We start from the raw sequence: 55047 nt of genomic DNA on the forward strand, positions 1-55047 counted from the left end.
TAGATTTAGTCTTTACTTTAAAAGATACAGACACAAAAACTAACACCCTAAATTTTAGCGTTACTCTCAGTAGTCAAGGGAATCAAACAAAAATGAGTGAAATCCTAAAAAGTTGTTTCAATCAAGGCGTCAAACTTGATGAAGAAATTTTAAAAAAAGCGTTTGGAAAATTCAAAAAGCAAGGCAGTATGGATTATTTCATCCATAAAAACGCGCTAGGGTTTTTAAAAGAGCAATTGGATTTGTATTTGTTTGAATACCTTTTTAAAGAAATGACTGCATTTGATGCTAAACGCCTTAATGAGATCAACACCATTAAGGAAGTGGCGTTGCAAGTGATTGTATTAGTGAGCGAATTTGAAAACGAACTTTGTAAGATTTGGAACAAACCTCGTTTTGTGTTAAACTCGCATTTCATCGTGAGCTTAGACAAACTCAAAGCCAAAAACTACGATTTGAATAAGATCACAAGCCACAAAAACTACCCCAAACAAGTTAAAGAATGGCAAGACTTGAATTTAAAAACCACAGACAACCTTTTAGAAAATGAATACCTACCTCTAGACACTATCTATTTTAAAGATTTAGAAGAAGAGGTTAAAAACTTATTCAGTGAAGATGAAATCAATGGCACGCTCATAAAAAGCGAAAACTACCAAGCCCTAAACTCCCTTAAAAACCGCTATAAAGAAACAATTGATTGCATTTACATTGATCCGCCTTATAACACGCAAAACAATGAATTTGTTTATGCGGATAATTTCAAGCGTTCCAGCTGGCTCGCTATGATGGAAAACCGCCTAGAGCTTGCGCACGCTCTACTGAATGATAAAGGCGTGATGTTTGTGAGCATTGATGATAACGAACAGGCTTATTGCAAAGCGCTCATGGACGAAGTGTTTAATGGGGGGGGTGATAACTTTGTAAATACGATTATTTGGGAAAAAAAGTATTCTCCACAAAATGATGCAAAATGGTTCTCTGATAATCACGATTTTATTTTACTATATGCCAAAGATAAAGGAATTTGGCGGCCTAATTTATTACCACGCACAAGCGAGATGAATGCACGCTATAAAAATTTAGATAACGATGAAAGGGGTGCGTGGAAACCTAGTGATTGTTTGGTAAAAACTTATATGGCGAGTTATGATTATCCTATCACTACACCAAGTGGAAAAGTTGTAACGCCACCAAAAGGGCGGTGTTGGATGACTTCAAAAGAAAATTTTCAAAAACTTGTAGATGATAATCGTATTTATTTTGGAAGAAATGGAGACAATGTTCCTAGTTTGAAACGCTTTTTGAGTGAAGTCAAGCAAGGCACAACACCTTTAACAATATGGAAATATACAGAAGTAGGACATAATCAAGACGCCACAAAACAATTGCTAGCTCTCTTTAATAATGTAAAACTTTTTGACACCCCCAAACCCGAAGCCCTAATTTCAAGGATTTTAGAAATCTCTACCCAAGAAAACGATCTCGTGTTAGACTTTTTTGCTGGGAGCGGGACGACTTGCGCAGTGGCGCACAAGCTTAAGAGAAAGTATATCGGTATTGAAATGGGGGAGCATTTTGACAGCGTGATTTTGCCTCGCCTTAAAAAGGTCATAGGCGGTTTTAAAAGCGGTGCGGCTAAAGAATTTAATGGAGGTGGGGTGGTGAAAGTTTATGCGTTGGAAAGCTATGAAGAGATTTTAAGAAAAATCAAGTATGAAGACAATGACAAACCCTTAGCTTATGATGAACAATACAGCGATTTAGTGGAGCGTAAAAACGAGTCTTACACGCTCAATATAGAAGCGCTAGAAAACATGGGCACGGATATTAAAGAGACTTTAGAAAATTTACACGGCGTTGGAGTGGAGTTTTTCAATGAAAAAGTGGTGAAATTTAAAGGGAATGATAAAGAAGTGAGCATTTTAAAAGCCTTAAAAGAAGCGCTCATTTGGTAAGGAGACATAATGGCAAAGAAAAAAGATTTAACAACCCATAATGAAATTTTTGTCGCTCAAAAACTCGCTGAAGATGAATTGAACGCTAACGAGATTAACGAGCCGTTAGAAATGCTAGACTTTAAAAGCTTTGATAGCAATAAGGAGCTTTTAGATTACCAACAGCAAGCCTTGATTAACGCTTTTAGAATGCTTGTCGCTTATTTTAGAGATTTCAAAGAGAATAAAAAAGAATTTTACGCATTTTATCAAGAGCATTATTCATTCGCTAATTGCGATTTCACTAACAAAAAACTCAATCATTTGTTAAAGAGCCATTTTAAGGTAAAAAATCAGCGCGTGAGTTTTGAAAATTTTATCAACCGCTTAGCCTTTTACATGGCCACAGGGAGCGGTAAAACGATTGTCATTATCAAACTTGTAGAGCTTTTAAGCGTGGCTATGGGAATGGGTTTAATCCCTAAGAAAAATATCATGTTTTTTAGCGCCAATGAAAATTTGATCAAGCAATTTGAAAAAGAAATTGAAAAATACAACCGGGGTAAGGACTTTTCCAAACAAATTGATTTCAAAAACCTTAAAAGCGTTACCCATAAAGATTTCCATCGCGCTCCAAAAGATTTTTTTGAAAAAATCACTCTTTTTTATTACCGCGCAGATTTGATGAATGATGAAGAAAGCAAGGAAAACCTTTTAAATTATAAGGATTATTGGGATAATGGGGAAAATTATGTGATTTTAGATGAAGCGCACAAGGGGAACAAGTCTGAGAGCAAAAGACAGGCTATCTTTAGTCTGCTGTCTTTAAAAGGGTTTTTATTCAATTTCAGCGCCACTTTCACCGAAGAGAGCGATCTCATCACTTCGGTGTATAATTTGAGCGTGGGCGAGTGGGTGAAGCTTGGCTATGGTAAAGAGTCTGTTTTATTGAAGAAAAACAACTTAAACGCTTTTAAGGATTTAAAAGATTTAAACGATAGGGAAAAAGAAATCGCTCTTTTAAAAGCGTTATTGCTTTTAGGCATGCAAAAACGCTATAAAACAGAAGGCTATTTTCATGACCCTTTAATGCTCGTGTTCACGCATTCTGTGAATGTGGAAAACAGCGATGCGGAAATCTTTTTTAAAACTTTAGCGCGCGTGATTGAAAATGACGATGAGAGCGATTTTGTAAAGGCTAAAGAAGATTTATTAGAGGAATTAAAGAATCCGGAATTTCTTTTTAGCGATGGCAAAGATAAAGACTATAAGGTTAAGGTTTTTAAAGAGGGTTTAAAGAGCATGGATTTTAAAGGCTTAAAAGAAGAAGTTTTTTATGCTAATAGCGGGCACATTGAAGTGATTATTAACCCTAAAAACAACCAAGAAATCGCCTTCAAACTCAACACAAGCGATAAGGTCTTTTGCTTGATTAAAATAGGCGATATTACAGAATGGATTGATGAAAAATTAAAGAGCGTGAAAGTGGTGAGCAAGAATTTAAGCTTTAAAGAAGAGAGCTATTTCAGCCAGATTGACAAGAGCAGTATCAATATCTTAGTGGGATCTCGCACTTTTGAAACCGGGTGGGATAGCACAAGGCCTAGCGTGATTTTATTTTTAAATATAGGGCTTGATGATGACGCTAAAAAGCTGGTGAAACAATCTTTTGGCAGAGGCGTAAGGATTGAAAGCGTCAAAAACCAACGCCAAAGGTTAGCGTATTTAGACATAGATGAGGCCATTAAAAAAGACTTGAAACCAAACGCTGCAATATTGGAAACGCTTTTTGTGATACCCACTAACCATGCAAGCCTTGAAGCGATTTTAAAGTTCCAAAAAGAGAGCGAAAATAAGGGTGAGAATAGAGGTTCTTGGCGTGAAATCAAATTAGAAAAAACGCCCATAAAACACGCATTATTCGTGCCTTGCTACCGAAAAGAACAAACCAACGCTCTTAAAATTTCTCAAAGCGCTTCGTTTAAAATGAGCGAAAAAAATTTTAAGGATTTAAAAGAGTATTTCAATTTAATGAGCGAAAAACATTTTATTTTAAAGCATGAAATTTATGACCCTAAAGATTACGCGCTGTTAAAAGAAATGATACAAACAGCGCATTTTAAAAAGGTACCAACTTGGCATTATAAAGATTTAGATTACATGATTTCTGAAATTAAAGGCAAGCTATACCCTAATCAAAAAGTGCCTAAAGACGAGTTTAACGCCCTAGATAGTGAGAAAATCGTGCATTTTAAAAGGATTAAAGTTAGGGCGGATAAAAAAGAAAAATTGATTCAAACCATCCAAGAAGTGAAAGAGCATGCGCCTTTGGATAAAGAAACTTTAAGAACAAAAATCGCGCAAGGCGAGATTGACATTGATAATATAGAAAAACACAAACAAGACAGAACATTCAAAGTTGATGAAGCAGAGCTGTTAAAACTCAAAGAGCATTACTACACCCCGCTCATTAAAGCCAAAGACTGCGATTGGCTTAAGCATGTGGTTAAAGTAAAGAGCGAGAGCGATTTTTTAGAAGAGTTGTTAAAGATTACCGAAACGCTGCAAGAAAACTATGATTTTTGGGCGTTCAGCAAGATTGATGAACATTTAGACAATTTGTTTATTCCCTATATAGACAACGGCGCTACAGAAAGGAAATTTTTCCCTGATTTTATCTTTTGGCTGCAAAAGAGCGGCACGCAGATCATTTGCTTCATTGATCCTAAAGGGAGCAAACACACTGATTACGAGCATAAGGCAGACGCGTATCAACTTTTTAAAGATAAAATTTTTAACCCTAAAGACGATCCCAATCTCAAAATCAAAGTGGTTTTAAAATTTTATGGGGATAAGGATGATGTGGCGGATGGTTATAGGGATTATTGGATTAAAAAAGGGAAACTAGAAGATTTTTTTCTGACCTTAAAAGCCTAAATTTATTGAAAGGGGTTAAAAGATCCGCTTATTAGCCTTGAATATAAGGCTAGTTTTTCACATCGCTTAAAAACACATGCCTTAAAAGTTTGGCGTCGCTTAAAAAAGCGTTTTTCAACACCGCGCTTTTATAAGTGTAATGATCTTCAATGCTTGAAACTTCGCCCACAAACACCCCCGCTCCAAAAATCCCGTCTAGCCCGCTCGTTAGCACTTGATCGCCTATGTTGATTTCAGCGCTTGGGACAATAAAATCCACGATTAATTCTTGCTTAAAATTAGTCCCTATAAAGCCTAAGACTTGATTTTGGCCTACCATCACGCTATAAGCGCACCGCTTGTGAGCGTTCAAAAACCCATTCAAGCGCCCTTTTTCTAGCACGGCAATGCCTATAGCTTGATTGTGAGAAACAAGGCCATAAATCTTATTTTCTTCTAAATTTACAATAGGGTGGAGAGAGACGCTGCGCGTGTCTTCTAAACTGATGAATGAAGTCATAAAAGTAGGGGTATAAGTCATTTTTGGATTTTCTAAAGGATAAACGCTATTCAAACGCTCTTTCAAATCAGCGTTTTCTAGCTTTAAAGCTTCTAAAATCAAGCGTTCTTTTTGAAATTCCTTAATGTTTTGGGCTTGAAAAAAATACGCTTGAATGTTGTCTAATAAGCTGTTTTTTGCGCTCATCAAGGCGTTTTTAATCCTATCGCTGATATAAGAAGAACTGCCTTTAATGTCTAAAAAATAAAAAATAAGAAAAATCCCTAAAAGCCAAAGGAATTTAAAATAAAAACGCATGCATTATTCACTAAAACCCACACGGCTGAGTAAATCCAAATCTTGTATGGCTTCCCCTGTGCCTTTGGCTACCGCCAATAAAGGCTCATCGCCCACATACACAGGGAGTTTTACCATATCGCTTAAATACTTGTCTAAGCCCTTAATCAAAGCCCCACCGCCGGTAAGCACCACGCCATTTTGCACAATGTCTTTCGCTAGATCCGGCTTCACCTCTTCAAGCACGCTCCTTAAAGCGCTAGAGATTTCCCTCACTTGATCTTTAATGGCTTCAAACACATCATCAGAGCTCAATTCAATCGTGTGCAACAGCCCGCTCACTTGATCCCTCCCTGACACTTCCATGGTGAGAGGCGGATCCAATTTGATCGCGCAACCGATTTCAATCTTAATCTCTTCGCCGGTGCGCTCCCCTATCAACAAATTGAATTTCTTGCGGATGTATTCCACGATGCTTTGATCCAATTTATCCCCAGCCACTCTAATGCTTTTAGAAATGACTAACCCCCCAAGACTGATCACGCCAATTTCAGTCGTGCCGCCACCAATATCCACAATCAAACTCCCTTGCGGCTCTTTGACCGGCAAGCCTGCTCCAATCGCGGCTGCCATAGGCTCTTCAATCAAAAAGACTTCTCTAGCCCCCGCGCTTAAAGCGCTCTCTTTAACCGCATTCCTTTCCACGCTTGTCAGCCCATAAGGCACGCACACCATGATGCGCGGGCGAATCCATGTTTTTCGTTTGTGCGCTTTTTCAATAAAGTAGCGAATCATTTTAGCGGTAATGTCATAATCGGCAATCACGCCATCTTTCATGGGGCGAATCGCTCTGATGCTGTTAGGGGTTTTGCCTAGCATTTCTTTAGCCTCACTCCCCACTGCCAAAATATCATAAGCTTTAGAATCAAACAATCCCATGCGCACCGCCACAATAGAAGGCTCATTGATAATAATGCCCTGCCCTTTGACTAACACAATCGTGTTAGCCGTGCCTAAATCTATGGCAATATCATGCGAAAACAAACCGATCAATTTGCTAAAAATCATGCCCTTTCTAATCCTTTATCGTTAAATTTATAAGCGTGTCCCTTAAGGAAGAATTTTAGAATGCGTTTTAGCAATGATCAAAGGTTCAGCCTGTTTTAAAACACAATCTTTAGTGATACGCACTTCCGATCCCTTAAGCTTGGGTAAATCAAACATAATATCCAAACAAAAATCTTCAATGATCGCCCTTAACCCCCTAGCCCCCGTTTTTCTTTCTAATGCGAGTTTAGCGATTTCTTTAATGGCTTCTTCTTCAAAGATCAAATCCACCTCATCCATTTTGAAAAGTTGCTGGTATTGCTTGATGAGGGCGTTTTTAGGTTTTTGTAAAATATCCACCATCGCTTCTAAACTGATGCTATCTAGCGTGCTTAAAACCGGCAAACGGCCAATAAGCTCAGGGATAAGCCCATAAGTAACCAAGTCATGGGTTTGGACTAAATGCAAGATCGCTTCTTGCTCTTTTTTGCTCATCTTTTCTTGAGTGAAACCCAACACATTCTGCGTGGTGCGTTTTTTAATGATTTCAGCTAACCCGTCAAACGCTCCGGCGCAAATGAATAAAATATCGCTCGTGTCAATTTGAATGAAATTGCCCTCAGGGTGCTTTCTGCCGCCTTTAGGGGGGATATTCACTAAAGAGCCTTCAACGATTTTTAACAACGCTTGCTGAACGCCCTCGCCAGAAACGTCTCTAGTGATGGAGCGGTTTTCTGACAAACGGCTGATTTTATCAATCTCATCAATAAACACAATGCCTTTTTGGGCTTTTTGGACATTCCAATCGCTCGCTTGCAACAATCTTGTAAGGATATTTTCCACATCTTCGCCCACATAACCCGCTTCAGTCAAGCTGGTCGCATCGCTAATGGCGATAGGAATATCCAAATGCTTGGCGAGAGTTTGCGCCATTAAAGTCTTGCCTGAGCCTGTAGGGCCGATTAGTAAAATATTAGACTTGCTCAACTCCACTTCTTCTAAATGTTCCAACTCCACATTGCTGTCTTGGTTGTCTTGTTTTTTGAGTTTTTCTTTAAAAGATAAGCGTTTGTAATGGTTATACACGGCTACGGAAAAAACCTTTTTGGCCTGCTCTTGCCCTATCACATAATTGTCTAAAACCGCCTTAAACTCTTTAGGGGCTGGAATATGAGAGAGCAAAAACTCTTCTTCATAAGCATTAGATTCCATTCGCCTCAATCGGTCTCTTTTGAGCGTTAATAAAGAATTGTCGTATTTGTGCAATTCCCCATGCATCACATCTATACAATATTCGCACACGCACACATCTTTATTCAGGTTGCTCGCAAAAATAATGCGGCGTTTTTTGGGATCTCTGGATTCTGGTTTTTTGCAAAAACTGCAATAAAGCGTTTCGTTCATGTTATTCCTCTTGTTTTTCTTCGTTAGAATATTCGCTTGACTTATACGCCACGCCCCTAGAACTCTCTAAAATAAAAGAGCAAATCTCTTTCACAAAAGGGTTATTGGCATGCTCTTCTAACTCTAATTTGGCGCTCTCTCTTAAGGAGGGGACAGGGCGAAACAACCTTTTATAAAGCGCATGGATGAAGTCAATATCCTTACTCTCTAATAATTGGCGCATCCTGTGGCGGTTTAACCCCCTAATAAAAGCACGATTGCCCTCTACGGTGCAATAAGGCGGCACGTCTTTGCCTAAAGCGCTCTTACCGGCTATCATGCACCCTTTAGCGATACGCACAAACTGATGGATTGCGGTAAGACCGCCAATATTGACATAATCGCCTATTTCAATATGCCCTGCTAAAGTTACGCCATTAGCCAAAATACAATGGCTTCCAATCACGCAATCATGAGCGACATGCACATAAGCCATGAGCAGGTTTTTATCCCCAATAAGGGTTTTTTTAATCCCCCCTTCAGTGCCGGGATTTATCATGCAAAATTCACGAATAAGGTTGTCTTCTCCAATAATCAGTTCGCTGTATTCGCCCTTGTATTTTAAATCTTGAGGCTGTGTGCCTAGCACGGCAAAAGGGAAAATTTCGGTGTTTTTCCCGATGAAAGTATGCCCTTGTAAGGTTACATTGTTATGGAGTTTTACGCCTTCATCTAGTTTGACGCCATCTCCAATCACGCAAAATTCCCCAATTTCTACGCCCTTATTAATCTCTGCTTTAGGAGAGATAATGGCTGTTTTTGCAATCTTACTCATTTTTATTCTCTCTCTGCGATCATGGCTTTTAATTCGGCTTCAGCGACCACTTTGCCATCCACTTGAGCCGTGCCACCCACTTGCCAGATCATGCCCTTATGCTTTAAGACTTCTAAATGGTATTCCAATCTGTCGCCTGGGGTTACAGGAATACGGAATTTAACCTTATCAATCGTCATGAAATACACGATTTTTGTTTTGGCTATTTCAGGGTCAAACCCCCACAAGCTAGTGAAAGCTAAAAACCCTCCGCTTTGCGCCATGCCCTCTACGATCAAAACGCCTGGGAAAATGGGCTTATTAGGGAAATGCCCGTTAAACACGTCTTCATTAAAAGTGATATTCTTATAAGCGGCAATTTTTTTATTGGCTTGTAACTCTATAATTCTATCCACTAAGAGCACGGGATAGCGGTGAGGTAGAATCTGTAAGATATGCTCTATAAAAAATTGAGATTGTAAGTTTTGATGGCTTGGTTCCATAAAATAAACTCCTTGTTTTGGATTCAATTAAAGCGCCATTTTTAGCGTTGGTTATCCTATAAAAATAACCCCTATTATACCATAAGAAAACCGCTCGCTTGCATTTGCAAAAACGCCGATGCATTGCGCCATAAGCTTAAAGAAACGCTTTACACAGACACCGCTTTGCACCGCTCATGCGTCATTCATGCGTGTGGCTTAGAATATTCTCTCTTAAATGATAGTGTGGGTATTTGTTAGAATCCAAAACCACTTGCCCCATGAGCTGTTTGTCCAAATTGAAAATTAAAGGGGCTAAATAATTCACCGTAGAAAGCTCAATGGGGGTTTGAACCACCATGATATTAGCGACCAGAACGCTCTTGGCTCCCTCTAATTCTAAAAGGATTTTTAAAGGGGTAGGCACTTCAAATTCGTATTTTCTTAAAGCAAAGGGATTGACCAGCGTGAAAGACACCACGGAATTGTCTTCTGCGCTATTCAAACGCAAAAAGATTTCATCAACCTTTTGCAAGTGCATTTTATGAATGGTTTCAAACCCTAATATAGGCGCTTTCACATCAAAAAGCATAGGCGATTGCATTCCCTTTAAAAAAGCACAAAATCTTCTCCTTAAAGAATAAAAGACCGCCTTAAAACCAGCGCTCAATGATTTCTAAACTAAACTCTGTATTATATCAAACAATTTTGGTAAAATCAATTTTTGCTAGTTTTGGGTATAATCCCAATAACTTAACCATGATGGAAGTTTAACTGAAGAATTATAAAATACAACAAGGAGTGAGGAATGAGTAAAATAAAACCACAAATCAAGAAAAATAATCCCAGTAAATCTAATTACAGTAATGAGTGGTGTCCGGTGTGCATGATTGGAGAAATGGTCTTTAAAATATACAACGGAATTAAGAAAGCGAAGAAAAAATAAATTTGAATATAATGAAAGTTATTTTTAAAAAATTTAATCCTTACAAGACAGGTGGCATGCGTTTAAAACATTTTAAAACTTTCCTTTTTATCACAATGGCGATTATTGTGATAGGCACCGGTTGCGCGAACAAAAAGAAAAAGAAAGACGAATACAACAAGCCGGCGATCTTTTGGTATCAAGGGATTTTGAGAGAAATCCTTTTTGCTAATTTAGAAACAGCGGACAATTATTATTCTTCTTTACAGAGCGAACACATCAATTCCCCCCTTGTCCCAGAGGCGATGCTAGCTTTAGGGCAAGCGCACATGAAAAAGAAAGAGTATGTTTTAGCGTCTTTTTACTTTGATGAATACATCAAGCGCTTTGGGACGAAAGACAATGTGGATTATTTGACCTTTTTGAAATTGCAATCGCATTATTACGCTTTCAAAAACCACTCCAAAGACCAGGAATTTATCTCTAATTCTATTGTGAGTTTAGGCGAATTTATAGAAAAATACCCTAACAGCCGTTACCGCCCCTATGTAGAATACATGCAAATCAAATTCATTTTAGGGCAAAACGAGCTCAATCGCGCGATCGCGAATGTCTATAAAAAACGCCACAAGCCCGAGGGCGTGAAACGCTATTTAGAAAGGATAGATGAGACTTTAGAAAAAGAGACTAAACCCAAACCATCGCACATGCCTTGGTATGTGTTAATTTTTGATTGGTAGGATATTTCAAAACCATACAAATTTATAACAGAGAGATGAAAAATGACTGAAGATTTTCCTAAAATTCTGCCTTTATTGGTAGAAGAAGACACTTTTTTATACCCCTTTATGATAGCCCCTATTTTTTTGCAAAATAACGCGAGCATTAAGGCGGTGGCTTACGCTAAAAACAACAAATCATTAGTCTTTATTGCATGCCAAAAAGACAAATTGAACGACAATGAAGCCCCTTATTATGATGTGGGAGTGATAGGCTCTGTCATGCGTGAAGCCAACATGCCTAATGGGCGCGTGAAATTGCTCTTTAATGGCATCGCTAAGGGGCGTATTTTAGAGCCTGCCAAAGAAAACGAGCAAGGCTTTTTGGAAGCTCAAATAAGCCCCATTGAGTATTTAGAATACGATAAAGAAAACATTCAAGCGATCGTGGAAGTGCTAAAAGAAAAGGTGATCACTCTAGCCAATGTCAGCTCACTCTTCCCCCCAGATTTGATCAAGGCTTTAGAAGACAATGACGATCCTAACCGCATCGCTGATTTAATCGCAGCGGCCTTGCATTTAAAAAAAGATCAAGCGTATTCTCTTTTTGCCAACAACAACACCGAACAGCGCTTGTTGGATTTGATTGATATTGTGATAGAAGAGACTAAAACCCAAAAACTCCAAAAAGAAATCAAATCCAAAGTCCATCAAAAAATGGAGCAAACCAATAAGGAATATTTCTTAAAAGAGCAGCTCAAACAAATCCAAAAAGAGCTTGGCACAGACAAACAGCGAGATGAAGATTTAAACCAATACTACCAAAAACTAGAAAGCATCAAGCCTTTTTTAAAAGAAGAAGCGTTTAAAGAAATCAAAAAACAAATTGACCGGCTGAGCCGAACCCATGCGGACAGCTCAGATAGCGCGACTTTACAAAATTACATTGAAACCATGTTAGATGTGCCTTTTGGGCAATACGGGAAAAAAGCGCTTGACATTAAGCATGTGAGAGAACAACTAGACAAGGATCATTATTCCTTAAAAAGGCCTAAAGAGCGTATTGTGGAATACTTTGCCACCATGCAACTTTTAGAAATGCGCCACAAGAAAAAGCCAGAAAAAAAAGACAAGGCTAAAGGCACGATTTTATGCTTTTATGGGCCTCCTGGCGTGGGTAAAACGAGTTTGGCTAATTCCATTGCTAAAGCGATAGAGCGCCCTTTAGTTCGGATCGCTTTGGGGGGATTAGAAGATGTGAATGAATTAAGAGGGCACAGACGCACTTATATAGGCTCCATGCCAGGGCGTATTGTCCAAGGGCTTATTGAAGCCAAAAAGATGAATCCGGTCATGGTTTTAGATGAAATTGATAAGGTGGATAGGAGCGTTAGGGGCGATCCGGCGAGCGCTTTATTAGAGATCTTAGACCCTGAGCAAAATATCGCTTTTAGGGATCATTATGCGAATTTCAGCATTGATTTGTCGCAAGTGATTTTTATCGCTACCGCTAATAATATTGACAGAATCCCGGCCCCTTTAAGAGACAGAATGGAATTTATCAGCGTGTCCAGCTACACGCCTAATGAAAAAGAAGAAATCGCTAAAAACTATCTCATCCCCCAAGAATTAGAAAAGCACGCCCTAAAGCCTAGCGAAGTGGATATTAGCCATGAGTGTTTGAAACTCATTATTGAAAAATACACCAGAGAAGCGGGCGTTAGGGATTTACGAAGACAGATCGCAACGATTATGCGTAAAGTGGCTTTAAAATACCTAGAAGATAACCCGCACAAAAAAGGGCGAACCAAAAAAGGCGAAAATGAAAAAAGCGAAAATGAAGAAAACAAAAAAAGAGACGAGAACAAAGATTTCTGCGTCTCTATCACGCCTAACAACCTTAAAGAGTATTTAGAGCGCATGGTGTTTGAAATTGACCCCATAGATGGAGAAAATAAAATCGGTATCGTCAATGGTTTGGCATGGACTCCAGTGGGCGGTGATGTGCTTAAAATTGAAGCGCTTAAGATCAGGGGTAAGGGGGAATTAAAACTCACCGGGAGCTTAGGCGATGTGATGAAAGAATCCGCTATTATTGCCTTTTCTGTTGTCAAAGCCTTGTTGGATAACGAAACCTTAAAAGCACCTAAAATCCCTAGCGAAACCGATGCAGAGAATAAGAAAAAGAAAAAAGCGCTGAAAGTTTATAACGCTTATGATTTGCACTTGCATGTCCCTGAGGGGGCTACGCCCAAAGACGGCCCAAGCGCTGGGATCGCTATGGCGAGCGTGATGGCGAGCATTTTGTGCGACCGAGCTACAAGAAGCGAAGTGGCGATGACGGGCGAATTGACTTTGAGCGGGGAAGTTTTACCCATAGGAGGGTTGAAAGAAAAATTGATCGCTGCTTTTAAAGCCGGTATCAAAACCGCTCTCATTCCTGTCAAAAATTACGAAAGGGATTTAGACGAGATCCCTAATGAAGTGCGAGAGAATTTAAACATCGTTGCGGTGAAAAACATCGCTGAAGTGTTAGAAAAAACCTTACTTTAGAATTTGGCATGAAAGCAGGCATTATTGGTTTAGGGCTTATGGGGGGCAGTTTAGGGCTAGCCTTGCAAGAATGGGGGCGTTTTAAAAGCGTTATGGGCTATGATCACAACGCCTTGCATGCCAAATTGGCTTTGACTTTGGGGCTTGTAGATGAATGCGTGGAATTTGAAAAGATTTTAGAATGCGATGTGATTTTTTTAGCCATTCCGGTTGAGGGCATCATTGAATGTTTGAAAAAAATGACTCCCGTTAAAAAAAGTGCAACGATTATTGATTTAGGGGGGGCAAAAGCGCAAATCCTTCACAATATCCCTAAAAGCATCCGTCAAAATTTCATCGCCGCGCACCCCATGTGCGGGACAGAGTTTTATGGCCCTAAAGCGAGCGTTAAGGGGCTGTATGAAAACGCTTTGGTGATATTGTGCGATTTAGAAGATTCAGGGATCAAGCAAGTAGAGCTCGCTAAAGAAATCTTTCTAGGCATTAAAGCGCGCTTGATCAAGATGAAATCCAACGAGCATGACACCCATGTGGCTTATATCAGCCATTTACCCCATGTTTTGAGCTACGCTCTAGCTAATAGCGTTTTAAAGCAAAACGACCCAGAGATGATTTTATCCTTAGCGGGGGGAGGTTTTAGGGACATGAGCCGTTTGTCTAAAAGCTCGCCTTTAATGTGGAAGGATATTTTCAAACAAAACCGAGACAATGTCTTAGAAGCGATTGAAAAATGCGAAAAAGAAATCGCGCAAGCTAAGGCTTGGATAGAAAATAACGATTATGAAAGCCTTGCAGAATGGATGGCGCAAGCGAACAAACTCCAGGAGTTCATGTAAAATAATTTAAAATTTTGCATATTGTTGTTTTTAGGGGTGCGAGAAGCGAAATGGGGTATTTGGATTGTTTTTATGGATTATAGGCTGTTTCAATTATAGGCTGTTTCATATGGATAGCATGGATTTACCCAGCAACCAGCAAACAACCATAAGAGATTATCTTAAACCCGGATCTATTGTTGTGTTTGCCATAATTGTAATAATAATTTCATCTCATTCCTCCAACGCCTATAAAACCTTCATCGCTTCTAATAAAAAACCAGTTTTAAGCCGTTTAGGGATTTGACTCCTTAAACCTTTTTATCCAAAATACCGGTATTTTTACGGGCATTTTAAGAGCGGTTTTAATACTTCTTAGCGTTGCTAAGATACTTAGGCAATTCATTCAACTCAGTGTTTTTATTGTTCTTAAAAACCACTTGCTTTTCAACCCGCTCATATTCTTTACAATCTCTTCTCATTTCTTGTAAAGGATAGTTTTGGTTGTCATTAGGGATATAAAAGCATTCGCTTTTAGCGTTTTCATAGCTATCCGTTAGGCTTATATCATAGTGGTACCAAAATCCGCTAGGGATAGCGATATTCTTAGAACTAAAGGTTCTATAACCTTGTTTGATGATGGTGAGTTCTTCTACTAAAACTTGATGGTATTTCCTGGCCAAATTACGGCCCTCTTTTTCCACTAATAAAACAGAATGCCTGTTGGTGTTTTTGGCTTCAGGGGTGATATTAGTCATTCTGTAAGTCTCTCTTAAAGGGTTAGAGGCAAAGTCAAAAGAAGCGTCATTCGCCACAAAATGCCCCCTATCAAAACCGCTTCTGGTGTAATCTTGTGTCGTGGCTTGTTGGTATTTGGCTAATCGTGTGTCCGTTTTAAATTCATAGCGTTTTTCAATATTATTTTTATCCACTAAATCCCCAAACAACACGCTCACGCCATAAATAGGGTTTTTTAACTCGCTAGAATAACACACCGAATAGAAGTTATTTTTTAAGACCTTGCAATCAATGTTAGTGAGCATGCCATTAACGTTATGAGTGGTATTGTGGTTTTTAGTAGGATTAGCGCTATTGACTTGATCCTTGATTTCATTAAGCTTTTTAGTGGTGTAGCTGTTAATGGCCTTAGTGAAATTATCCAGCATGTCCGCTTGGAGCCAACTCATAGCGATCAGGCTAAAACAGAGCCAGTTTTTAAAGGTTTTCATGTTTCACTCCCTTTTTGATTGGCTTGAATACTACAACAATATTTTTAATCGTTTATTTTTACCCGCTAGATAGCCTAGCGCATAGCGTTTTGATGCGTTAAATCGCGCGTTGAGCAATCAAACTCAAGAATAAAAAATTTCATTGTATTTTTTAGTGATCCCATCTATCCCCCATGCGTCTTCGTCAATATCACCCAAGTTCAAATAGTCTTCATTAGAGTCTAAAAGATCACAACATTTTCTTTTTTGCTCATTGAGATCTAATTTTTGGAACTCTTCGCTATCAATTTCATCAATCTTACAATCGGTGCGTTTTAAAAAACGCTCATTAAGATCGTTAAAGATTTTTAGGCATTCGCTCTTACTTTTAGCGTTAAGGATTTGTTTTTTAATTCCTGAATTCACTTCTTTCAATTCAGCATAAACAAAACTCCCTCCCCCTTTAAAATCGCATTTTTTAGAAATGCCCCCTTGCTCGCCCTCTATGACTTTTTTTAACCTTTCTTTAGTGATCGTTTCTATATAGTCCATTTGCTCGATGCCAATGTAGCGGCGTTTCATTTTGTGTGCCACCGCGCAAGTCGTCCCGCTCCCGGCAAAAAAATCTAACACAAGATCGTTTTCGTTGGTAGAAACCTCTAAGATTCTTTGAATTAAACTTTCTGGTTTTTGACCTTTAAAATTTTCATCATCAATTACTATAGTTTCATCAACTCTTGAAACTGAACTATCAATAGCAATCGAATTTAATTTATCCCACTTATTACTATTCCATGTATCTTCTAATGGATATTTTTCACCTCTATTTTCATGATTTATAAAAGTTAAAAAATCATCTACTTTTTCTTGTGGAAAAGAAAATTTTTTAAAAGCATTTTGCACTTCATTTTTTGTTAATAGCTGTAAAAAATCTTTATTTTCTATATAAGTCTTATTAAAAAGATAATTATCACTTTTAGAATAAAATAAAATTGTATCATGGTTTCTTATATATTTTTTTGCAGCCGTTTTGTAGCCCGATAAAAAACCCATTCTCCATATAATTTCACTTCTGAAATTTTCTCGTTTAAAAATTTCGTCCATTAACACCTTACAATAATGCACTTCATTATAATCTAAATTAATATAAATACTCCCATCATCGCTTAAAAATTCCCTAGCCGCTTCAAGCCTGTTTTTCATAAACACTAGCCATGAGCTGTGGTTGAAATTATCGTTGTAATTAAAGCTGTCATTACCCGTATTATAAGGGGGGTCAATGTAGATGCATTTCACTTGTTTAGCGAATTTCTTTTTTAAAGAATGAAGAGCGATCAAATTGTTGCCTTTGATGAGATAATTCGTGTTCTTGTCTTTTAAAGCGCTTTCTAAATCGCCTTCTCCATGCATTTCAAAACGGCACAGCGCTTTTTTGCACAAAAGCGTGTCAATTTCTTTTTTATGTAATATCTCATGGTAAAAAAGCTCGTTAGATTTGGCGCTGTTATCTTTAGCGTTGCCCAATAAAACATTGTCTTTAAAAGGGAAATTCAAAACGACGGATCCGTTGGATTTGATAAAGCCCTCTTGTGAAAATAAACCTATTTTATTTTTAAATCGTGTGAAAGAGCGATCTAATTTTCTTATTTCTAAATATTTTTCTAAACATTCTAATAACGCTTTTTGATTGAATACAAGCGAATTAGCGATCGTTTTGAAAAAAGCGTTTTTGTAGTCGTTAGCGTTTTGATTTTCAAGCATGAAGGTTAAAAGCTTTTCATCATTCTGTAGGATTAAAGTTTCTAAGCGTTCTTTAGTGAAATGATTGATTAAAGCGTCTAGTAGGGTTTTTATTGGGTTTTTTAACATTTTTGATCCTTAAAGAGTTGATTGAAAGCGGTTTGAAATTCGTCATTGACTACGCGATTATGGAGCGTGAAAAACGGCAAGCCTTTTAAATCTAATTTTTTGTTATGGCTTTTAAGCGCGGCGTTTTCTAGCATTTCTAAAAATTCTTCTTTCCAAGCGTTAGAATGCTTTAAATGTTCGCCTTTAGCTTCCATGTAACAAGTGAAGCCTAAAAATTCATCGCTATGCGTTTGGGCAAAAAGGATAAAATCCGGCTCAAAACCTTGTGCGTAACAATCGCTATTTTCTATATTGCAAAAAACTTTTAATTCAATGAAATGGTCGTTCCTTAAAACGCACCATTCTTTGAATTTCTTGTCTAAAATCTCTTTATTTTTATTGATAAAATCTAAAAAATCCCTTTCTAAATCGCTGTCCAGTTTTCTCATGTCTTTAAAAAGCAGCCATTCATAGGGGGGAATGTTTTTTTCCCATTCACTAGCGCTAAGGCTTTTATTATGCGTTTCAAATTCTTTTAATTCTAACGCGCTCACCTCGTATTTATCTTGCTCTTTTAAAAGCGTGTCTTTTAAGTTTTCAATGATATAAACAGCGAGTTTTAAAAGGATTTGGTTGTCGTCAAACTTTTGGTTTTTATGGAAGTTTGTTTTTAATGGAGAAATATAGCGCTCTATAAATCCCACTTTATTGTTAAAAGCATGTTTTTTAAAGGCTTTTTTAAGCGTTTTGAAATCCAGGTTTTTTAAATTAAGGGCTTTTAAAAAATAGTTTATAGGGATTTTATCTAAGGTGTGGGGTATATAATAAGTTGTATCGCTTTTATTTTCTTCTTTAAAATCCACTTTCTTTTCACGCACATCAAAAGCAAATAAGGGGACATGCAAGCTTTTGAGTGTGGCTTCAACAGGGTCTGTATAGTCTTTATTGAATAAGTTTTTATTTTTGTCTTTTGTATTGCTCGCATAGTAGCATTTGAAACGCTTGGTGGGCGTTAAAGGGATAGTCTGTTTTTCATCCACAAATCCTAATCCTAAATCTTGTAACTCGTTGTTTAATTTAGCGATAAACTCGCTGTCATAAATGGCATGGTAGTCTAACCTCTCTAGCGCGCTTAAGGGGTTAAAAAGATCAAATTTGCGTTGGTAAAACTCTATGCGGTTTGGCTTGAAATCGTTATAGCTAAAGGGGTAGTATCTCGCTCCTCTCCCTATGAGCTGGGCGTCTTTAATGGTGTCTTTTTGACTCGCTTTGTTTTTAAGCCTGACAATGTCAAATAAATTCAACACATCCCAGCCTTCATTGAGCTTATCCACGCTAAAAATCACTCTTTTAGGGTTGTCTCTGTCTTCTAGGGAGTTCAATAAAAGCATGCTCTTTTCTAATTCTTTTTCGTTGTTGGTGTTAATCTGGGTGCTTTTTTTGAATTTCGTCTGCAATAATGCGGCAAGGTTAGGGGTGTAATTTCGCTCATCAAAAAAGTTTTTAGCATTTTTAAAAAAAGCGTTGCGGCTGTAATGGAAAAAATTTTCTAAATCTAAAGGGCTTAAATTTTCTAAAAAGGTATTGAAGCGCTCTTGATTTTCTTTACTCTCTTCAATCCTTTCGCTTTTAAACAAAATACAGGGTTTAAAGTTTTCAATATTGTGGTGTTGGGCTAATAATTCTTTATACAAACTTGAAACGCATGCCCCTAAAAAGCGCGTTTCTAATTCTTTATTTTCATAAGAAAGGGAGTAGATGTTTTTGCAAAATTTATCCTCGCTAAATTCTTTTAAGGTGTAAGTTGCCACCTTTAAGTTTTTATATTTTTCTTCAACGCTTTTTTCTTTAGGGATAGTGGCACTAAATTCTAGCAATAAATTGTCTTTATTTTGTTCTAGGGCTAATTTCACCACGCTTTCCCAATTGCGTTTTTCACTAGCCTCACTATCATTTAATTTCTTTTTAGTCTCTGTGTTTAAATGGTGCGCTTCATCCGCTAAAAAAACTAATTTTTGATCTTTTAAATCCTCTAGGGTGATAGCGTTTTCTTTAGCTTTAGTGAATAATGAAAACAAGCCCTGAATGGTGCTAAAATAAATGTTGATAGCGTTGCTGTGGCTCTCGTTCAAATTATTGATGCTTTTAATTTCTATATTTTCATCATTGATATTGATATTCTCGCTAAAAAGGTATTTTGATGAAACGCTGTCTGTAAAATTAAGCTTGGTTTTTTCTAAAATGCTGGTGCTGTTCACAAAAAAGATAAAGTTTTGATAGCCTTGTTTGCAGCATTCTAAAATCAAACCCGCCATCACTAAGGTTTTACCGCTACCGGTGGCCATTTCAAACATGAAATGCTTTTGAGTGGGGTTAAATTGTCGTTTTTCTAAATAATTATATATCGCTTGTTTCTGGTAATCTCTAAGCTCTTTTTTTAAATTACTGGTGATGTGAGCGGGTAGCTCTATTTCTTTATTATTGGGCGCGTTATTTGGTGCGTGATCTTTTATTGCTGATTGGGGGGGGGGGGTAACTTTGAGTGAATGAATCTTGCATGAAATCCCTTAATGAAAAAGTGAGGAAATTATAGCGTAAAGTTTTGAGATTGACTTTAGAGGCGCTAGCGAACAATTAAATTAAAATCAAATAAAGTTTTAGTTTTAATATTTAATGGAATAAAGCCTTTAAAATCAAAAGCGCTTCTTTTTCTTTGCTATAATCAGTCTAAAAAAACCAACTTTTTTAAAATAAAGGAATGATTATGCAAGAGATTTTTTTATGTTCTATTTCCAATGTGCGCAGTGGGGATTGCAAGGAAGATTGCGCTTATTGCACGCAAAGCTCGCACCACCAAGGAGCGATTAAGCGCTATAAATTTAAAGATGAAAAAGTGGTTTTACAAGAGGCTAGAGCGTTAAGGGAATTAGGGGCTTTAGGGTTTTGTCTGGTTACTTCAGGGCGCGAATTAGACGATGAAAAATGCGAATACATCGCCAAATTAGCTAAAGCCATCAACAAAGAAGAATTAGGCTTGCATCTAATCGCATGCTGCGGGCGCGCGGATTTGGATCAATTAGAGTTTTTAAGAGATGCGGGCATTCATAGCTATAACCATAATTTAGAGACTTCGCAAAATTTCTTCCCTAAGATTTGTTCCACGCACACATGGGAAGAAAGGTTTATCACATGCGAAAACGCTTTAAGGGCGGGGTTAGGCTTGTGCAGTGGGGGGATTTTTGGGCTTAATGAGAGCTGGGAAGATCGGATTGAAATGCTTAGGGCGTTAGCTTCGCTCTCTCCGCACACCACGCCCATTAATTTTTTCATTAAAAACCCAGTATTGCCCATTGATACAGAAACTTTAAGTGCAGATGAAGCCCTAGAATGCGTGCTTTTGGCTAAAGAGTTTTTGCCTAACGCTAGGCTTATGGTGGCTGGGGGGCGTGAAGTGGTGTTTAAAGATAACGATAAAAAGGAAGCCAAGCTTTTTGAATACGGCATCAATGCGGTGGTGTTGGGGGATTATTTAACCACCAAAGGCAAAGCCCCTAAAAAAGATATAGAAAAACTGCTCTCTTATGGCTTGACAATGGCGACAAGTTGTCATTGATGAGGGAATTTTTTAAAAGCGTTAGAGGGTTTTTGCGCCTTCTTAGAATGATTTTCCCCACGCACTTTCAAAACGCCTTTTTGGGGTTAAGCGAATTGTTTTACTACGCTTCCAGCTTGAGTTTTTATACGATTTTGTCTTTATCGCCTATTTTGTTGTTTGTGTTCAGTCTTTTTGTGTCTCATTACTTGCAAGCGCACAGCGGTGAAATGGAAGCCTTGATTTTCCCCAACGCTCCTAAACTCATTGGCGCGATTAAGGATTTTTTAGAAAATTTTAAAAAAACAGACATGACCTTAGGCACGCTTGAAGAGGTGTCCATTGTGGTGGCGTTGGTGCTTTTTTGTGAAAACTACCGCTCCATCGCATCAAAAATTTTTGACGCAAAGCCCAGAGATTATGCGCATTTTAAGGGTAAAGAAATCTTTTTATTTTGGGGTTTTGGCACAACTTTAGTGTTTTTATTCGCTCTGCCTTTGGTGGTGTTTTTTGATATTAAGATCCAAGTGTTTTTTGAAGATAAAGATTCAAGCTTGTTGCATGTTTTAAGATGGATAGGCACTTACGCGTTTTTTTTGATCCTTTTTACCATTCCCACGAATAAGGTGTTTAAGCATTATTTTTGGGTGTTTTTATGGGTGTTTTTTACGAGCGTTTCTTGGCATGTGCTAAAATGGGCTTTCACTTATTATGTGTTATACAACCGCACTTACCATGAGCTGTATGGGAGCGTTTCTATTTTGTGGTTTTTGATGAGTTGGGTGTATGTGAGCTGGTTTGTGATTTTAATTGGCATGTATGGGTGTAAAATGTGCGACATGTTCGATCCTAAAGAAGTGTTTAAGAAAATTTTAGGTTTTTTTAAAAAAGAAACTTGATGAAAAAAGTTTTCTTTTAGATCGGTTCTAAAATTCTAAAACACAAAAACCATTTAACCCCCCCAAATCAACCCAAACTAAAAAAGTTAAAAACAAAAGAAATAAAAAAGCAACACCGGCGGAATAAAAGAATAAAGATCTAAAACGCTAAGAGCGTTTTTTTACAATCAAACTAAAGGGCTTGGTGGTAAAGCGATAACTTTTTAAAGAATAAAGAATAAAACTTTTTTCTTAAATCCATGTTTAATTGATACGGACTCTTTTCTTGCCAAAGATATAAATCTTAAACTTTTTAAAAAATTGGATTTTAAGTTTTATTTTATTACGTTAGATTTTATTTTGTTGTCAAACTCGTTTTCTTAAAACCCTAAAAACCTTTGAATAAACAATAAACCCCAAAAAAACCACTAAACAAACAAAAACAAGCAATCAATAATGAAATCAAATAAAAAAGCAAGATTAAAAAACATTTCCCTATCCCTGCACCGACCTACATTCCCACTCTTGAAAAGAGCAGTATTATCAGCGATGAAGAGCTTGACTTCCAGGTTCGGAATGGTTAACTGGGTAGTTCCTCTTCTCTAAAGGCACAAGGAAAAGGGAGCTAAAGATAAATCGCATTTACCCTTAACTCCCCTTTCTCTTCAATAGGGAGCTGTTTTGTAACAAAGAAGACAGTTAATAGCCTTTCACTTTAAATCATTGAGATGGTATCTCATTCCTCATTAAAGTTCAATCCTATAAAAGTCTTTATAAAACTCCAACTCTCTTACACTCAGTAAGGCAGTGGTAACTTATCCATGCTCTATTGTCGTTATCTTATCAAAAAGCAAAAAACAAGCCAAACGCTCTATTAGTAGTAGTCAGCTAAACGCATTACTGCGCTCACACATCTACCCTATCAAGCACATAGTCTTTGTGCGAGCTTCAGGGAAAGTTCATCTTGGAGTTGGCTTCCTGCTTAGATGCTTTCAGCAGTTATCACATCCGTGTGTAGCTACCCAGCGATGCTCTTGGCAGAACAACTGGTGCACCAGTGACACGTCCATCCCGGTCCTCTCGTACTAGGGACAGCTCTCCTCAACTTTCCTACGCCCACGGCAGATAGGGACCGAACTGTCTCACGACGTTCTGAACCCAGCTCGCGTACCGCTTTAAATGGCGAACAGCCATACCCTTGGGACCTGCTCCAGCCCCAGGATGCGATGAGCCGACATCGAGGTGCCAAACCTCCCCGTCGATGTGAGCTCTTGGGGGAGATCAGCCTGTTATCCCCGGGGTACCTTTTATCCTTTGAGCGATGGCCCTTCCACACAGAACCACCGGATCACTATGACCGACTTTCGTCTCTGCTTGACTTGTATGTCTTACAGTCAGGCTGGCTTGTGCCATTACACTCAACTTGCGATTTCCAACCGCAATGAGCCAACCTTTGCAAGCCTCCGTTACTTTTTAGGAGGCGACCGCCCCAGTCAAACTACCCACCAAGCATTGTCCTGCCTGTGGATAACACAGGCCAGTTAGCTAACAGAAACATCAAGGGTGGTATCTCAAGGATGGCTCCATAAGAGCCAAAGCCCTTACTTCAAAGCCTCCCACCTATCCTGCGCATGATATTCCCATTAGCAGTGCTAAGTTGTAGTAAAGGTCCACGGGGTCTTCCCGTCTTGCCGCGGGTAGGAGGAATTTTCACCTCCACTACAATTTCACTGAATCTCTGGTTGAGACAGCTCCCATCTCGTTACGCCATTCATGCAGGTCGGTATTTAACCGACAAGGAATTTCGCTACCTTAGGACCGTTATAGTTACGGCCGCCGTTTACTCGGGCTTCAATTCAACGCTTCATCTTGCGACTGACGCATCCTCTTAACCTTCGAGCACCGGGCAGGCGTCACACCTTATACTTCCTCTTACGAGTTGGCAAAGTGCTGTGTTTTTGGTAAACAGTCGGGAGGGACTCTTTGCTGAGACCACATCGCTGTGGCACACCTTATCGCGAACTTACGGTGCTAGTTTGCAGAGTTCCTTAACCAGAGTTCTTTCACGCGCCTTAGAATACTCATCTCATCTACCTGTGTCGGTTTGCGGTACGGACGACTATGGATATGCTTAGAGGCTTTTCTTGGCACGACGGTATTAGCGATTCTCCCTTTGTCCTAAAAGGACTCAAAGAGCCTGTTTGGGTTTCAAATACAGAGGTGGATTTGCCTTCCCTCCAATCTACGCCCTTAGACTAGCGCTTCCATCAGCTAGCTCGCTTAACCCTATGCGTCCCCCCATCACGCTCCATAGTCGGTATTGGAATATTAACCAATTTGCCATCACCTACCCCTTTCGGACTCGGCTTAGGACCCGACTAACCCTACGATGACGACCATCGCGTAGGAAACCTTAGATTTACGGCGGATACAATTCTCATATATCTTATCGTTACTCATTCCTGCATGCTCACTTCATACCGCTCCAGCACTCCTTACCGGTATACCTTCAACGCTGGTATGAACGCTCTTCTACCACTGTGTTTAACACAATCTACAAATTCGGTGTCTATCTTAGCCCCGTTATATTTTCAGCGCATGACCACTAGACCAGTGAGCTGTTACGCTTTCTTTAAAGGATGGCTGCTTCTAAGCCAACCTCCTGGTTGTTTGAGTAGCCACACATCTTTTTCCACTCAGAATAGAACTTAGGGACCTTATTTGGTAGTCTGGGTTGTTCCCCTTTTGACGATTGATTTTATCACCCACCGCCTGACTCCCAAGATACGATAAAAGGTATTCGAAGTTTGATAGGGTTTGGTACCGCGGCGAGCAGCCCTAGCCCAATCAGGGCTCTACCCCCTTTTATTATCACTTGAGGCTATACCTAAATATATTTCGAAGAGAACCAGCTATCACTAAGTTTGTTTGGCCTTTCACCCCTATCCACAGCTCATCCCAACCCGTTTCAATGGGTACGAGTTCAGTCCTCCACGCGCTATTACACGCGTTTCAACTTGGCCATGGATAGATCACTTAGCTTCGGGTCTGCAGCATCTGACTTGTTCGCCCTATTAAGACTCGCTTTCGCTACGGCTTCGCATTCGCTTAACCTTGCCAGATACCACAACTCGCAGGATCATTATGCAAAAGGCAGTCCATCACCCTGATAAATCATAGGGCTCTGAATGATTGTAAGCAGATGGTTTCAGGTTCTATTTCACTCCGCTCACTGCGGTTCTTTTCACCTTTCCCTCACGGTACTTGTTCGCTATCGCTCAAAGAGTAGTATTTAGGGTTGGAGAGTGGTCTCCCCGGCTTCAACCTGGATTCCTCGTGTCCTGGCCTACTCTGGATACTGCTACCTAAGAACGCCTTGTCGCATACAAGGCTATCACTTTCTATGGCTTACCTTTCCAGGTAACTCTGCTAAAGCGTTCTCTTGGATGTTGCAGTCCTCAACCCCGAATGCAAGCACTCGGTTTGCCCTTTTCCCCGTTCGCTCGCCACTACTTAGGGAATCTCGTTGATTTCTTTTCCTCTAGTTACTGAGATGTTTCACTTCACTAGGTTCGCTCTCTGTTAGAGTAACTAATATCTCTATTAGTTGGGTTGCCCCATTCGGACATCTACGCATCAAAGCTCCTTGACAGCTCCGCATAGCTTATCGCAGTCTAGTACGTCCTTCATCGCCTCTCTTTGGCAAGGCATCCGCCATCTGCTCTTAAAAGCTTGTTTTAAATTTTAAAATATCCTTTAAAACCCGCCCTTTTATAATGAATAACGACAATTGCACGAATATTCTTCAGCGCTACCACTGCCTTAATGAATATAAGACAGAGTTATTGTAGTTTTACTTTACTTTTACATAGGCTATTAACAATGTTAAATCAAATAACTTCGTTTTTCTTTAAAAACTTGCTATAATCGCTCTTAAATGTTAAACCCTTAAAGAAGACTAAAAATGCTTGATCCTTAATCTTTTTTAACGCTCAAGTTTTATCAGCTGGTGGGCTTTTATAATTAAAGCTTTAGCTTTTACAACTTGCTTGAGTTTGAATTAAAGAACTTTTTAAAGCTTGTCTTTAAAAACGAAATGTAATTATAGACATCTAATGCTTAAAGTTTGCTTAAAGTTTTGAGAGTTTGGAAGGAATTTTAGAGTTTGAAAGAAAATTTAGAGTTTGGAAGGAATGGATACAAAGTTATTGGAAATGATTTTGAAATGATTGGAGATGATTGGAAAATGATGAAAATGATGAAATTGATGGAAATGATTTTGAATGGGGGCTAAGAATAAAGCTTTAAAATCAAACACAAAGCTTTAAAATCAAACACAAAGCTTTAAAATCAAACACACCCTAAAATCAAACGCATCGTTATCAAACGCACCATTAACCATTGATTAAATACCGCTAGATACAATACCCCGAGTCATCTTTTTTTCAAAAAAGGGGTAGAAATGGCATTCAAGTAATCAAGCAACCAAGCAACCAAGCAACCAAGCAACCAAGCAACCAAGCAACCAAGCAACGCTATCATGTTTTTATAACTATTTTTATCACTTTTACAAAAGATCGCTTAAAAATCCCTTACTTTTTATTATTCCCCTTTTCATTAACCCTATTATTAACCCTTTCATTCCCTCTTTTATTCCCCCCTTCATTAACCCGCGCCGCATTTTTCAACCATTTGATTCCATAAGCCCCATTTTTAAACCAGTGGGGCTTACAGAGTTAAATTCAATACAAGGAGAAGACGATGGCTCAGTTAGAAGATTTGAAAGCGCATGAAAAATACAATTTGTTGTTGTGCATGGTTTCAGGCGCGTATAAAGGGACTATTCCAGGGAATGAGGATTTTAAAGAATGGTGCGATGAATGCACTTTGACAGGTTTTCGTCCAAGAATGGGCGAAGTGGCTCAATACGAACATTTTGAACTCATGCGTAAAGCGGATTATGTGATTGGTATTGTGAATGAGGATTCAACGACTAGAGGGGCTGAAGTCCAACGGAGCGTTTTTGCCCTAAAGATTGACCATGACACTATCGGGACTGACGAAGAGGGGGCGTTAAAGGTTGAGGGCGTTTGCGCTCAAAAAGGGAGCCAGGAATACGAAGAATTGGTCAATAAAAACACTTGGCATTTCACGCACAGCACAAGACTTGGAAAACCAAAATTGATTAAAAGAAAAAGTTAAAGGGTTATGGGTTCTTAACCCATAAACCTATGAAAGGATTTTAATGGAATTATTGACTTTAGACGGAGTGATTGAAAAAGGCGTGTTTGAAATCCCCAGCTATCAAAGGGGGTATGCATGGCAGAAAGAGCAATTAAAGGATTTTTGGAACGATTTAGAGTATGTCTCTAAGCTGGGAGATAAATTCCATTACATGCATAGCTTAACCTTAAGAGAGCTTGAAAATGAGTTTGAAAATAGCGCTTTTGAAATCATAGACGGCCAGCAACGATTGGCTACAAGCCTGATTTTACTGGGCCTTTTAGCCAAGATTACTAAACATAAAGACCCAAAGTATGATTCAATGAACCTCGAACCCATTCTATCCTATAAGTATTATGGCTTGAGTGAAGCTTTTAGGGCGATCACTGAAGAAGAAAAAGATTTAGAAAGGTTTCAAACTTCTTTTTACGCTAAAAATTTGATTGACGCTTACGCATTTTTTAAAGAAAAAATCAGCGATACTCCTGTTGGAACGCTTGAAAAAATGTTTGATGCCCTCACTAAAAAAATGCTTTTTAGCGTGGTGGAATTGAATGATAACCGAATCGATCCGTTCAGCTCTTTTGAAACGATTAACAATCGTGGTAAGGATCTATCCACTTTGGAATTGTTCAAAAACCGCTTGCATTTTGTAGCGCACAAGATTTGCGATGGACAAAAATTAGAAACGCTTCAACAAGAAATCAATAAAACCTACACGATCGTTTATGACGATTTGAGGCAATCTAAAGACGATGATTTAGATAGTTTTTTAAAGCATTTTGTAGCGTATTACTATGGCGAGAGTGGTAAAAAATTTAAAGAAAGGTTATTGGAGACAGAGTTTGACGCCTATAAAAAATACGATACATACCCATATGATGAATATGAAAAAATAAATGATTTGTTATTGCATCTTTCTTATTCTTCTAAGGTTTGGTATTTCTTGCACACGCTTGATGATGAAGAGCTTAGGATTGAGATCACGCCTAAAATGCGCACCTTGTTAGACAAAATGCGGCGTTTAAACGCTTTGAGCGAAAACGCTTTTCTGCCCTTATTGCTCTCTCTTTTAACCATACAGCTTGCTGTAAGAAGTGGCAGTGAACGGCATTACACCACCAAAGAATTAGAGGGCTTATTAGAATATTTAGAGCGTTTCGGGTTTTTAATCTATGGGGTTGCTGACGGCAAGAATACGGCTAAAAATGAATGGATTGGATTAGCTTTCAAAGCGATTCAAGCGTGTAGATTTTGGGGAGATAAAATAACCATTGAAGATCTTCCAACGCTAGAAAAGAGTTTTTTCAACAGACAAGGAAATAGTGCTTTAGAATTGCTTGAAGAGAGTATCCATTCTAAAAAGAATACTGAAAAATGGTATCAGTGGGGCAAGGCATTGAATTACTTGCTTTATGAATACGAGCTATACCATAACCCTGAAACGACTCTGAATTTTGATGACAGTATAGAAAGCATTGAGCATATCCTGCCCCAAAAACCCGATCAAGGCTATAGCGCTAAAGAAAAAAGTTGGGCTAAAAACCCCCATATTGCGCATGCTTTAGGGAACTTGCTCTTAATTTCTAAAAACGCTAACAGCTCTTTAAGCAACAAGCCTTTTGAGGAAAAAAGAAAAGAATACCTTAAAGGCTCTTATAGCGAAAAAGAAGTGGCTAAAAACGCTTCTTTTGGGGTCGTGCAAATCAAAGAAAGGAGTGAAAAATTATTAGACTTTTTAATCGCGCATTATCGTATCGCTGAATTGGTGGGTGAAAGCGAAATTAAAGCTTTTAAAAACGCTCTTTTGAAAGAGATCAAATGAAGCGATCACTCAAAAATAAGGGGGCGTTTAAAAAACGCCCACCCCACAACAAGGAGGAACAAGCCATGCCAAAAAGATAAAAACATTAAAAAAACATTGAACGACCGATTATAGCGGATTTTAAAATAAATTTTACCAAGGAGTGTTTTATGGGTTTTCAAAATGAAAATAAATTAAAAGTAGGGGCGTTAGTCAAAGCCACAATCAATAACAAAGTGGTGGAGGCTAAAGTCATTAATATTGGGTTTAATCGTGTAACCTTAAGGAGCCAAAAAGGCAACGAAGCCACCTACGCTTTCAATAGCGACAAGTTCTTAAAGTGGTTCAATAAAGTTCCATTGACCGAGCATATGAGACTTCACGCTGAAAACAAAAAAGATAACGCTGATGATTTGTTGAAAGGTCTTAAAATTGTAACTAGCGGACCGAGTGTTAAGGAAAGGACTTCTACTCCTAAAGAGTCTAAAGAAAAAGAGGACAGGTTTAAACTCTCTTTCGCTTTTAAAGATAAAGATAGGACTAGCTTTGAGCTTGTGGCGGAGGATTATACTCTAACCGACAGAAAAAGCCGACTTGGTGCGTTAATCACTCCCATGTTTTTTGGGGCAAAGGCAGTCAAGTAACCGCTATCATTCTTACCGCTCTTAATAACGCTAAAGGACTAAATAGACATAGCGATGCGGAGTGGTCTAAAATGATTGAAAGTCGTAATACTGATGATTGTAATTATGACACTTTTGATTATATGGATAGAGTTGCGACTACTTTATTCTGTGGCGTGATTAAGGCGTATGCGGAGGGGCGTGAGGAATTTAATGCGGAGTTTAATGATTTCTCTCCTAATGGTTTTTGGGCTACGACTTTACCTAAAAACAAAAATGAGGCGTTGTTTATCGCTCAACTCTTATGCGATGGTGGTATCAATAAATATAGTCTTTCTTGTGCGGGTCTTACTGAAAATTTGTTAAAAGACATTTACAATTATATCGGTTTGGCTAATGCGGAGGAGATTGATGAGTATATTGATAACCTAGATAAGGAAGAGGTTGAAAATTTAGAAAACTAACCGCCCTCCCCTCCCCTCTTACTCTCTTGTGAGGGGTCTCTCTTTTTTTAATCTCTTTTATTCTTTGATTTTTTTCTTCTCCCCCTAACCTGTCCATTTAATTTGGAAGGGCTTTAATCTTAAAACCCTATCTTTGCGCGTTATTTCGCATTCAAAAGGCGTTTTTCTTTAAATTCCTGGTATTCTTTGATCGCATAATTCACAAAGGGTTTGATCGCAATCCCACCCCTAGAGGCAAAATCCCCATACACTTCCAAATACTTTGGCTCTAGCAATTGGACTAAATCTAATAAGATCGTATTGATGCAGCTCTCATGGAAACTCCCATGGTTTCTGTAACTGAATAAATAGAGTTTTAGAGACTTGCTTTCTACCATTTTATCTTTAGGGATGTAGCGGATAAAAATCACGCCAAAATCTGGCTGGGAAGTGATGGGGCAAAGGCTTGTAAATTCCTTGCATTCTAGCGTGATTAGGGGGTCTAAATTGGGGTTTGGGTTAGGGAAAGCTTCTAATAATTGGCTGTTGTATTCAAAAATATAGGGCGTTTTAGCACCTAAGGATTTGAGGTTTGATTCAGGGGTCATTAATCTTCCTTGATTTGAGTTATAATAAGGTTATTTTAACCCATTTTTTAGGAAACTCATGAACCAACGCATAGAAATGATTACGGCTTTATTAGATGAAAAAAAGGCTTTTGATATTACACACATTGATTTGTCTAAAACCCCCTATTTGGTAGAAGATGTCATTATCGCTACCACGCTAGCGAATAAGCATGCCCTTTCTTTATTAGATGCGCTTAAAAACACCCTTAAGCCTTTAGGGGAAGTCTTTTACCAGATAGATGAGTCTAATGAAGAGTGGATCATTTTGGATTTAGGGGATTTGATGATCCATCTTTTCACCGAAGAATGCCGTAAAAAATTTGACTTAGAAGGGTTTTTGAACGCTTATAAAAGGGAGATTCCTTATCAAAACGCTTAAGAAACTCATCGCGCTTCTAGGGCCTAGCGGGAGCGGGAAAAGTGCTCTTTCTATTGAATTAGCCCAAGAATTGGACGCTGAAATCTTTTCTTTGGATTCTTTGAGTATTTATAAAGACATTAATATCGCTTCGGCTAAACCGAGCCTGAAAGAGCGAAAAAATATCAAACATTACGCCCTAGACTGCCTTAACATTGATGAAAAAAATAACGCTCCTCTTTTTAAAACCCTTTTAGAGGACGCCATGAGAGTATCCTCTAAAGAGATTTTACTCATTGTGGGAGGGAGCAGTTTTTACCTCAAATCCATTTTAGAAGGTTTGAGCGATACGCCAAAAATTAGCGGTGAGGAGGTTGTAAAAATAGATCGAGAAATTGCCACTCTTTCTAACCCTTATATATTTTTAAAATCCATTGACCCTAACATGGCTTTTAAAATCCATCCAAACGACACTTACCGCATCCATAAGGCTTTAGAAATCTTTTATGCCACCCGCACGCCCCCAAGCGAGTATTTTAAGGCTAACCCTAAAAAACCCTTTGAGCATGCTATCTCGTTATTCGCTCTGTCTGTTGAAAAAAACGCGCTTCATAACAATATCAAACAGCGCACTAAAAACATGCTCCATTCAGGGCTTATTGAAGAAATCAAAGCCCTTTATATTAAATACCCTAAAGATTCGCAGCCTTTTAAAGCTATAGGCGTTAAAGAGAGCGTTCTTTATTTAGAAAAACGACTCACTTTAAAGGAGCTAGAAGAAGCGATTACCTCTAACACCATCAAATTAGCCAAGCGCCAAAACACTTTCAATAAAACCCAATTCAATAACCTTTATGCGGGGAGCGTTGAAGAGATTAGGCATGCGATTTTAAAACACTCAAAAAGCGATATAAGGGAGCGATAAATGGACACGCAAAATTTACCCGATCAAATTATCCCTATTTTTATGAGTTTTGATAAGAATTACGCACTAGGGGCAGGAGTGAGCCTTTATTCTTTACTCTCCCATGCGAGCAGGCACACAAGTGCGATAGACTTTAGCCCCTTAAATCAAAGCAACCAACTTTTAGGCGCTAACATCGTGTATAAAATCCATTGTTTGATTAAAGGGGTCACTTTAGAGCAGCAAAACAAGCTTTTAAAAACCATTGAGCCTTTTAAAAAATTCGCTTCATTAGAGTTTATAGACATCAATTCGTTAGATCATTCCATAGAAAGCTATCTCAATGAGTCTTGCTCCAAGCGTTATGGCGGGCTTCTTGTTTTGTGCCGGCTCTTGCTCGCTTCATTATTCCCTAATTATTCTAAAATCATTTCCATAGATGTGGATACGGTGTTTTTAGGCGATGTTGCAAGCGCTTATTTTGCGCTGGATAACGACCCCACTAAATTGCTTGGCATGGTGAGAGACACTTTTTCCCACCTTCCTTTTGAAGCCTTTTGTGATTTTTGCGAGCGCGCTTGCAAGAATTTTAAAATGGATTTTTCACGCTTTAGCCCAAACGAATTAAAACGCATCCATCAAGGTTTTAACATGGGCTTTTTGGTGGCGAATTTAGATTTGTGGCGCGAAAATGGGTTTGAAAAAATCGCTTTAGAGTTTTTAAAAACTAGGGGGAAAGACCTTTTCTACCCTGAGCAGTGTTTGGTTAATATGGTGTTTTTAGAGCGCATTTTAGAATTGCCCATTCATTATAATTGCTATTCTGACTTTTTCAAAGAGCACTACCCTAAAAACATCATCATGCTCCATTTCATCCAATACAAGCCGTGGCGTTCTGTCAGTTCTTTGAACGGGCGTTTGATTTGTTATGAAGCTGAAGCGGGTTTTTGGCTTGCAAACCTTTTTTGCACCCCTTTTAAAAACGATTTTTTTAAAGAACGCCTTGAAATGGCTAAAGACCAACAAATGCAATCTTTTAAAACCCACATAAGATCGCAAACTATTAGAAATTATTTTTATTTTAGGATAAAAAATATTTTGAAAAAAGTTTTCAAACCCTCTTAAAGGACATTCATGGAAAAATTATTGAAGTTTTTAAAATTCTTTGCCAGTAGCGTAACTCTAGATGAAAAATTTTTAATATTCCTTCTTTGTAACGCTCTTTCTAACGCCTACAAAAATAGCGATCTGTTTTCTTTCTCTAAAGGCTTTTTAGGCGCTTTTTTAATCGGGTTTGTGGTGTATTATGTTGCCGCTTCTATCCCTAAAAAGTGCTTGCAACATTCATTAGAATGGCTGTTTATAGGAAGCGGTATTATCTTTAGCGTGGCTGAAATTTTTACACTCTTTATGTTTAAAATGCCTTTTTCCAAAGGCTTGATTGACACGCTTTTAGCCACAAACAGCTTTGAAACGATGGCGTTCATAAAAAGCTATAAAAATTATTTGTTTTACTACACTTTTATTTTGATCGCTTTGTTGATTATGATTAAAATCATTCGCTTTAGAGCGCTTGTGCCTGGTGTGATAGCGGGCGTTTTAGGGCTTTCTATCCTTACAATAGGGAGCGTTCATAACATTAAACCCCTTACAAATAACGATGCGATTTTAAAAAGATCATTGTTTTCTCTTTCCTTAACTAGGGGGTTTTATTCCGCTTATTTGAGCTTGTTTGATCGCCAACAAGCCATAAAATTTTATAGTTTTTTAAATAACCTTTATTTACCAAGTGATTATCTTTCTAGCACGGGCGATGTTCCAAATGTCGTCTTAGTCATCGGCGAAAGCGCGAGCAGAAATTTCATGCAACTCTATGGCTATAGCGTTCCTAATAACCCCTTATTGAGCGAACTCGCCAACGAGAGAGAGAGAGAGAGAGTAACAACCTATTCGTGTTTTCTGACACGATAAGCAAAGAAGCCCACACCTCTGATGTCTTTGAAAACTTGCTTAATTACAGCGACGCCGAAACGAATAAGCCTTGGTATCATTACCACAACATGATAGATATTTTCAAGCGATCCCATTATGAAACTTTTTGGTTAGAAAAACAATTCGTCGATCAATGGTCATTGATACAAGATCTAGTTTCTAGTCGCTCTAAAAACCGCTACCTCCTTCAACGCGATAGAAACCGCTACTTCCTTCCTAAAGAATGGACAAGCTATGATGAAGATATTTTAACTTTTTATTCCAAAAATATCCCATCCCAATTAAAAAGCAAGAATTTTATCGTGTTCCATTTGCGTGGCTCACACAAGACTTACAGCGAGCGTTTCCCTAAAAGCTTCGCCAAATTCAAACCAAGCGATTTGTCTTTTTCTAATTTGCATGTGAGCAATGATAGAGACAAACAAATCGTTGCCGATTATGTCAATTCGCTTTATTATAACGACTTTGTTTTGAATGGGATTTTTAACCTCTTTAAAGATAAGGATGCTATTGTGTTTTATTTGAGCGATCATGCGCAAGATGTTTTTGAAAGCGGCCCCACTTATGGGCATAGCTGTTCTAAAGCGGGATTAGAAATCCCTTTTATGATTTATGTGAGCGATATTTTTAAAGAAAAACACCCCGAGAAAGTCAAATTGATTAAAAACGCTTTAAACAAACCTTTCATGAGCGATGATTTAATCCATTCTCTTTTGCCTTTGGTGGGCATTCGCACTAAAGATGAAATAGAGAGTAAAAACCTTTTTAGCCCACAATTTGACGCCCAAAGAAAAAGGATTACTTGTCGTTGGGGGATTGGATCATGATAAGGCTGAAAAATAAGGCTCTGCTCTCATCAATAGGGGTAAGATTGATTTTAAAAAAGCTTTCAACCCTACCTTAAAATTTTCACTTCTTCTTCTAAATGAATGCCGTATTCTTGTAACACTCTGGTTTTGGCGAGTTCTATCAGATCTAGGGCTTCTTCGAATTCTGCACCCCCCAAATTCACCAAAAAATTCGCATGCTCTTTGGCAAAGCCCACTCTTTTCGAGCAATAACCCCTTAAGCCCACGCCCTCTAAAAGCCTGCCCGCATGATCGTTAGGCGGGTTTTTGAAACAGCTCCCAAAATTAGGCAATTTGGGGTGGCTTTTGCGCATGCTTTTACACGCTTTTAAAACTTCTTCTCTAAAGCCATGCGTTTTTTTAAACCTAGCCCTTAAAACAACGCCATTGAATTTGCTGTTGCGATAATCTAACCCCAAAGCTTCACTCCCTAGCCATTCGCCATTAATGCAAGCGCTTTCTAAAATGTTTTTGATTTCAAATTCTTTCATGCCAGCATTCATTTTAACTAACGCCCCTAAAGTGCCAGGCAATTGCCCTAAAAACTCCAAACCCTCTAAATCATTCGCCCTAAAATAATTAAAAATTTTAGACGCATTGGCCGCCCCCCCTATTTCAATGCATTCACCCTTATCGCAAATATAATCGTAGTTTTTGCCTAAAAGGGCGAGATTTTTTGCGCTAGGAGCGATCAAAAGGTTGTTCGCTAAACCGATAATCTGGTGTTCTTGAGAAATTTCATCATCGTTTTCTAAAACGCTCACTTTTAAAGGCGTGCCGATTTTCACGCTGCTGTAACGGGAAAAATCAATAATGGTTTCTAGCATTTGCTAGCCTATGATTTTAGGAATGAGCTTGATTAAGGTTTTGGTGTAGTCTAAAAGCATGTTAGTCATCCACGGCATGGTTAAAATCAGCACCCCAATCACGGCTAAAATCTTAGGCACAAAAGACAAGGTCATTTCATTGATTTGAGTGGTCGCTTGAAAAATACTGACTAACAGACCCACCACTAAGCCCGCTAGTAATACCGGTAAAGAAATCATCAAAGTGATTTTATAAGTCTCAATGGCGAGTTTCATGAGTTGTGATTCCATAACATTCCTTTTATCTTAAGATTTCTTCTAATTGCTGAAAGCTTGTTTCAAAAGGCTGTAAAGCGTTTTCATCTTGCGCTAAAAATTGCTCCATTAGAGCCTTTTTCTTAATCGCTTCATCAAGCTCTTTATCGTTCCCCATTTGATAAGAGCCGATGCGAATGAGCATTTCATTTTCTTTCAATAACGCATACAAACGGCGGAATTTTCTCGCATAAAGGTTTTGAGACTCGCTGATGATGTCTTTAGCCACCCTTGATGCGGAGTTTAAAATATTGATAGGCGGGTAGATCCCATAATCGGTCAATTCCCTGCTTAAGACAATATGCCCATCTAAAATACTCCTAGCTTGATCGGCTATGGGATCGCTCAAATCATCGCCCTCTACTAGCACGCTAAAAAAAGCCGTAATGCTCCCCTTATTTTCTTCCTTGCCCGCCCTCTCCATTAATTGAGGCAATAAAGAAAGCGCGGATGGGGGGTAGCCTTTGGAAGTGGGCGGTTCGCCTAAGGCCAAACCGATTTCTCTTTGAGCCATAGCGAAACGAGTCACTGAATCCATGATAAACAACACGTCTAGCCCTTGGTTTTTAAAATACTCCGCCACGCTCATCGCGCAAAAAGCCCCGTATTTGCGCATCAAAGGGCTATCATCGCTCGTAGCGACCACCAACACGCAAGAGCTTAAATCCCCTTTCAAGTTTTTCTCTATAAATTCAGGGATTTCTCTGCCCCTTTCCCCAATCAAAGCGATCACTTTAATCGGCGCTAAGCAACCCCTAGTGATCATGCCCATTAGCGTGGATTTACCCACCCCAGAGCCGGCAAAAATGCCCAGTTTTTGCCCCTTACCGCAAGTCAAAAGCCCATCAATGCTCTTCACCCCCACGCTAAAAACCTCATCAATCAAGCCTCTTTTTAAAGGGGCTATAGGCGTTGTAATCACAGGTGCTAATCGTTCATAATCTAGCGCCCCCTTATTGTCAATGACTTGCCCTAAAGGGTTAAGCACCCTCCCTAAAAGATTACGGCCCACAGGGAAATTCAACCCCTCTTTTAAAAACAGCACCTTATCGCCAGCCCTAGCCCCCTCTATAAAGTTAAAGGGCGTGAAACCAAACTGCTCTTTTTCTGCCACCACCACCATTCCCACGCATTCGCTGCCATCGCTTTTTTCAATCTTCACCACATCGCCCACAGAGGGGTTAAAACCATTCGCATAGACGATATTGGGCATGATTTTTTTCACGCTTCCGTAGCGAGGCGATAGATCAAAATGCTGATTCAAGCGGTTTTTTAAGGATTTTAGGGGCATTTAAAGCTCTTTAGTCCATAAGACTTCAGCGATTTGGCGCTCATTGTTGATTCTATTCACATGCACGATCACATCAATCGCGCTTTTAAAATACGCTCGCATCAAATCCTTATCTAAAGAATGCGTATAACGCATGCTTAAATTCAGTGAAAGGGCTTCTAAAGTGTTTTGAGCGCTATTAGCGTGAATGGTTGAAAGCATGCCCTTATGCCCGGTATTCCCTAAACGCAAAAAGAGCGCCGCATTCCTGGTGTCAATCTCGCCCACAATGAGTCTGTCCGGGTTTAAGCGCATGGCCATATTGAGAGCGTCTTCATAATTAAAGCGCGTGTTCTCTTGCTTGCCCACTAAAAGCCCCACGCAATTACTGAACGCTTTTAAATCCAATTCTTGGCTGTCTTCAACGCTCACCACCCTTTCATCTTTATTGACGCAATCTAAAAGAGCGTTGAGTAAGCTTGTTTTACCGCTTGAAGTCTCCCCGCTAATGAGAATGTTATGCCCTTTTAGGGCTAAATTTTTCAAACCCTTTGGATCGCTTGCTTTGAAAGTGAAATCGTCTAAACTTAAGGGCTTAAGCCTAGGTACACGGATATTGAGCGTAATTTGATTATTCGTGGTGATACTGAAGTGATTCGCGCTCACCCTATAGCACGTGAAAGGGATAGAGCAATTTAAAGTGGGGTGTTCTTCATCAAAAAACAACCCCCTAAAACTGGCCAATTGCTCGCAAAACCTCAATAAAAACGCCTTATCAAAAAGCACATGCTCTCTTTTTTCTCGTGTGTTATTGATCTTATAAAGCCAAAGCTCTTGTTCGGTATTGATGATAAGCTCGGTGATCCCGCTTTCTAAAAAAGGGGTGAAATGACCGATTAGGGCTTGTAAAACTCTATGGGTTTGTAAAGTTTCCAAAAGCCCTATCCTTTTATCATCGCTCTTTTAAAACCTCTTCGCAGCGCTTGCAAGGGGTGTTTTCTAACTCGCTTTTAAAACGCCAACACCTGGGGCATTTATAAAAGGGGGCTTTAAAGAGCGTGAATGCTGGCGTTTCGCTCAATTTTTCTTTTGCAATCCCCACAAAGCTTACCATCAGCAATTCTTCTACTAAATTTTCACGCAACGCTTTTTCTTTCACTTCAATAGCGCATTCCAACGAATTTTTAATAACGCCTTCTTTTTTCAATCGGTCTAACTCTTCATTAAAGGCAGAACGCAAGGCTAAAACGGCTTCAAAATTTTCTGGTTTTTTAAACTCTTTAAGGTGGAGTTTTTCTGAAACGCTAATGTCTTTTAAATCAAACACATCTTTGGCTTGTAAAAACGCACAAAGCACCTGGCTATGCTCTAAAACTTCTTCAATCGTGTGCGTTAAAATCGGGGCTAAAAAGTAGCACAATTGACTAGCCACAGCGAGTAAGACCATTTGAATGGCTTGGCGTTTTTTATTGTTTTTGCTATCGCAATACAAGCTATCCTTACAAGCGTCTAAATAAATCCCGCTCAATTCATTGGTAACAAACGCCATTAAAATATTCAAGCCTTTCACAAAATCATGCTCTTCAAACGCGCTATTGACTCCAGCACTTATGGTTTCTAAAGCCTCTAATATAAAATGATCTAAAGGGCTAAAATCATGGGAGCGTTCTAAATTCTTGAGATCCATATCGCTAAAATTGGCGAGTAAGAATTTTAGGGTGTTGCGGAATTTTTTATAATGCTGTTCTGTTTGAATGAAAAAGGTTTGAGAGACCCTCAAATCGTTTTGATAGTCATTAAACGCTACCCACAAACGCACAACATCGCTCCCATGCTTTTTGAGTAAGTTATCCAAAGACACCACATTGCCCTTAGATTTGCTCATTTTCTCGCCCTTTTCATCGACGATAAAGCCATGCGTAATGACCTTTTTAAAAGGGGCTTGGTTGTTTAAAACACAACCGATTAGAAGTGAGCTTTGAAACCACCCCCTATGCTGATCGCTCCCTTCTAAGATCACATCGCTAGGGCTTTGCCCCTTTGCTCCATGATAATCTTCTAAAACCGCCTTAAAGGTGCTACCGCTATCAAACCACACGTCTAAAATATGCATGACTTTTTCATAATGTGTGGCGTCCTCTTGATAGCTAGGGGGTAATAAATCTTTCACGCTATATTCCCACCACACATCACAGCCTTTTTTTTCAAAAAGATTCGCCACATGCTCTAAAACTTCGCTCTCAAAACAAGGCTTATTCGTGCGTTTGTCTACGAAAAAGGCCAGTGGCACGCCCCATTTTCTTTGCCGGCTCAAGCACCAATCAGGGCGGTTTTCTATCATGGTTTTTAGGCGGTTTTTCCCGCTACTTGGTACAAATTCCACCTTTTCAATCGCATTCAAAGCCACTTCTCTTAAGGTTTTTTGAGTGCCATCATTTTGCATGAAAGGCTCATCCATTAAAATAAACCATTGCGTGGTCGCTCTGTAAATCACAGGCTTGTGCGTCCTCCAGCAATACGGGTAGGAATGCTCAATCTCTTGCTCTAGCAATAAAGAATCGCCCAATTGCTCTATAATGCGTTTTTGAGCCTTAAAAACATGCTCGCCCAAATAGCTTTCATCTAATAATTTCTTATGGATAATGCCCTCATCATAGCAACCCTTTTCATCTACAGACATTAACACTTCTAAATTATATCTTAAGCCTAAATAATAGTCCTCTTCACCATGCCCGGGAGCGGTATGCACGGCTCCTGTGCCATCTTCTAAACCGACATGCTCTCCTAGAGTGATTAGGGAATCTCTTTGGTTTAAAGGATTGGTGGCCTTCAAATATTCTAAATCATTGGAATTGAATTCATGCGTGATCTCACTATCCACCACCCCTAAAGCGGCTAATTTTTCATGCAAGGCTTTAGCGACTAAATAGCCTTTTTGAGTGAGCGCATAAAGGGCGTCTTTTTTCAAAGCGATCGCTTCATTCGCATACAAAGTCCAAGGCGTGGTCGTCCAAATCACCAAGCTCGCTTTTTTGACTTTTAATTTTTCTAAACTCTCCTTTTTCAAACCAAACGCCACGAAAATGGAGGGCGATTTTTTCATTTTGTATTCCACTTCAGCTTCCGCTAAAGCGCTCTCGCATGCATAACTCCAATAAATAGGCTTATGGCGCTCTTTCAAAAGCCCTTTTTTAGCCACTTCCACTAAAGCCCTATAAATGCTCGCTTCAAATTTAAAATCCATGGTTTTATAAGGATCTTCAAAATCCCCCAAAACGCCTAATTGCAAAAACTCGTTCTTTTGGATCTCTAAAAACTTCTTCGCATGATCTCGGCACTTTTCTCTAAACAACGTGGGGTTTTCTAGGCTCGTTTTTTCCTTTTCCAATTGTTCTAAAATTTGCTGCTCAATGGGTAAGCCATGGCAATCCCAACCGGGCGTGTAATAAATTTTATTCCCTTTAAAATATTCCCTTTTAACGACAATGTCTTTTAAAATCTTATTTAAGGCATGCCCTAAATGCAAATGCCCGTTCGCATAAGGCGGCCCGTCATGCAAAGTGAAATCCCCATGGTTATCTTTCCTAGCTTGCATGCGTTTGAACGCTTGTTGCTCTTGCCATTTGGCGTAAGTTTTAGGCTCATTGACGCTCAAATTCCCTTTCATAGAAAAGGTGGTTGTGTTTAAGTTTAGGGTGTCTTTGTATTCTTTCACTGATTGTTCCTTAATCCTTTATCTTTATTCTTTTGTTTTAGGAGCGATATAAAGGTGCGTGTCTTTTCGTGGCACATTTTTTAAAGTAGGGATTTGTAAAATCGTGTATTCTTCTATCCCTTTTAAATAGTGCAAGCTAATCACATCGCCAATTTTCACTTCTTTACTGGCCTTAGCGCAACTCCCATTGAGCCACACCGCCCCCACATTGCACATATCTGTCGCTAAAACGCGCCGCTTCACTAAACCCACTGATTGTAAAAATTTGTCTATTCGCATGCGTTTATTTTACCCTATTCTTTAAGTTTTTAGCCATAACTTATTAGGGTTTTAGTTTTAGCATGTTAGCATTCAGCCACCACTCTTTTTAAGGAATTTGCTTGAAGTTTCATGCTGTGAGTTTGTTATTGGCTTTTTTATTAGCCTCTTGTTTGCCCCCTAAAGGCCATCATTCTGGTTTGGTGAATCTTTATATCGCGCATCAAGGCCAGAGCGTGCGCACTTATTGGCGCAAAGTGGATAGAGGAGTTGTCGCCAAACACAATGAAACGCTTAAGAAAAACCCTAAAGCAAAGCTCAAAGACCCTAGGGGGCCTTTGTTCATGCTTGGGAGCAATCGTTTCATGCTTTTATGGAAAAACCGCTATACTTTAGCCAAAGTCCAATCGTTCAAGCTAGAGCCCGGGTTTTATTACTTGGATTCTTTTAGCGTGGAAACTCAAAAAGGCATCTTGCAAAGCGCCCCCGGCTATTCATACACCAAAAATGGCTACGATTTTAAGAACAACCGCCCCTTTTTCCTAGCCTTTGAAGTCAAACCTGACAGCAAGATCGTTCTCCCTAGCGTGGAATTGAGCCTGATTAAAACCCCTAGAGGCTTTTTAGGGGTGTTTTTATTTGACAACAACGAAAAGGGGGCTAATACCCAATGGATTGAAGGGAGCTTGAATTTAAAGCTTAAAAACGCTTCTTTTAAAGACGCATGGGAGTTGGAACGATAAAACGCAAGGCTTTGTTTTATGGAGCGTTGGTATTAAAATATTAAAAAGTCTTAACGATACTATTAAATAAAAATTTACTTTTATAGGAATTGATGAGTATTAATGAGCGTTTGTAAAAATAAAAATCAAGTGTGTTGCGGTGGTTTGATTGGATTTAATGGGTTTGATTAGAATGGGTTAGAATGGAATGATTGTATCTTAAAGTCAAAGCCAGAGACAACCCTAGTCAAGTTGCCCCTAGCCACACCGATATTACTCGTGATGCCCGTGGCAACAACCTTCTTCTTGATGATGACTATCGCTAGTGCTGCAACAACCTTCTTCATGATGAGAGCTGTGGTGGTGATGGTGGTGTTCGCCGCCATGATAATGGTGGTGGTGTGTGTGGTGGTGATGGTGGTGGTGCCCGCCGTGTTGTTCTTCATGGTGTGCCATGATGACTCCTTTGATTAAAAATTTAAATTCTAGCTCACTGGCTAGGATTTTATTTTACAGTATAAAATCTAATCAATTGTTAATGGAAGAAATTTTGACGCTAATTTTTAAATTTTTGCTACTTGAAAAAAGAGGGCTAAAGCAAACAACGCTTGGTAGTGAATACTAGATCCATTGCCATTAAAATTTTTGATTTTGAAAGAAAACTAAATTAAAAGAGAAAGTTAAAAAGCCAGAAAGCAGCCCTAAGGCCGCCCCATAAACGCCCCAATCAATATTGTTGGTTTTGTTGTTGTGCTTTTTGTTGTTGTTGTTGTTGGTGTGCTTGTTGTTGTTGCTGTTGTTGCGCATGTTGCTCTGCTTGTTGTTCGGCGTGTTGTTGCGCGTTATGATGGTGGTGTTCGCCGCCATAATAATGGTGGTGGTGCGCGTGGTGATGGTGGTGGTGTTGGCTGTTAGCCTGTTGTTGCTGTTGTTGTTCATGGTGTGCCATGATGACTCCTTTAATTGAAATTTAATTCTAGCTCACTGGCTAGGATTTCATTCTATAATGCAAAATCTAACCAATTATTAACGAAAAAGATTTTAATACTAATTTTTAACACGAGTGCCAATTCAAGCGCTTCTGTTGTCAAAACTACCAACATCTTTGAATGAAAAAAGCTATAATAAAGAAGTTGCATTAAAAAGGAAAGACAAATCCCCTTTTTAAGGTATAATACTAGGAATTAAAAGCGTGCTATGGTAGTAGCTAAAAAGTCTTTAGGACAGCATTTTTTAACGGACGAGTCGTTTTTAGACAGAATCGTTAATGCTTTGCCTCCCTTAAATTCGTTAAGATTAATTGAAATCGGCGTGGGGTTAGGGGATTTGACTCTCAAGTTGTTGGATCGCTATCCTTTAAAGACTTATGAGATAGATAGCCATTTGTGCGAGAAAATGCGAGCGAGGTTAAAGGCAGAAAAAAAGCCTTTTCAATTGGAATTGGTAGAAAAAGACGCTCTTTTTTTAAAAGAAGAAGAGCCTTATTTTTTGATTTCTAATTTGCCTTATTATATCGCTACCAGGCTTGTTTTAAACGCGCTCAAAGACCCTAAATGCAGGGGCTTATTGGTGATGACGCAAAAGGAAGTGGCGCTCAAGTTTTGTGCTAAAGATTCACAGAACGCCTTAAGCGTTTTAGCGCACGCCATAGGGAACGCTACCCTTTTGTTTGATGTGCCGCCTAGCGCGTTTAGCCCGCCTCCAAAGGTGTTTTCTAGCGTGTTTGAAGTGATCAAAGAGCCGCTGAAAGAAAAGGCGTTGGCTTCATTAGCCCAAGCACCATTTTTTGAAGAAGCCCTACAAAAAGGGTTTGAAACATTAGAAGATTTTTTGAAAGCTTGTTTCTCATCTCCTAGGAAGACGCTTTCAAACAATCTTAAAAAAAGCGTTTCTTATAGAGAAAAGCTTGATAAGGTGTTAGATTTTTTAGCGTTAGAAAACCAACCAACAAGCGTGAGGGCGTCTGAGGTAAAAGATTATCTCAAGCTCTTAAAATCCGTTTTAAAAGGCTAGTGCCTTTTTAAAAATTGAAAGATAAAAATTGAAATAAAGGAATAATCGTTATGACTGATAACAACCAAAACAATGAAAACAACGAAAGCAGCAGTGAAAATCCAAGAGCCAATCACGAGACGCGAGCCGGGGCGTTTGAGCGATTCACCAACCGCAAAAAGCGTTTCAGAGAAAACGTGCAAAAAAACACAGAGTCTTCAAACCATGAAGCGTCTTCGCACCATAAAAAAGAGCATCGCCCCAACAAAAAACCAAACAACCACCACAAACCTAAACATGCCCCTCAAAAAACACGAAATTACGCCAAAGAAGAATTGGATAACAACAAAGTAGAGGGCGTTACGGAAATTTTGCATGTGAATGAGAGAGGGACTTTAGGCTTTCATAAGGAACTCAAAAGGGGCGTTGAAGCGAATAACAAGATCCAAGTGGAGCATTTAAACCCGCATTATAAGATGAATCTAAACTCTAAAGCGAGCGTTAAGATCACGCCTTTAGGGGGCTTGGGCGAGATTGGGGGGAACATGATGGTCATTGAAACCCCAAAAAGTGCGATCGTGATTGATGCGGGCATGAGTTTCCCTAAAGAAGGGCTTTTTGGCGTGGATATTTTAATCCCGGATTTTTCCTACTTGCACCAAATCAAGGACAAAATCGCTGGCATTATCATCACCCATGCCCATGAAGATCACATAGGGGCCACGCCTTATTTGTTTAAAGAGTTACAATTCCCCCTTTATGGCACGCCTTTGAGTTTGGGGCTGATTGGGAGCAAGTTTGACGAACATGGTTTGAAAAAATACCGCTCGTATTTTAAAATCGTAGAAAAGCGCTGCCCCATTAGCGTGGGCGAATTTATCATTGAATGGATCCACATCACGCATTCTATCATTGACAGCAGCGCTTTAGCGATCCAAACTAAAGCCGGAACCATCATTCACACCGGCGATTTTAAAATCGATCACACCCCGGTGGATAATCTGCCCACGGATTTGTATCGTTTGGCGCACTATGGCGAAAAGGGCGTGATGCTTCTTTTAAGCGATTCCACCAACTCCCATAAATCCGGGACCACGCCGAGTGAAAGCACCATAGCGCCGGCTTTTGACACGCTTTTTAAAGAAGCGCAAGGGAGGGTGATTATGAGCACTTTCTCTAGCAATATCCACCGGGTCTATCAAGCCATACAATACGGCATTAAATACAACCGCAAGATCGCTGTGATCGGGCGCTCTATGGAAAAAAACCTAGACATCGCCAGAGAATTAGGCTATATCCATTTGCCTTATCAATCTTTTATTGAGGCCAATGAAGTCGCTAAATACCCGGACAATGAAGTCTTAATCGTAACGACCGGCTCACAAGGCGAAACCATGAGCGCGCTTTATCGCATGGCGACTGATGAGCACCGCCACATTTCTATCAAACCCAACGATTTAGTCATCATCTCCGCTAAAGCCATTCCTGGCAATGAAGCGAGCGTTTCAGCGGTATTGAATTTTTTGATCAAAAAAGAAGCTAAAGTGGCTTATCAAGAATTTGACAATATCCATGTGAGCGGGCATGCCGCCCAAGAAGAGCAAAAGCTCATGTTAAGACTCATTAAGCCTAAGTTTTTCTTACCCGTGCATGGGGAGTATAACCATGTTGCGCGCCACAAGCAAACCGCTATTGCTTGTGGGGTGCCTGAAAAAAATATCTATTTAATGGAAGATGGCGATCAGGTGGAAGTTGGCCCTGCGTTCATTAAAAAAGTCGGCACGATTAAAAGCGGTAAAAGCTATGTGGATAACCAAAGCAATTTGAGTATTGACACTAGCATCGTGCAGCAAAGAGAAGAAGTCGCTAGCGCCGGGGTGTTTGCGGCTACGATTTTTGTGAATAAAAACAAGCAAGCGCTTTTAGAAAGCTCTCAATTTTCCAGTTTAGGGCTTGTGGGCTTTAAAGATGAAAAGCATTTGATTAAAGAAATTCAAGGGGGCTTAGAGGTGTTATTGAAATCCAGCAACGCTGAAATTTTGAATAACCCTAAAAAATTAGAAGATCACACTCGTAATTTCATCAGAAAAGCGCTCTTTAAAAAGTTTAGAAAATACCCGGCTATTATTTGTCATGCCCATGCTTTTTGATTGTAACGCTACTGCTATACAAGTCTTAAAAGATGAAGCGAGCGCGCTTTTAGAAAGCGTTAAACAATTCCAAGAACCTAACGATTTAGAAGCGGTTGTCAAGCTCATTTTAAAAAGCCAAGAAAAAGGGGGCAAGCTTGTGATAGTGGGCGTGGGTAAGAGCGCTTTAGTGGCGCAAAAAATCGCTGCTTCCATGCTAAGCACCGGTAACAAGAGCGCGTTTTTACACCCCACAGAAGCCATGCATGGGGATTTGGGCATGGTGGAAAAAAACGATGTGATCTTAATGATTAGCTATGGGGGCGAGTCTTTAGAATTATTGAATCTAGTGAGCCATTTAAAACGCTTGAGCCATAAAATCATCACTTTCACTAAAAGCCCTAATAGTTCGCTCTCTAAACTCGGCGATTATTATTTGAGCTTGAAAATTAAAAAAGAAGCTTGCCCGATCAACACCGCTCCAACGACTTCTACCACCCTAACTCTAGCGTTAGGCGATGTTTTAATGGCATGCTTGATGCGAGCGAAAAATTTTAGCCAAGAAGATTTTGCTTCCTTTCATCCGGGTGGGCTTTTAGGCAAAAAGCTTTTTGTCAAGGTTAAAGACTTATTGCAAACCACGAACCTCCCCCTAATTCTTCCTAACACAAGTTTTAAAGACGCGCTCATAGAAATGAGTGAAAAACGCCTAGGCAGCGCGATTTTAGTCAATGAGGCTAACGAGCTTGTGGGGGTGTTGAGCGATGGCGATGTCCGTAGGGCGCTATTAAAAGGGCTTAGTTTGGAGAGCGAAGTGAAGCATTTTGCCACTTTAAAGCCTAAAAGCTTTAAGAATTTAGACGCTCTTCTTTTAGAAGCGTTAGAATTTTTAGAGCGCCATAAGATCCAGCTTTTAGTGTGCGTAGATGATCATAATAAGGTTTTAGGGGTCTTGCACTTGCACCAACTTTTAGAATTAGGGCTTAAAGCATGAAAGCGAGCATTTATGATTTCACTCTAAAGGAATTGAGTCAGCTTTTAAAACCGAGTTTTAGGGCTAAACAGCTTTATTTGTGGCTCTATGCGAAGTATAAAACAAGCTTTAAAGACATGCAAAATAATTTTTCAAAAGATTTTATCGCTTATTTGGAGCGAGAATTTACTTTGCGCACGATAGAAATTGCGCATGTGAGAAAGAGCGTTGATGGCTCTAAAAAATACCTTTTTAAATCTTTAAGAGACAACCACACTTTTGAAGCGGTGTTGTTGAAAATGAAAGACAAAAAGATTGATGAAGAGACGAACGCTATTTTAGAGGGAGAAAAATACACCGTATGCGTGTCTTGTCAAATAGGCTGTCAAGTGGGTTGCGCGTTTTGTTTCACTCAAAAAGGCGGTTTTGTAAGGAATTTAAAAGCGAGCGAGATTATCCAGCAAGCCCTACTCATTAAAGAAGACAATAACCTCCCCATTGAAAAAGCGCTCAACATTGTTTTTATGGGAATGGGCGAGCCTTTGAACAATTTAGATGAGGTGTGTAAAGCGATTGAGATTTTCAATACCGGCATGCAAATTTCGCCTAAAAGAATCACGATTTCCACGAGTGGCGTGGCTGATAAAATCCCCATTTTAGCGGGCAAAAATTTAGGCGTGCAATTAGCCATATCCTTACACGCCGTAGATGACAAAACGCGCTCATCTTTAATGCCCTTGAATAAAAAATACAACATTGAATGCGTTTTGAATGAAGTGAGGAAATGGCCTTTAGAACAGCGCAAAAGAGTGATGTTTGAATACCTTTTGATTAAAGATCTAAACGATAACTTGGATTGCGCTAAAAAACTTTTAAAACTTTTAAACGGCATTAAATCCAAAGTGAATTTGATTTTATTCAACCCGCATGAAGGCTCTAAGTTTGAACGCCCTAGCTTAGAGAGCGCTAGAATGTTTGCGGATTTTTTAAACTCCAAAGGTTTATTATGCACCATTAGAGAGTCTAAAGCCTTGGATATTGAAGCGGCTTGCGGGCAATTGAGAGAGAAAAAGCTCCAGCAGAAAATTTAAAAAACCACTCCCTTAAAAACCCGTATTCATAGACTTTAGGCCATTTGCCATGCGTGTTTGGTGCCATTCAAAGGGTGTTTTTAAGGGGGTTTGTTGTAGGATTTCATCACGCCCCATAGTTACGATATGGGGCAAACCAACATTGTAAGGAGCATGCCATGAAACACAAAAGTGGCAAACGCTCTTGGAGATCATTATACTTTGAGTTTGCTTTTTTGGGGCTTAAAGTGATCGTTTCTGTGAAACGCTGATTTTTCTAAGAGCGTTCCCCTGAGTTTAAAGGCTTAGGGGTTTCCTTTAAAAAGCGGGTTTGCCCTTGACTTTTGGGGCGTTGGTCATTTTGTTGTAAAACTTATTTTTTTAAGGGGATAGAGATAATTCTCCCCCCTATAAAACTAAATCCCCCTCATAGAGTGCTTTTAAAAAATACCGCTTGCTCTAGCTTTTTGATTATTTGTCTTAAAAATCACTCCCTTAAAAACCCGTATTCATAGACTTTAGGCTGTATTTCTTCGGCAAGATCTTTTAGGGCGTCTTGCAAGTTAGCGTAAAGCTGTTTGTAATATTTATCTTTGGCTTTGGTGGGTAAATTTAATTTGCCTTGCTTGTTACGGCCTTGAAAAAATTCTTTGATGTCATAAAGGCTTGCGTTAGCGTTATAGGGTGTGTGGGTGAAATCTTGGGTGTGGTAATAACGATAGATCTCTCTGCCAGCGTCAAACACCTTTGAAGCGCTCGGGCTGAATTTTAGGGGCTTGTTTTCTTTTTTGGCGTTTAAAAAGAGGCTATCGCTCTCTTTAGGTTCTTTGATTTCGCCTTTTAAAAAGTCTAATAAAGCGTGGCTCAAATACCTTTCTTTAGAATTGACCTCATCTTCGTTAAAGGGGATAAAGTGGTTAGTCCCTTGAGTGGCAGTGATGCGGTTTTGGGTGTGAAAAAGCATGAAAATCAAACAATTGTTTTTAAACTCGCTGTCGTCTTGGAACGCATCGTCATAGGGGGCGTAAAATTGATCCCTATCGTTTTGCCATGTGTGTTTGATGCAATGGCGGATGGAGAAAAATACGCTTCCAAATAAAATATTACTGCTAGTAATAGCGAAATACACACTATGGCGTTTAGAAGAATTTTTATTATTGATGATAGCGACAGAAGGTGAACCTTGAAAGTCTGGAGTAGGAGTATCTATGTATCCTAAAATTTCCATGTTTTCAATTTTCTCTTTTTGTTTCAACCACATATGAATATTTTTGACATTTTCATTAATAATATTTTTATACCCCAAAAATCCGCCCAATGAGTCAAACACTTCTAAATTGAATGCGTTGGTTGGTTTTAAGGGGGGGGGGGGTAGCGGTATCCCAGACTAAAAAGCCAATGGGGAATTGCCCTGTCACGTTATCAAAGCTATCCGCAGGCACCATAAACCCCTCTAAAAATTTAGCTTTAAAGATTTCTCTGAATTTTTTAAAATTGCTAGAGTTGAGGTATTTGAGCGTTGAAAAACTCGCCATGATGCAGCCATCCAATTCCTTATAAATGCGCATGAAAAATTGAGCGAAAAGTTCGTTAGCCCCAGACCCTAAAAAATTTTTATAGGTTTCATGAGTCTTATTGTTTCTTGCAACCTTGGCTTTGTGTTCGCCTGTGCCGCTCATTTTAGCTTTGTTGCCCGCTTCTGCATAAGGCGGATTGATGTAAATGATGAGTTTTTTTCGTTTCTCTTGGTCTTTTAAGATTTCTTGCAAGCTTTTTGGCAGCTTATCGCTGAAAAAATCATCGTTTAAAAAGTCAAATTGAAAGACATGATTTTCCAGTAGTTTTAAGTGGTTTTTTGCAGCCAGATCTTTAACGATTGCCACATCGTTGCTGTCTAAAGTGGATAGATACAAATTAGCCTTATTCAATAAACCCTGAAGCAAATTCCCAGTCCCCCCAGCACAATCCCAAATGATATAATCCTCTTGATAATCTTGTCCCAAAGCTTTAGCTAAATATTCTTGACTCTTTTCCACCCAGATTTTAGGGGTAAAAAACGCTCCTTTCCTTTCCCTCACATCGCTTGGCACTAACAAATCGCGCCGCTCTAAAATAAACGCTTGAAACTCTAATTTAGGAGGCCTTTCATAAATCCTCCAAAATTCTTTGTGGGCTTGTTGGCCGTCTGTGAAACCAATTTCCATAAAATCTATTTTACCTAACTCATTCACACCCCTTTTCAATTTATAATAACTGGAGTTTAAAATCGTTTGCAATTTCTCAATAATGGTTTTATCGCCATCGCTAAGCAAATCCGCTAAATAATAGTCTGCGTCTAAAATGCCTTTGGTTTTAGCCACTTCCCAATCTATATCAATGGTAGGTTTGACAGCTTCAAGCCACTTTTGATAGATCGTAAAGAAATTGTTTTTATCAATCTGAATTTTGTTGAGTAAATGGCTAGAGTTTAAATTGTTTTCAATAAATTCTTTGCATTCCTGGCTTTGGGTTTTAAAGTCAAAAACGAATTTATGGGATTTGCTCATGGCTTTAAACGCATCTAAAGCGTGTTTAAAACTCTCTGTGTTGTGGTTGCTTGGGGTGATAGAAAAATCTATATCGCTTTTATAAAAAAATCTTGTGATTGCATCATCAAAGGCGATAAATTCCATTCTAAAAGCGTTAAAAGCGCACAAATAAGGCGGTGTGTGGTGGGTATAAAGCCTGTGCTTGCCTATGGTTAAAAGAAGTTGCGTGAAAGCTTTGTCCAAATCGTCAAAATCGCCCCTTTTAGCTTCGCCCCATAAAATGGGTAAGGTAGCGTTAAAGTGCTTATAGCTTAGCATGAAATCTATTTTATCCCCACTATAAAGGAATTTTTTATCCTTAAAGAACTCGGCTTTGATCTGGCTTTTTAAGGGTTCTTCATTGAGATTGCTAAAATCTAAAAGCATTCAAAATACCACCGTTTTGTTTTCATGCACAAATACCCGATCTTCTAAAACCAGTTTTAACGCCCTAGCCAAAACCAGTTTTTCTATATCCTTACCCGCTAGGCGCATTTTTTCCACGCTGTAATTGTGGTTAATGGGCAGAGTGTCTTGTAAAATAATTGGCCCAGCATCAAGGCTTTCATTCACAAAATGCGCCGTGGCCCCGATGACTTTCACGCCCCTTTCAAACGCTTGCTGGTAAGGGTTAGCCCCAATGAATGCGGGCAAGAAACTATGATGGATATTTAAAATCTGATTTTCATAACGCTTCGTAAAATCATGGCTTAAAATGCGCATGTATTTGGCTAAAACGAGCAGATCCGCGCTCACTTTGTGTTTTAATTCTAGGTCTTTAATGATCGCTAAAACTTCTTTTTCATGCAAAATTTGATCAACGCAAGGCGCGTAAAAATAAGGGATGTCAAATTTTTCCACTAAAGGGCGTAAAATCTCGTAATTAGAAATAACGCCTAAAATTTGAGCGTTCAATTCCCCCCCATACACCCTTAAAAGCAAATCCCCTAAGCAATGGCTCTCTTTAGTAGCGAGTAAAATGATGTTTTTTTTATGCGTTAAAATGACTTCAATCAATAGCTCGTTAAAGTTTTCTAAGGCTTTAAAAAGAGCGGTTTTTAAGGATCGCTCTTCTTGCTCTTTAATTTCAGTATTCAAGGGCTTCATTTCTTTTTGGATTTTTAGCCGCATGAAAAAGCGCTGTTTTAAGGGATCAACAAATTCATCGTTTTTAACGATGTTATAGCCCTTGTTAGCGATAGTGGTGCTAATCGCGCTCACCAAACCTTTAGAGTCTCTAGCTTGAATTTTTAAAATAAATTCTAACATCTTTATCTCATTAATAATTGATAGCCAAAGGCTTGCGTGATGATGTTTGTGGCTGATTGCGTGGCTTTTTCAATGAAGCGCTCCATAGGGCTTTTTTCTAGCCAATAGGCTTTTTTAACCTTACTCAATTCCATTAAGCGGTTTTGGGCTTGCTTGATCGTGCTGATTTTATCAATGAGTTTTAATTTTAGAGCGTTTTGAGCGCTAAAGACCTTCCCTTCAGCAAAATCCTTATAATCCTTAGCGTTTAATTTCCTGGCTTTAGCGACATCATCCACAAACATTTGGTATTGCTCATTGACTAAATTTTGCAAAAAATCTTTTTCGTTGGGTTTCCATGCTCTGGTGAAAGTGCCTATTTCTTTGTATTCGCCCGCATGCACGCCTTGAGTGGCTACGCCGACTTTATTGAGCAAATTTTCCACATTCGCGCCTGAAAAAATCACCCCAATCGATCCGATCAAACTCGCTTTAGAGGCATAAACTTCGCTCGCTTGCATGCCCGCATAATAGCTCCCGCTCGCCATAACCCCCCTAGCATACGCTAAAACGGGCATTTTTTGCTTCAAATCAGCGATTTTTTCGCTCAATTCCACGCTCGCTGACACAGCCCCACCAGGAGAGTCAATCAACAATAAAACGCCCTTAATGCTAGGGGTTTTTAGGATTTTATCCACTTCTTTGTCAAAATCCTCGGTGCTAAAAATCGCCCCATTTAAATAGAGTTTAGCGAGATTGGGCGGTTCGCTTGGCGTGCTTTCTTTAGCGCTAAAAAAGACTAACACAATCAATAACAGCACAAACGACTTGAAATACTTCGTGATGAAATCTAAAGGCATAATGATTAAAGCCTTAAAGATTTTTTGAATGAAACTCCACATGCAGCTTTTCCTAAACTTAATATTTGACCATAAGAGTGTATTATACTTCAAATGTTTTAAGGATTAAATCATGGCGTGTAAATTTTGCCCTAAGATCAGAAAAACAGATTGGATTTTTATTTTAATCGCCGCTTTGGGTTTTTATTTGGTCAATAAACTGGGGTATGTGCCCCAATTCACCCCTACTTCAAAATCTTCACGCCCTCTTCCACACCCTATTGAAAAGCCTAGCGATATGACCGAAGAAGAAAGGAAAAAGCGTTTTATAGAGTTGCAAAAAGCATGCTTACTCCATAAAGACAAGAAAGCATGCGAAGAGGTTTTTTAGATTGTTTTTGTTGGTTTTGCGCTTTTAGGGTCATGCTACTTGTAAATTTATACGCTCTTTTTGTTTGCAAAAAGGCTTTTTTTAGCGGTGGTTTTTAGTTATTCCAACACCCCCCAACACCCCAAAATTCAAGCACTCTTAAGCTAAGTCTAAGTCTACTATAATCAAAGGATTTTAAAGGGAACTTAAAATCGTATTTATAATTTATAAATGTTTAGAATGAATGAAAACATTAAAGAAATCATAAAAGCTTTTAAGGTTGATTTAGATAGTAGTAAAAATCAAATTATGTTAAAACCCATTGCACGCTCTTTTAACAACCAAGCCCATCAAATTAATGAAGCGGCTGAAAAGATTCACGAACTCATTAAAAACGCCCCATATTCTAACGACAACATCGTTTTAAAACGCAATGAAATCAAAGAAGCCTTTTTTAGCCCGTTCAAACCGCAGTTAAAAAACGCTCAAGTGTTCCTTTCGCATTCGCATGCGGACAAAAATAAGGCTTTAGAGGTTAAAGACTATTTGGAAAGCCAAACAAAACGCAAAGTGTTTATCGATTCGCTTTTTTGGGATTATAAAGACGATGTCTTAAACGAATTAGCAAAATACGATTGTATAAGTAGGATTGAAGACGCTTTCACGCTCATTCTCAGAGAGTCTTTAGAAGACATGATTGAAAAATGCCCTTATTTCGTGTTTTTACAGAGTAAGAATAGCGTTTCCAATCAAGGGCTATCGCACATCACTTATTCCGCATGGATTTATGAAGAATTAAAGATCGCTAACACTTTTATAACTGGCACTACTCTAAAAGAATCGCACATTAAAGCCATGTGCGTTTCTTACGATGTCACAAACTTATTAAGGAGGTTTAAACCTATCTCTCTTGATAGTTTGTGCAAGAAAATCGCTCCTAATCTTATAACAAAGGATACAAAATGAAAACTTATCAAAAATTACTAAGTGCAAGCTGTTTGGCGTTGTATTTAGTGGGCTGTGGGAATGGTGGTAGCAGTGAATCGCCGATTGAGATGATTGCAAATAGCGAGGGTGCGTTTCAAATCGACTCCAAAGCAGATAGCGTTACTATTCAAGGCGTGAAGCTTAATCGGGGTAATTGTGCTGTCAGTTTTTCTCAAGTATATGCTCGATCAATTTCTGTGCAAGACTTTAAAAATGAAGCAAGTGCGTACGAGTATATAAAAGATAAGAAAAGGTTAGCAGACATGCAGAATAAAATTTCTCAATTAGAACAAAAGGGTTTGATGATGGAACATCAAACCCTTAAATTTGGGGAAAAAATAGAGGGCATTTCTCAAGGGTGCGATATTATAGAGGCAGAAATACAGACCGATAAAGGCTCCTGGACTTTTAACTTCAACAGATAATCAGGCAAATATGGACAATCATAACCCCACAGACAGAGCAAAAATCCTTATAGAAGAGCTTAAAATATTACAAGGCGTTATCAACAGAATGGCACAAAATTCTTTGGAGTGCAAGAAATGGACACTCGCGCTCGCTGTGGGTGTCTTATCCCTCAAAATAGAGGCGATCTCTCATCTTTATGGGTTATGCGTTTTAGGGGTGTTGTTAGCATGTTTTTATCTTTTAGACGCTTATTATCTCACGCAAGAAAGGTTGTTTAGGGAGCAATACCAATGGCTGATAAAAAACAGACTCAAAACCGATGAAAGGCTGTTTGAAGTCTTTCCTGCTCATCAAACTTGCCGGTGCGTGCAATTCTTATGCTCCATGTTTTCGTTTAGCCTTTTCCCTTATTGGGTGTTAGGTCTTTGCTTGGTGGTCTATGGTTTTGTTTTGAATTCTGTTTCAATGAAGTGTTGGCTATAAAAGAGCCTGACTTCAATCAAACGATAACTTTTGAAGCGTTTTAAGATTTAGGGTATCGCAAAATAACCACTCCCTTATATGCATTTCACAAAAAATAAAACTTAACACGCAAGAAATCAAAAACAAGCAAATCAAAAATAAGCAAGAATTGCAATCAT

Annotated in this window: 47 protein-coding genes, 2 rRNA genes and 3 pseudogenes (1 of these 52 running past the window's edge); 26 read left to right on the forward strand and 26 right to left on the reverse strand. The window is 39.0% G+C overall.

Going from position 1 to position 55047, the window contains the following annotated elements; genetic code table 11:
- On the forward strand, positions 1-1958 hold the 3' portion of the coding sequence (locus EXS92_RS04780) for a site-specific DNA-methyltransferase (protein ID WP_165515757.1). It extends 496 nt beyond the left edge of the window; 1958 of the gene's 2454 nt are visible here — the last part of the coding sequence; the start codon falls outside the window, past its left edge; its stop codon occupies positions 1956-1958.
- A gap of 9 nt (positions 1959-1967) precedes the next feature.
- Positions 1968-4874: a DEAD/DEAH box helicase family protein gene (locus EXS92_RS04785; protein ID WP_165515729.1), complete on the forward strand. Its 2907-nt coding sequence runs from the start codon at positions 1968-1970 to the stop codon at positions 4872-4874.
- A 49-nt stretch (positions 4875-4923) separates the two neighbouring features.
- Here the strand turns inward: EXS92_RS04785 and mreC are convergent, their stop codons facing one another.
- Genes mreC through fabZ form a run of 5 tightly spaced genes read right to left on the reverse strand, consistent with a single transcriptional unit; the run spans position 4924 to position 9396 of the window.
- Positions 4924-5670 (reverse strand): rod shape-determining protein MreC, encoded by a 747-nt coding sequence (mreC, locus tag EXS92_RS04790; protein ID WP_165515730.1) that lies wholly within the window; start codon positions 5668-5670, stop codon positions 4924-4926.
- 3 nt (positions 5671-5673) lie between these two features.
- Entirely contained in the window at positions 5674-6717 is a 1044-nt protein-coding gene (locus EXS92_RS04795) for a rod shape-determining protein (RefSeq protein ID WP_000577744.1), read from the reverse strand.
- Between the two features lie 42 nt (positions 6718-6759).
- Positions 6760-8100 (reverse strand): ATP-dependent protease ATP-binding subunit ClpX, encoded by a 1341-nt coding sequence (clpX, locus tag EXS92_RS04800; protein WP_165515731.1) that lies wholly within the window; start codon positions 8098-8100, stop codon positions 6760-6762.
- Position 8101: 1 nt separating this feature from the next.
- Positions 8102-8914, reverse strand: a complete 813-nt coding sequence (gene lpxA, locus EXS92_RS04805; RefSeq protein WP_021175829.1) for an acyl-ACP--UDP-N-acetylglucosamine O-acyltransferase — start codon at positions 8912-8914, stop codon at positions 8102-8104.
- 2 nt (positions 8915-8916) lie between these two features.
- On the reverse strand, positions 8917-9396 hold the full coding sequence (gene fabZ / locus EXS92_RS04810) for a 3-hydroxyacyl-ACP dehydratase FabZ (RefSeq protein ID WP_156578481.1): 480 nt from the start codon (positions 9394-9396) through the stop codon (positions 8917-8919).
- Between the two features lie 17 nt (positions 9397-9413).
- Here fabZ and EXS92_RS08140 point away from each other — a divergent pair.
- A pseudogene (locus tag EXS92_RS08140) lies at positions 9414-9617 on the forward strand (flavoprotein oxidoreductase).
- Here the strand turns inward: EXS92_RS08140 and fliW are convergent.
- Entirely contained in the window at positions 9578-9967 is a 390-nt protein-coding gene (gene fliW, locus EXS92_RS04815) for a flagellar assembly protein FliW (RefSeq protein WP_001915750.1), read from the reverse strand. The pseudogene EXS92_RS08140 and the gene fliW sit on opposite strands and share 40 nt — an antisense overlap.
- Before the next feature lie 410 nt (positions 9968-10377).
- Here fliW and EXS92_RS04820 point away from each other — a divergent pair, with 410 nt between their 5' ends.
- From EXS92_RS04820 to EXS92_RS04830, 3 genes are read left to right on the forward strand one after another with little or no spacing between them, the layout of a single operon-like run.
- Positions 10378-11040 carry an outer membrane protein assembly factor BamD gene (locus tag EXS92_RS04820; RefSeq protein WP_001237316.1) on the forward strand — a complete coding sequence of 221 codons (663 nt, stop codon included), beginning with the start codon at positions 10378-10380 and terminating at the stop codon, positions 11038-11040.
- 42 nt (positions 11041-11082) lie between these two features.
- Positions 11083-13572, forward strand: a complete 2490-nt coding sequence (gene lon, locus EXS92_RS04825; RefSeq protein WP_165515732.1) for an endopeptidase La — start codon at positions 11083-11085, stop codon at positions 13570-13572.
- An 8-nt stretch (positions 13573-13580) separates the two neighbouring features.
- On the forward strand, positions 13581-14408 hold the full coding sequence (locus EXS92_RS04830) for a prephenate dehydrogenase (RefSeq protein ID WP_165515733.1): 828 nt from the start codon (positions 13581-13583) through the stop codon (positions 14406-14408).
- Positions 14409-14752: 344 nt separating this feature from the next.
- Here the strand turns inward: EXS92_RS04830 and EXS92_RS04835 are convergent, their stop codons facing one another.
- The 4 genes from EXS92_RS04835 to EXS92_RS08190 all read right to left on the reverse strand — a co-directional run bounded on the left by EXS92_RS04835 (position 14753) and on the right by EXS92_RS08190 (position 20077).
- The gene (locus EXS92_RS04835; RefSeq protein ID WP_165515734.1) at positions 14753-15616 is read right to left on the reverse strand and encodes a DNA/RNA non-specific endonuclease; all 864 of its coding nucleotides are present in this window, start codon (positions 15614-15616) and stop codon (positions 14753-14755) included.
- A 123-nt stretch (positions 15617-15739) separates the two neighbouring features.
- A complete protein-coding gene (locus EXS92_RS04840) occupies positions 15740-17464 on the reverse strand; it encodes a site-specific DNA-methyltransferase (protein WP_165515735.1) in 1725 nt (574 codons plus the stop codon).
- A complete protein-coding gene (locus EXS92_RS04845; RefSeq protein WP_425251221.1) occupies positions 17458-19995 on the reverse strand; it encodes a DEAD/DEAH box helicase family protein in 2538 nt (845 codons plus the stop codon). Before EXS92_RS04845 ends, EXS92_RS04840 begins: the two co-directional genes overlap by 7 nt.
- On the reverse strand, positions 19934-20077 hold the full coding sequence (locus tag EXS92_RS08190; RefSeq protein WP_242678286.1) for a type III restriction endonuclease subunit R: 144 nt from the start codon (positions 20075-20077) through the stop codon (positions 19934-19936). The genes EXS92_RS04845 and EXS92_RS08190 overlap by 62 nt, the downstream gene beginning before the upstream one ends.
- A 130-nt stretch (positions 20078-20207) precedes the next feature.
- Here EXS92_RS08190 and EXS92_RS04850 point away from each other — a divergent pair, with 130 nt between their 5' ends.
- Positions 20208-21056 (forward strand): biotin synthase, encoded by an 849-nt coding sequence (locus tag EXS92_RS04850; protein ID WP_079355409.1) that lies wholly within the window; start codon positions 20208-20210, stop codon positions 21054-21056.
- On the forward strand, positions 21056-21934 hold the full coding sequence (locus tag EXS92_RS04855; RefSeq protein WP_165515736.1) for a YihY/virulence factor BrkB family protein: 879 nt from the start codon (positions 21056-21058) through the stop codon (positions 21932-21934). The genes EXS92_RS04850 and EXS92_RS04855 overlap by 1 nt, the downstream gene beginning before the upstream one ends.
- 477 nt (positions 21935-22411) lie before the next feature.
- Here the strand turns inward: EXS92_RS04855 and rrf are convergent.
- Together rrf and EXS92_RS04865 are read right to left on the reverse strand one after the other, a co-directional pair.
- Positions 22412-22529: ribosomal RNA gene (rrf, locus tag EXS92_RS04860) — 5S ribosomal RNA — on the reverse strand.
- A 237-nt stretch (positions 22530-22766) separates the two neighbouring features.
- A 23S ribosomal RNA gene (locus tag EXS92_RS04865) occupies positions 22767-25651 on the reverse strand.
- 427 nt (positions 25652-26078) lie between these two features.
- Between EXS92_RS04865 and EXS92_RS08080 the strand changes: the two genes are divergently transcribed.
- The 4 genes and pseudogenes from EXS92_RS08080 (at position 26079) to EXS92_RS04880 (ending at position 30027) form a co-directional block, all read left to right on the forward strand.
- Positions 26079-26207 (forward strand): hypothetical protein, encoded by a 129-nt coding sequence (locus EXS92_RS08080; RefSeq protein WP_258230439.1) that lies wholly within the window; start codon positions 26079-26081, stop codon positions 26205-26207.
- Positions 26208-26674: 467 nt separating this feature from the next.
- Positions 26675-27115 (forward strand): hypothetical protein, encoded by a 441-nt coding sequence (locus EXS92_RS04870; RefSeq protein ID WP_000057815.1) that lies wholly within the window; start codon positions 26675-26677, stop codon positions 27113-27115.
- A 43-nt stretch (positions 27116-27158) separates the two neighbouring features.
- Entirely contained in the window at positions 27159-28961 is a 1803-nt protein-coding gene (locus EXS92_RS04875) for a DUF262 domain-containing protein (RefSeq protein WP_165515737.1), read from the forward strand.
- Between the two features lie 149 nt (positions 28962-29110).
- A pseudogene (locus EXS92_RS04880) lies at positions 29111-30027 on the forward strand (hypothetical protein).
- A gap of 140 nt (positions 30028-30167) precedes the next feature.
- Here the strand turns inward: EXS92_RS04880 and queF are convergent.
- Positions 30168-30614 (reverse strand): preQ(1) synthase, encoded by a 447-nt coding sequence (gene queF / locus EXS92_RS04885; RefSeq protein WP_000187342.1) that lies wholly within the window; start codon positions 30612-30614, stop codon positions 30168-30170.
- A 58-nt stretch (positions 30615-30672) separates the two neighbouring features.
- Here queF and rsfS point away from each other — a divergent pair, with 58 nt between their 5' ends.
- Genes rsfS through EXS92_RS04910 form a run of 5 tightly spaced genes read left to right on the forward strand, consistent with a single transcriptional unit; the run spans position 30673 to position 34716 of the window.
- Entirely contained in the window at positions 30673-31014 is a 342-nt protein-coding gene (gene rsfS / locus EXS92_RS04890; RefSeq protein WP_001076133.1) for a ribosome silencing factor, read from the forward strand.
- A gap of 7 nt (positions 31015-31021) precedes the next feature.
- Positions 31022-31918: a tRNA (adenosine(37)-N6)-dimethylallyltransferase MiaA gene (gene miaA / locus EXS92_RS04895; protein ID WP_165515758.1), complete on the forward strand. Its 897-nt coding sequence runs from the start codon at positions 31022-31024 to the stop codon at positions 31916-31918.
- Positions 31919-33022 (forward strand): glycosyltransferase family 8 protein, encoded by a 1104-nt coding sequence (locus tag EXS92_RS04900; protein ID WP_165515738.1) that lies wholly within the window; start codon positions 31919-31921, stop codon positions 33020-33022.
- Between the two features lie 9 nt (positions 33023-33031).
- Positions 33032-33868, forward strand: a complete 837-nt coding sequence (locus EXS92_RS04905; RefSeq protein WP_165515739.1) for a phosphoethanolamine transferase — start codon at positions 33032-33034, stop codon at positions 33866-33868.
- Entirely contained in the window at positions 33850-34716 is an 867-nt protein-coding gene (locus EXS92_RS04910; RefSeq protein WP_165515740.1) for a sulfatase-like hydrolase/transferase, read from the forward strand. Before EXS92_RS04905 ends, EXS92_RS04910 begins: the two co-directional genes overlap by 19 nt.
- A gap of 68 nt (positions 34717-34784) precedes the next feature.
- Here the strand turns inward: EXS92_RS04910 and EXS92_RS04915 are convergent, their stop codons facing one another.
- Genes EXS92_RS04915 through EXS92_RS04940 form a run of 6 tightly spaced genes read right to left on the reverse strand, consistent with a single transcriptional unit; the run spans position 34785 to position 41122 of the window.
- Complete coding sequence (locus EXS92_RS04915) at positions 34785-35564, reverse strand: UDP-N-acetylmuramate dehydrogenase (protein ID WP_000894424.1); 780 nt, start codon at positions 35562-35564, stop codon at positions 34785-34787.
- A 3-nt stretch (positions 35565-35567) separates the two neighbouring features.
- The gene (gene fliQ / locus EXS92_RS04920; protein ID WP_000445741.1) at positions 35568-35834 is read right to left on the reverse strand and encodes a flagellar biosynthesis protein FliQ; all 267 of its coding nucleotides are present in this window, start codon (positions 35832-35834) and stop codon (positions 35568-35570) included.
- Positions 35835-35844: 10 nt separating this feature from the next.
- Positions 35845-37149 carry a flagellar protein export ATPase FliI gene (fliI, locus tag EXS92_RS04925; protein WP_165515741.1) on the reverse strand — a complete coding sequence of 435 codons (1305 nt, stop codon included), beginning with the start codon at positions 37147-37149 and terminating at the stop codon, positions 35845-35847.
- Positions 37150-38064 (reverse strand): CpaF/VirB11 family protein, encoded by a 915-nt coding sequence (locus tag EXS92_RS04930; RefSeq protein WP_165515742.1) that lies wholly within the window; start codon positions 38062-38064, stop codon positions 37150-37152.
- Between the two features lie 16 nt (positions 38065-38080).
- Positions 38081-40843 (reverse strand): isoleucine--tRNA ligase, encoded by a 2763-nt coding sequence (gene ileS / locus EXS92_RS04935; protein WP_165515743.1) that lies wholly within the window; start codon positions 40841-40843, stop codon positions 38081-38083.
- Positions 40844-40867: 24 nt separating this feature from the next.
- Positions 40868-41122, reverse strand: coding sequence for an RNA-binding S4 domain-containing protein (locus EXS92_RS04940; RefSeq protein WP_001217161.1), 255 nt, complete (start codon positions 41120-41122; stop codon positions 40868-40870).
- A 101-nt stretch (positions 41123-41223) separates the two neighbouring features.
- On the opposite strand from EXS92_RS04940, the gene EXS92_RS04945 reads away from it, so the two are divergent.
- Entirely contained in the window at positions 41224-41844 is a 621-nt protein-coding gene (locus tag EXS92_RS04945; protein ID WP_165515744.1) for a hypothetical protein, read from the forward strand.
- Positions 41845-42011: 167 nt separating this feature from the next.
- Here the strand turns inward: EXS92_RS04945 and EXS92_RS04950 are convergent, their stop codons facing one another.
- The 3 genes and pseudogenes from EXS92_RS04950 to hpnL all read right to left on the reverse strand — a co-directional run bounded on the left by EXS92_RS04950 (position 42012) and on the right by hpnL (position 42772).
- A complete protein-coding gene (locus tag EXS92_RS04950; protein ID WP_226928963.1) occupies positions 42012-42209 on the reverse strand; it encodes a hypothetical protein in 198 nt (65 codons plus the stop codon).
- Positions 42160-42279, reverse strand: a pseudogene (locus EXS92_RS08195) (hypothetical protein); the annotation flags it as partial. The gene EXS92_RS04950 and the pseudogene EXS92_RS08195, both read right to left, overlap by 50 nt.
- A 271-nt stretch (positions 42280-42550) precedes the next feature.
- Positions 42551-42772 (reverse strand): nickel-binding protein HpnL, encoded by a 222-nt coding sequence (hpnL, locus tag EXS92_RS04955; RefSeq protein WP_165515745.1) that lies wholly within the window; start codon positions 42770-42772, stop codon positions 42551-42553.
- A 248-nt stretch (positions 42773-43020) separates the two neighbouring features.
- Here hpnL and rsmA point away from each other — a divergent pair, with 248 nt between their 5' ends.
- Genes rsmA through rlmN form a run of 4 tightly spaced genes read left to right on the forward strand, consistent with a single transcriptional unit; the run spans position 43021 to position 48008 of the window.
- The gene (gene rsmA / locus EXS92_RS04960) at positions 43021-43836 is read left to right on the forward strand and encodes a 16S rRNA (adenine(1518)-N(6)/adenine(1519)-N(6))-dimethyltransferase RsmA (protein WP_165515746.1); all 816 of its coding nucleotides are present in this window, start codon (positions 43021-43023) and stop codon (positions 43834-43836) included.
- 50 nt (positions 43837-43886) lie between these two features.
- On the forward strand, positions 43887-45965 hold the full coding sequence (locus EXS92_RS04965) for a ribonuclease J (protein ID WP_165515747.1): 2079 nt from the start codon (positions 43887-43889) through the stop codon (positions 45963-45965).
- The gene (locus EXS92_RS04970) at positions 45949-46938 is read left to right on the forward strand and encodes a KpsF/GutQ family sugar-phosphate isomerase (protein ID WP_165515748.1); all 990 of its coding nucleotides are present in this window, start codon (positions 45949-45951) and stop codon (positions 46936-46938) included. The genes EXS92_RS04965 and EXS92_RS04970 overlap by 17 nt, the downstream gene beginning before the upstream one ends.
- Positions 46935-48008, forward strand: a complete 1074-nt coding sequence (gene rlmN / locus EXS92_RS04975) for a dual-specificity RNA methyltransferase RlmN (RefSeq protein WP_041050022.1) — start codon at positions 46935-46937, stop codon at positions 48006-48008. The genes EXS92_RS04970 and rlmN overlap by 4 nt, the downstream gene beginning before the upstream one ends.
- Before the next feature lie 466 nt (positions 48009-48474).
- Here rlmN and EXS92_RS08150 read toward each other — a convergent pair whose 3' ends face one another.
- Genes EXS92_RS08150 through sppA form a run of 4 tightly spaced genes read right to left on the reverse strand, consistent with a single transcriptional unit; the run spans position 48475 to position 52704 of the window.
- The gene (locus tag EXS92_RS08150; RefSeq protein ID WP_341848049.1) at positions 48475-49305 is read right to left on the reverse strand and encodes a nucleoside 5-triphosphatase RdgB (dHAPTP, dITP,XTP-specific); all 831 of its coding nucleotides are present in this window, start codon (positions 49303-49305) and stop codon (positions 48475-48477) included.
- A gap of 4 nt (positions 49306-49309) precedes the next feature.
- Entirely contained in the window at positions 49310-50941 is a 1632-nt protein-coding gene (locus EXS92_RS04980) for a hypothetical protein (protein WP_341848050.1), read from the reverse strand.
- Positions 50942-51823 carry a formyltetrahydrofolate deformylase gene (gene purU, locus EXS92_RS04985; RefSeq protein ID WP_165515749.1) on the reverse strand — a complete coding sequence of 294 codons (882 nt, stop codon included), beginning with the start codon at positions 51821-51823 and terminating at the stop codon, positions 50942-50944.
- A gap of 2 nt (positions 51824-51825) precedes the next feature.
- Positions 51826-52704, reverse strand: a complete 879-nt coding sequence (gene sppA, locus EXS92_RS04990; protein ID WP_165515750.1) for a signal peptide peptidase SppA — start codon at positions 52702-52704, stop codon at positions 51826-51828.
- A gap of 70 nt (positions 52705-52774) precedes the next feature.
- On the opposite strand from sppA, the gene EXS92_RS04995 reads away from it, so the two are divergent.
- The 4 genes from EXS92_RS04995 (at position 52775) to EXS92_RS05010 (ending at position 54889) form a co-directional block, all read left to right on the forward strand.
- A complete protein-coding gene (locus tag EXS92_RS04995) occupies positions 52775-53032 on the forward strand; it encodes a hypothetical protein (RefSeq protein ID WP_165515751.1) in 258 nt (85 codons plus the stop codon).
- Positions 53033-53251: 219 nt separating this feature from the next.
- Positions 53252-53977, forward strand: coding sequence for a toll/interleukin-1 receptor domain-containing protein (locus EXS92_RS05000; protein WP_165515752.1), 726 nt, complete (start codon positions 53252-53254; stop codon positions 53975-53977).
- Positions 53974-54423 carry a hypothetical protein gene (locus EXS92_RS05005; RefSeq protein WP_000861010.1) on the forward strand — a complete coding sequence of 150 codons (450 nt, stop codon included), beginning with the start codon at positions 53974-53976 and terminating at the stop codon, positions 54421-54423. Before EXS92_RS05000 ends, EXS92_RS05005 begins: the two co-directional genes overlap by 4 nt.
- Positions 54424-54433: 10 nt before the next feature.
- A complete protein-coding gene (locus tag EXS92_RS05010; protein WP_000368674.1) occupies positions 54434-54889 on the forward strand; it encodes a hypothetical protein in 456 nt (151 codons plus the stop codon).
- The last annotated feature ends 158 nt before the right edge of the window (positions 54890-55047 follow it).

Source organism: Helicobacter pylori (genome assembly GCF_011175115.1).
Lineage (GTDB): Bacteria > Campylobacterota > Campylobacteria > Campylobacterales > Helicobacteraceae > Helicobacter > Helicobacter pylori_DF.

Coding starts and splice junctions, on each gene's coding strand:
- EXS92_RS04785 (WP_165515729.1), top strand. CDS start 1,968: ATGGCAAAGAAAAAAGATTTAACAACCCATAATGAAATTTTTGTCGCT.
- mreC (WP_165515730.1), bottom strand. CDS start 5,670: ATGCGTTTTTATTTTAAATTCCTTTGGCTTTTAGGGATTTTTCTTATT.
- EXS92_RS04795 (WP_000577744.1), bottom strand. CDS start 6,717: ATGATTTTTAGCAAATTGATCGGTTTGTTTTCGCATGATATTGCCATA.
- clpX (WP_165515731.1), bottom strand. CDS start 8,100: ATGAACGAAACGCTTTATTGCAGTTTTTGCAAAAAACCAGAATCCAGA.
- lpxA (WP_021175829.1), bottom strand. CDS start 8,914: ATGAGTAAGATTGCAAAAACAGCCATTATCTCTCCTAAAGCAGAGATT.
- fabZ (WP_156578481.1), bottom strand. CDS start 9,396: ATGGAACCAAGCCATCAAAACTTACAATCTCAATTTTTTATAGAGCAT.
- fliW (WP_001915750.1), bottom strand. CDS start 9,967: ATGCTTTTTGATGTGAAAGCGCCTATATTAGGGTTTGAAACCATTCAT.
- EXS92_RS04820 (WP_001237316.1), top strand. CDS start 10,378: ATGCGTTTAAAACATTTTAAAACTTTCCTTTTTATCACAATGGCGATT.
- lon (WP_165515732.1), top strand. CDS start 11,083: ATGACTGAAGATTTTCCTAAAATTCTGCCTTTATTGGTAGAAGAAGAC.
- EXS92_RS04830 (WP_165515733.1), top strand. CDS start 13,581: ATGAAAGCAGGCATTATTGGTTTAGGGCTTATGGGGGGCAGTTTAGGG.
- EXS92_RS04835 (WP_165515734.1), bottom strand. CDS start 15,616: ATGAAAACCTTTAAAAACTGGCTCTGTTTTAGCCTGATCGCTATGAGT.
- EXS92_RS04840 (WP_165515735.1), bottom strand. CDS start 17,464: ATGTTAAAAAACCCAATAAAAACCCTACTAGACGCTTTAATCAATCAT.
- EXS92_RS04850 (WP_079355409.1), top strand. CDS start 20,208: ATGCAAGAGATTTTTTTATGTTCTATTTCCAATGTGCGCAGTGGGGAT.
- EXS92_RS04855 (WP_165515736.1), top strand. CDS start 21,056: ATGAGGGAATTTTTTAAAAGCGTTAGAGGGTTTTTGCGCCTTCTTAGA.
- EXS92_RS04870 (WP_000057815.1), top strand. CDS start 26,675: ATGGCTCAGTTAGAAGATTTGAAAGCGCATGAAAAATACAATTTGTTG.
- EXS92_RS04875 (WP_165515737.1), top strand. CDS start 27,159: ATGGAATTATTGACTTTAGACGGAGTGATTGAAAAAGGCGTGTTTGAA.
- queF (WP_000187342.1), bottom strand. CDS start 30,614: ATGACCCCTGAATCAAACCTCAAATCCTTAGGTGCTAAAACGCCCTAT.
- rsfS (WP_001076133.1), top strand. CDS start 30,673: ATGAACCAACGCATAGAAATGATTACGGCTTTATTAGATGAAAAAAAG.
- EXS92_RS04900 (WP_165515738.1), top strand. CDS start 31,919: ATGGACACGCAAAATTTACCCGATCAAATTATCCCTATTTTTATGAGT.
- EXS92_RS04905 (WP_165515739.1), top strand. CDS start 33,032: ATGGAAAAATTATTGAAGTTTTTAAAATTCTTTGCCAGTAGCGTAACT.
- EXS92_RS04915 (WP_000894424.1), bottom strand. CDS start 35,564: ATGCTAGAAACCATTATTGATTTTTCCCGTTACAGCAGCGTGAAAATC.
- fliQ (WP_000445741.1), bottom strand. CDS start 35,834: ATGGAATCACAACTCATGAAACTCGCCATTGAGACTTATAAAATCACT.
- fliI (WP_165515741.1), bottom strand. CDS start 37,149: ATGCCCCTAAAATCCTTAAAAAACCGCTTGAATCAGCATTTTGATCTA.
- EXS92_RS04940 (WP_001217161.1), bottom strand. CDS start 41,122: ATGCGAATAGACAAATTTTTACAATCAGTGGGTTTAGTGAAGCGGCGC.
- EXS92_RS04950 (WP_226928963.1), bottom strand. CDS start 42,209: ATGGCGGCGAACACCACCATCACCACCACAGCTCTCATCATGAAGAAG.
- hpnL (WP_165515745.1), bottom strand. CDS start 42,772: ATGGCACACCATGAACAACAACAGCAACAACAGGCTAACAGCCAACAC.
- rsmA (WP_165515746.1), top strand. CDS start 43,021: ATGGTAGTAGCTAAAAAGTCTTTAGGACAGCATTTTTTAACGGACGAG.
- EXS92_RS04965 (WP_165515747.1), top strand. CDS start 43,887: ATGACTGATAACAACCAAAACAATGAAAACAACGAAAGCAGCAGTGAA.
- EXS92_RS04970 (WP_165515748.1), top strand. CDS start 45,949: ATGCCCATGCTTTTTGATTGTAACGCTACTGCTATACAAGTCTTAAAA.
- rlmN (WP_041050022.1), top strand. CDS start 46,935: ATGAAAGCGAGCATTTATGATTTCACTCTAAAGGAATTGAGTCAGCTT.
- EXS92_RS04980 (WP_341848050.1), bottom strand. CDS start 50,941: ATGCTTTTAGATTTTAGCAATCTCAATGAAGAACCCTTAAAAAGCCAG.
- purU (WP_165515749.1), bottom strand. CDS start 51,823: ATGTTAGAATTTATTTTAAAAATTCAAGCTAGAGACTCTAAAGGTTTG.
- sppA (WP_165515750.1), bottom strand. CDS start 52,704: ATGTGGAGTTTCATTCAAAAAATCTTTAAGGCTTTAATCATTATGCCT.
- EXS92_RS04995 (WP_165515751.1), top strand. CDS start 52,775: ATGGCGTGTAAATTTTGCCCTAAGATCAGAAAAACAGATTGGATTTTT.
- EXS92_RS05000 (WP_165515752.1), top strand. CDS start 53,252: ATGAATGAAAACATTAAAGAAATCATAAAAGCTTTTAAGGTTGATTTA.
- EXS92_RS05005 (WP_000861010.1), top strand. CDS start 53,974: ATGAAAACTTATCAAAAATTACTAAGTGCAAGCTGTTTGGCGTTGTAT.
- EXS92_RS05010 (WP_000368674.1), top strand. CDS start 54,434: ATGGACAATCATAACCCCACAGACAGAGCAAAAATCCTTATAGAAGAG.